The following is a 57,198-nucleotide window of genomic DNA, read 5'->3' on the forward strand; positions in this document are numbered from 1 at the left end:
ATCGATCTGATGAGGCGAATAGCCCGCTATTTAACGAATCAGATCGAATGAAGTTGGCCGAAAGACCGGTTCTCGCAGTAGATCAGCGTTAAGTCCGACAGGCTCCTAGACAGTCAGTTGTTACTTCATTCCTTCGAACAATCGAGGGTTGTAGATCTGAGTGACGGTTTCGACCAGCCGGATATTTCGAGCTTCAGGATGCAGCGGATTCACCACGGCCATTTCATCAAGGCCGCCAGCGGCGCAGCTGGGCACTTGGAAGATGAGATTCTTGTTCGCGGCGAGGAAATCGGAACCCAGGTGTTGTGTGCATGAAGGGTGGGGGAACTGATCCCAGCCCTCGGGCAGGTCCGACAGTTCTCCGGTTTCGATTGCCTTGGTGTCGACCTCGTAGATCCCGAGTACCATGTCTTTTGGCACCTGCCGGGGATTCAAGATGTAATTCCCCATTTCCAGCATGACGACCGATGCTGACAGACCGAAGTACAGCACGGGATGCCCGGCGCGATTCCAGCGTCCGCCGTCGCGGTAGCTGCCACCCTGACCGGACAGGTCATGTAGGTAACGTTCTTTCGTGATTCGGTATAGCTTCATTCAGCTGAACTCGCCGGACTCGATCTTTCCGAGCACATCTCGCACCATGTCTCGCCCGGCGAATGTATCGAACAGATCCACGGGCCGGGATCCGCCAAGCGCTCGCACCTCGCTGTGCAGCCACTCTTTAGCGATCTCCTGGTCGCCGAACACTCTAGCGGCCTCGACGTAGATCTTTAGCGTATCGAGGATTTCCTCAGTCTGAGCGCGCCCCAGGGCCTTCTTTTTGTACAGCCGATGCAGATTGCCCGAGTCGGTCTCCAGCAGCCTCACAAAGACATCCCTGTCACCCTTCAGGATATTCACCGCCTTTTGCAGCATACGGCCCGACAGACCTTCCCTGACGGCCCTGATAAAGGCCACTTGGTTGGTGTACACCTCTCGGGGCAGGCCGATATCAGCCAGCATGCGGGTACCGGCGTTGTCGCTATCCTGCTCGATGATATCCATTGCTACCTCCTCGTCCGATTCGGCATATCGCCAGCGGACTGTATGACAGTGCTCAGCATGCGTCAAATTGACGTCATATGCACATCATTATGACCCCGTCTCTCCATCTCCCCTGATCTACCCGATCTTTCCTAGCCCTCCCCATACCTCCAACAACCCCGCCATGCCATCAACCCGCCTCATTCATGAGGGTGACACCGAGCTTCTGACCATCTTCGATACCACGGCGGGCAATTCGGGCACGAATGTGCCGGATGCGACAGGTCCGGCGGCAACGTCGTGCATCCTAGACCTTGTCTGCATGCAGCGTGCGTGGACGTTGCCGTAGCGTCCACGCCGTCCCGCCAGGGGCAGACGGCATCCAGCTTCACGCGCTGAGTCGGTACCTGGCGGCAGCGACGCTCTTTTGCCTTGGTGTCGAGAGGCGCTAGCCTGCTCGGCACCCAGCTGACCCTGGCGGTGCGCGACGGCCGCCCGGTACTCGGCACCTGGCAGGGGCTCTGGCTGGGGGAGCATCGGGACCACGGCGGCTCTCGACGGCTGATCGCCACCCTCAACGGGGCCTGATCCACCAGGCGCCGTGCCGTCAGGTTTCCTGGACTCGCCTTCTGTTCACTAGTGCGGCGAGGGGAGGGGGCGACCCGGATCAGCAAGTGAAGCAGGCGGCCGGATGAGCCGACTGGCGTCAGGGGCAGGTGTCGCCAATCATCATTTCGGTGGTCATGACCCTGGACTCGGCAGGTTCCATCCCGAGGATCATGCGCGCGGCGATGCGGCCCTTCTCGGTGCTGTCCTGGCGGATGGTGGTCAGTCGGGGAGCACGATACTGCCCCTCGGCGATGCCGTCGAAGCCGGTCAGCCGCAGGTCCTCGGGGATACGCAGGCCGCGCTGCTCGGCGAGCGTCACCACGGTCAGGGCGATGCGGTCGGACATGCACAGCAGCAGGTCGGGCCGCTCGGCCTCCGGCAAGTCGAGGATCTCCTCGATCACCGGGGTGCAGACCTCGAAGGTGTTCTCCTCGATGTTCCACATCGGCACCTCGGCCGGGTCGATGCCGGCCTCGGCGAAGGCCCGCTGGAAGCCGGCGAGGCGCGCCCGGGTGATGGTGCGCTCGGCCGAGAGCAGCGCCTGGTCGTCGTCGATGCGGCCGTTGCACGGCTGCTCGGTCAGTCGCAGGTTGATCACCGCAGGGCGTCGCGTCGGCGTCCTCAGGGCATGGCGGGCGATGGCGTAGCACGCCGGCTCGTTGTCGACGTGCACCGTGGCGTGGTCCTCGATATCGAAGTCCACCGCCACCAGGGGGCGCTCGGGAGGGAGGTCGGAGAACAGCTTGAGGCTCGGCATCAGGCCATAGACGATGAAGCCGTCGGCGATGCTCGAGGCGCCGGGCACGCTGGCTGCGTTCTGGCGCCCCGAGAGCAGCAGCAGGGTGTGGCCGCGGGTGTCGAGCACCTCGGCGATGCCCGAGAGCAGCTCGCTGGAGACCGCATCGTTGAGGCTGTAGGTCAGGCTCTCGGCGAGGATCACGGCGATGATCCGCGAACGGCCCGTGCGCAGGCTGCGGGCCCGGGCGTCGGGGCCGCTGTAGCCCAGGTGCCGGGCCTCGGTGAGGATGTGCGCGCGCAGCTTCGGCGAGAGCTGGTCGGGCCGGTTGAAGGCGTTGGAGACGGTGGCGGTGGAGACGCCGAGCTCGCGGGCCAGGTCCTTGAGGGTCATGCGACGGGGGAGAGGCACTTGGCGGCTGACTCCATGGCGGTCAGGGTGGACTGGAACGATTTAGTTAGCAGCCTAGCATGGCCCGGCAGGGTCAGGGTAGCCACCCGCGGCGAGCCCCGGGCGGCCGGTCGATACCGCCGAGTCACCAGGCTGTCAGACAATGCTCAACCAGGCCGCCTGGCCGGGTTCCATGATCAGCTGTCGGCCTTCCAGCTGCGGCGTCGCCATGCCCGGCAGGGCCAGACTGGACCAACCCTCGGCGCCGGCGATCAAGGCATCGAGGCCGAGCTTCCCCCGTTCACTCGTCGCCTGGCCGAGATGCGCCAGGCACAGCAGGCGCCGTTCGCCGTCATGACGCAGCACGCCGAAGACGCCCTCGGGCAGCGCCTCGGGGGCGATCAATTGCTGTTCACCCTGGCGCAGCACCTCGCTGGCGCCGCGCAGCGCGAGCAGCTGGCGAACCCGGGCCAGCAGGCTGTCGGAGTCGGCCTCCTGGCGTGTCACCGCCAGCGGCAGGTGTCGTTCGAACACCGGCAGCCAGGGCGCGACGTCCTCGGGGCAGAAGCCGCCGTTCGGCGCATCCTCCCAGACCATCGGCGTGCGGCAGCCGTCGCGTCCCTTCACCTCCGGCCACAGGTTGATGCCGAAGGGATCCTGCAGGTCCGCATAGGCCAGCTCGGCCTCGGGCAGGCCAAACTCCTCGCCCTGGTAGAGGCACAGGCTGCCGCGCAGCGAGCAGAGCACCGTCAGTGCCAGTAACGCGCGCTCCTCGCCCCAGCTGGTGGCGCTGCGCTCGACGTCGTGATTAGAGAGCGCCCAGCAGGGCCAGGTGTCGTCGCCCAGCTCGCCGAAGCGCGCCAGCACGCCATGGAGCTCGGCGGCGTCGCCGGTCGAGTCCAGCAGGTCGAAGGTGTAGGCCATGTGCAGGCGCTTGTCGCCCTGGGTGTAGGCGGCCATGGTCGGCAGCTGGTCGTTGCCGGCGATCTCGCCCACGGTGGTGGCCCCCGGGTACTCGTCGAGCAGCGTGCGGATACGCTCGAGGAAGGCCAGGTTCTCGGGCTGCTCGATGTTGTGGCGCTGGAGCTGGTAGCTCTGGGGATTGCCCGGATGGACCCACTCGCGGGGCATCGGCGGGTTGTCGGTGAGGGCCGGGTCGTGGAAGTAGTAGTTGACCACGTCGAAGCGGAAGCCGTCGACGCCGAGCTCCAGCCAGAAGCGCAGGTTGTCGAGCTGCGCCTTGCGCACGTCGGGGTGGTGGAAGTTGAGGTCCGGCTGGCTGGGCAGGAAGTTGTGCAGGTAGTACTGGCGGCGCCGGGCATCGAAGGTCCAGGCGCGACCACTGAAGGCTGCCATCCAGTTGTTGGGCGGCGTGCCGTCGGGCTTGGGGTCGGCCCAGACGTACCAGTCGGCCTTGGGATTGGTGCGGTCCTGGCGGCTTTCCTGGAACCAGGCATGCCGGTCGGAGCTGTGCGACAGCACCTGGTCGATGATCACCCGCAGGCCCAGTGCGTGGGCGCGATCGACCAGCGCGCGAAAGTCGTCGAGGGTGCCGAACATGGGGTCGACGCCGCGGTAGTCGGCGACGTCGTAGCCGAAGTCCTTCATTGGCGAGGTAAAGAACGGCGACAGCCAGATGGCGTCGACGCCGAGGCTTGCCACGTGCTCGAGTTTTCCAGTAATACCGGCGAGATCGCCGATACCGTCACCATTGGCATCCATGAAGCTGCGCGGGTAGATCTGGTAGATCGTCGCTCCCCGCCACCAGTCGTGCTGGGTGTCCTGGCGCAATTGAGAAAGCGTCATCTTGGGGATCCTGTCGGTGGGTGCAAGAGTCGGCCCGGCCGGAGTGTCTCTGGCCGGGCGATACACATGGCCTTACCAGCCGCGACGGCCGAGGCGCTCGAGTTCGCGGCCCAGCTGCTGGACGGCGCTGGCGCCGTCGAGATCGCCGGAGAGCACCTGGTGGGTGCGGTTGAAGAAGGCGTTGGAGACCCGCGCATAGCTGTCGCCGGTCACCGTGGCGGGACGCGGCACGCCGTTGGTCAGGGTCTCGTAGAGCTCGCTCATGGAAGGGTTGCTGGCCAGCACCTCCTCGTCCTGGTAGAGCGCCTCGATGGTGGGGTTCATGCCCATCTGGATGGCATGGGCCTTCTGCTGCTCCCGGGAGGTGATGAAGGCGACCAGGTCGGCGGCCAGCTCGGGATGCTCGGAGTAGCGCGACACGGCGAGGTTCCAGCCGCCCAGGGTGGCCTTGGACTCGCCCTCGGGGCCATGGGGCAGCGGCGCCATGCCGATCTTGCCTGCCACCTCGCTGCCCTCGCCGTTGGCCAGTGCCCACACATAGGGCCAGTTGCGCAGGAACAGCGCGTTGCCGGACTGGAAGATCCCGCGGGTCTCCTCCTCGGTGTGGTTCAGCGCGCCTTCTGGCGAGATGGTGCCGACCCAGGAGGCGGCCAGGTCGAGGGCGGCGGCGGCGCGGGGATTGTCGATGGTGACCTCACCCTGATCGTCGACGATGGTGCCGCCACCGTGGCTCGCCACCCACTCCAGGGCGTTGCAGGTCAGCCCCTCGTAGGCGCGGCCCTGGAAGCTGAAGCCCCAGAAGTCGTCGTTGCCGGCCTCGCGCTCGGCGGCCTGGATCTCGGTGGCGGTCTCGGTCAGCTGCTGCCAGGTCTCCGGCACCTCATGGCCGTACTTCTCCAGCAGGTCCTTGCGGTAGTAGAGCAGGCCGGCGTCGGTGAACCAGGGCATGGCCACCAGGCGGCCCTCGACGGTGTTGTTGTCGACCAGCGCCGGGAAGAAGCCGTCGGTGGCATCCTCCGGCAGGTGCTCGGCGAGGTCCACCAGGTGGTCGTCGAGCATGCCCGGCCAGACGATATCGATCAGCATCACGTCGATGTCGCTGGACTGGCTACCCAACAGCTGCTGGTAGAGCGACAGTTTCTCGGTGGCGCTGTTGGGGGTGGAGACGACCTGCACGGTATTGCCGGTCTTTTCGGCCCACGCCTGGGCGGCGATCGGACAATAGTCGGAGGCGTCGCCGGGGCCGCAGGCGATGGCGATCTCCGCCGCCAGGGTGTTCTGGGCGGCCAGTGCCGAACCGCCCAGGAGTAGGGAACCGATCAGGGCGCGGTGGTATAGCTTGGGATTGTTGAGGTTCATGGGAGTGGACTCCTGAGGTTGTCGCTGCTGTTGTGGTTGTTAAGGGGACGGTGGGGTTTCCACCTGTCGTGCAGACCCGAGGCACGGGCTCAGGGGTGCCAGATCGCTTGTCCCGGGTCGCAATCCGGACAGCGGGCGATGGCGATGCCGTAGGCCGGCAGCCGCAGCGTGCCGCCCTGCCAGCTGCCGTTGACCATCGACGGTGCGTCGTCGAGGGCGTGGGCCTCGCGGGGAGCCGCGAACTCGCGAGGCTCGCCGGCGAAGTTCAGCGCCACCAGCAGGCACTCGCCCCGATGGCGACGCTCGAGACAGATGACGTCATCGCGCAGCGGGTGATAGCGGATCTCGCCCTTGACCAGCGCCGGCTGCCGACGGCGGAAGGCCAGGAAGGCGCGAATGGCGTTGAGCAGCGAGTCCGGCTCCCGCGCCTGCCGGTCCACGGCCAGGTCCAGGTGCGCATCCGGCACCGGCAGCCAGGGCGTTCCCGTGGAGAAGCCCCCGTGGGGGGCATCGGCCTGCCAGGGCATGGGCGTGCGACAGCCATCGCGTCCCTTGTAGGAGGGCCAGAAGGTGATGCCGGCGGGGTCGACCAGCTGATCGAAGGTGAGCTCTGCCTCGGTCAGGCCCAACTCCTCCCCCTGGTAGAGGCAGACGCTGCCGCGCTGGGTGAGCAGGAAGGCCAGGTAGAGGCGCAGCCTGGTGGCATCGCCCTCGGCGCCCCAGCGAGTGGCCAGCCGGGTGACATCGTGGTTGCCCAGCGCCCAGCAGGGCCAACCGTCGCCGATGCGCGCCTCCATCTCCTCCAGCGGTGCGAGCAGGTGCCGAGGGTCGGCATTGTCGGTCAGGAGGTTGAAGGAGTAGCACATGTGCAGGCGGTTACCGCCCTGGGTGTACTCGGCCATCACCCCCAGCGAGTCGTCGTCGCCGACCTCGCCGACGCTGGTGGTGCCGGGGTACTCGTCGAGCAGCGCCCGCAGCCGCTCGAGGAAAGCCAGGTTCTCCGGCTGGGTCTTGTCGTAAAGATGGAGCTGGTAGCCGTAGGGGTTGTCGGGGCGCACCCCGATGAAGCCCTCGGCGATCTCCAAGCGGGGCGGGTTGTCCCTGAGCTCACCGTGGGTGCAGAAGTTCACCGCATCCAGGCGGAAGCCGTCGACGCCGCGCTCCAGCCAGAAGCGCACCTCGCCGAGGATCGCCTCCACCACCGCGGGGTTGCGGAAGTTGAGGTCCGGCTGCTCGACCAGGAAGTTGTGCAGGTAGTACTGGCAGCGGCGGGTGTCCCACTGCCAGGCACTGCCGCCGAAGATCGCCTGCCAGTTGGTGGGCGGGGCGCCGTCGGGCCGGGGATCGGCCCACACGTACCAGTCGGCCTTGGGGTTGTCGCGGCTCGACCGGCTCTCCTGGAACCAGGGGTGCTGGTCGGAGGTGTGGGAGAGCACCTGGTCGATGGTGACCCTGAGGCCCCGGGCATGGGCGGCCTCCACCAGGCGGTCGAAGTCCGCCAGGGTGCCGAACATCGGGTCGACGTCCCGATAGTCGCTGACGTCGTAGCCGAAGTCCTTCATCGGCGAGGTGAAGAACGGCGACAGCCAAATGGCGTCGACATTCAGCGAGGCGATGTAGTCGAGCCGGTCGATCACGCCCTTCAGGTCGCCGATGCCGTCGCCGTCGGTGTCCAGGAAGCTGCGCGGGTAGACCTGGTAGATCACCGCGCCACGCCACCAGTCTTGCTGCTCGTCGTGCGAGGGTTGAGTAAACGCCATCGGGGTCTCCTGGCGACGGAAGCCGGGGCTCCCGTCGGTCATACAGCTGGCTGTGGATCGGGTAGGTGTGCTCAGGCCGCCTGGCGCCGCGTGGCGATGTCCAGGGCCCGGTCGCGAGCATCGAAGAGGTGCACGTGCTCCAGGTCGGGCACCAGCGCCACCCGCTGGCCGAGCTCCCAGCGGCTCGGCGCCTCGCTGCGGTGGATCAGCAGGGTGTCGCCGGCCTTGGGTTCGAGATAGACATAGACCTCGTTGCCCAGGTACTCGACGTTGACGATCTCGAAGGCGTTCTCGCCCTGGGCCTCGGCCAGGCGCAGGTGCTCGGGACGCACGCCCAGGGTCAGGTCGGCACCGGTGCTTTCGCCGCTGGCGTCCTGGGGCAGGGCCAGATCGTCCAGGCCCGGGGCCTGCACTCGGCATCCGTCCACCGCACCGGAGAGGAGTTTCGCCGGCATGAAGTTCATGGTCGGCGAGCCGATGAAGCCGGCGACGAATCGGGTGGCTGGCTGCTGATAGAGGGTCTGGGGGCTGCCGACCTGCTCGATGCGGCCGTCGCGCAGCACCACGATCTTGTCGGCCAGGGTCATCGCTTCCACCTGGTCGTGGGTGACGTAGATCATGGTGGAGCCCAGGCGGTGGTGCAGGCGGGCGATCTCGTTGCGCATCTGCACGCGCAGCGAGGCGTCGAGGTTGGAGAGCGGCTCGTCGAACAGCAGGATGCGCGGCTCCCGGGCCATGGCGCGGCCCATGGCCACCCGCTGGCGCTGGCCGCCAGAGAGCTCCTTGGGCTTGCGATGCAGGAGCTCCTCGAGCTGCAGGATACGAGCCGTGGCCATCACGCGCTCATCGACGGTCTCGTTGGCCATCTTGGCCAGCTTGAGGCCGAAGGCCATGTTCTCGTAGACCGTCATGTGCGGGTAGAGGGCGTAGGACTGGAACACCATGCCCACGCCGCGCTCGCGGGGCGGCAGGTCGTTGACCACGTCGTCGGCGATCCTGAGCTCGCCGTCGCTGATCGACTCCAGCCCGGCGATCAGGCGCAGTAGGGTCGATTTGCCGCAGCCCGAGGGGCCGACGAAGACCACGAACTCACCGTTGCCGACCTTGAGGTCGACATCCTTGATGATATGGGTGCTGCCGAACGTCTTGTTGAGCTTTTCCAGGGTCACGCTTGCCATCTTGCGACTCCTAGCCGGCCTCGGGGCCGGCCCTTGTTGTGTGTTGTCAGTGGTCGAGGGCCAGGAAGGCCGCCTGATAGGGCGGCAGGGTCAGGGTGTCGCCATCGAGTGCCGAGACGAAGCCGTGCCCCTGAAGCGGGATGCCGGGCTGGGGCAGCATCGTGCTCAGGGTCCTGCCGCCGAGGTTGAAGAGGCACAGCAGGCGCTCCTGGGCGCTTTCGCGCACGAAGCCGAGCAACTCCTCGCCGACGTCGACCAGGGTGAGGTCGCCGTCGACCAGCACCGGATGCGCGGCGCGGAAGGCCAGCAGCGTGCGGGTGGCGGCGAGGGGCGAGCCGGGGTCGGCCTGCTGGTTTTCGACGGCCAGCGGCAGGTGGCGCTCCTCCACCGGCAGCCAGGGCTCCACGGGCGAGAAGCCGCCCTGCGGGGCCTGGCGCCAGGGCATCGGCGTTCGGCAGCCATCGCGGCCCTTGAACTCCGGCCACAGCACCTTGCCGTAGGGGTCCTGGATGCGCTCGAAGGGCACCTCGGCCTCGGGCAGGCCGAGCTCCTCGCACTGGTAGAGGCAGACGCTGCCGCGCAGCGAGAAGAGCATGGCCAGCATCACCTTGGGGTAGGCCACGGGGTCTTCGTCGGCGCCCCAGCGGGAGGCGCTACGCTCCACGTCGTGGTTGGAGGTCGCCCAGCAGGGCCAGGCGTCGCCGGCCAGGTGCTGGAAGCGTTCGATCACCTCGCGGATATAGGCCGGCGAGTGGGGCGCATTGAGCAGGTCGAAGGTGTAGGCCATGTGCAGCTTGTCGCCGCCGGCGGTGTACTCCGCCATGCGCTCGAGCGGGTTGTCGTCGCCGATCTCGCCCACCGTGGTGGTGCCGGGGAACTCGTCCATCAGGGCGCGCAGCTCGCGCAGGAAGTCCAGGTTCTCCGGGCGGCTGATGTCGTGGACATGGCGCTGCCAGGTATAGGGATTGGCATCCGGCGCGCCCAGGGTCTTGGGACTGCCCGCCGGCACCGGGGGGTTGTCGGTGAGTGCGGCGTCGTGAAAGTAGAAGTTGACGGTGTCCAGGCGGAAGCCGTCGACGCCGAGCTCCAGCCAGAAGCGCATGTTGTCCAGCTGTGCCTGTCGGACGTCCGGGTTATGGAAGTTGAGATCCGGCTGGCTGGTCAGGAAGTTGTGCAGGTAGTACTGGCGGCGGCGCGAATCGAAGGTCCAGGCCGGCCCGCCGAAGATCGACAGCCAGTTGTTGGGTGGCGTGCCGTCGGGTTTTGGGTCCGCCCAGACATACCAGTCGGCCTTGGCGTTGGTGCGATCGGCGCGGCTCTCCTGGAACCAGGGGTGCTGGTCTGAGGAGTGGCTGATCACCTGGTCGATCATCACCTTCAGGCCCAGCGCGTGGGCCTTCGCCAGCAGGGCCCTGAAGTCCTCCAGGGTGCCGAACATCGGGTCGACGTCGCGGTAGTCGCTGACGTCGTAGCCGAAGTCGAGCATCGGCGAGGTGAAGAAGGGCGACAGCCAGATGCCGTCCACGTTCAGGCCGGCGACATAGTCCAGCTTCTCGGTGATGCCCGCCAGGTCGCCGATGCCGTCAGCGTTGCTGTCCATGAAGCTGCGCGGGTAGATCTGGTAGATGACGCCGCCGCGCCACCAGGTCAGGTTGTCTTGCATCTTGGGTTCCATTAGTCGATTCATCCCTTGACCGCACCGGCGGTGAGCCCCGAGACGATGCGCTTCTGGAAGATCATCACCAGGATCACCAGGGGCACGGTGACGGTCACCGAGGCGGCCATGATCGGTCCCCAGGGCAGCTCGTGCTGGCTGCCGCCGGAGATCAGGGCGATCGCCACCGGCACGGTGCGCTGGTCGTCGGTGAGGGTGAAGGTCAGGGCGAAGAGGAATTCGTTCCAGGCGGCGATGAAGGCCAGCAGGCCGGTGGTCGCCATGGCCGGCCACATCAGCGGCAGGAATACCTTGGTGATGGTCACCCAGGGGGTGGCGCCATCCATGATCGCCGCCTCTTCCAGCTCCATGGGCAGCTGCTTCATGAAGGTGGTCAGCACCCAGACGGTGAAGGGCAGGGTGAAGATGGTGTAGCTCAGTATCAGCCCGGCCGGGTTGTTGTAGAGGCCGAGCCCGCGGATCACCTCGAAGAGCCCCGAGAGCACTGCCACCTGGGGGAACATCGAGACCCCGAGGATCACCAGCATCACCGTGGTCCGGCCGCGGAAGCGGACCCGGCCCAGCGCATAGGAGGCGGTGATGCCGAGCAGCAGGGCGATGAAGACCACGGAGAGCGAGACGATGATCGAGTTGAAGATGGCGCGCACGAAGCTCTTCTGGGTGAAGATCTGCACGTAGTTGCCGAAGTCCACCGTCGACAGCCAGAAGTCGACCCGGAACAGGTCGCCGGAGGGCTTCAGCGAGGTGATCACCGCGTAGTAGAAGGGGAAGATCGCGTAGACCATCACCACGGCGATCAGGGTATAGAACCCGACCCGCTTGGCGAGCTTGATCAGCTGATACTGGTTCATTGGTCGACTCCCAGTTGGCGGCGGCCCAGGTAGAGGTAGATCACCACGGCCAGGGCGATGATCAGGAACAGCATCGTCGAGGCGGCGCTGCCGTAGCCGACGTCCTGGAACTCGACCAGCTGTTGGCGGGCGTAGATCGACATGGTCATGGTGCTGGTGGAGTTGGAGGTCAGCACGTAGATCACGTCGAACACCCGCAGGGCATCGAGCAGGCGGAAGATCACCGCCACCAGCAGGGCCGGGGTGATCAGCGGCAGGGTCACGCGGAAGAACACCTTGACCGGGTGGATGCCGTCGACCTCGGCGGCTTCGTAGCAGTCCTTGGGCAGCATCTGCAAGGCGGCCAGCACCAGCAGCGCGACGAAGGGGATGGTCTTCCAGACGTCGACCATGATCACCGCCCACATGGAGTAGCTGGCGCTGGCGGTCCAGGCGATGGGCGAGTCGATGATGCCGATCGCCATCAGCAGGTGGTTGATGATCCCGAACTGGTCATTGAGCATCCAGGCCCACATCTTGGCCGAGACGATGGTGGGGATGGCCCAGGGGATCAGCACCGCGGCGCGTACCAGCATGCGGCCCTTGAACTCGGCGTCGAGCAGCAGCGCGACGATGATGCCGAACACCACCTCCAGCGACACCGAGACGACGCTGAAGTAGAGGGTGTTCCACACCGATGTCCACCACACCGGGTCGGTCAGCAGGCCGTACCAGGCCCCATCCTCGAAGACCAGGTAGTTCTCGATACCGATGAAGGTGGCCCCGGCGGTATCCGACAGCGAGGCATCGGTGAAGCTGAAGTAGAAGGTGCGCAGCAGGGGCCAGCCGGCGACCAGCGCCAGTGCCACCAGCATGGGCAGGAGAAACAGCCAGGCGGCGCGGACCCGCTGGCGGCGTACCTTGGTGCCGCGATAGCCCGCCTGGGGGGAGCGCGAAGCAGAACGCACCGCCTGCGGGGTAGGCTCGGTTACGGGAGTCGACATGGGGACCTCCTGGGTTACCAGCGGCGGCGCTTGATGCGCGAGAGTTCGCTATCCACCTGGGAGACGGCCTCTGCGCCGCTCTGGTCACCGGAGAGCACCTGGTGCACGGCGTTGAAGAAGCTGTTGCTCACTCGGCCGTAGTTGTCGCCGGTGGGGGCGGAGGGGCGTGCCACGGCGTTGGTGAAGGTGTCGTAGAGGGTGCCGAAGAAGGGCACGGCCGCCAGCACCTCCTCGTCCTCGTAGAGGGAGGCCAGGGTGGGATTGTAGGCGCCCTCGATGGCACGGCGCTTCTGCTCGGCCTCGCCGGTCAGGAAGGCCACCAGGTCGGCGGCGAGCTCGGGGTTCTCGGTGTAGCGGGACACGGCGAGGTTCCAGCCGCCCAGGGTGGCGGCGCTCTCCTTGCCCTCGGCGCTGGGCAGCTTGACCACGCCGACCTTGTCGCGCACGTTGCTGTCCTCGCTCTGGGCCAGCGACCAGGCATAGGGCCAGTTGCGCATGAACACCGCATTGCCGCTCTGGAAGATGCCGCGGGCCTCCTCCTCGGTGTAGTTCAAGGCGCCTTTCGGCGAGATGTTGCCGATCCAGCTGGCGGCTAGGTCAAGCGCCTCGGCGGCACGTTCGTTGTCGATGGTGATCTCGCCCTCGGCATCGACGATGGTGCCGCCACCGTAGCTGGCGATCCACTCCAGGGCGTTGCAGGTCAGGCCCTCGTAGGCGCGGCCCTGGAAGACGTAGCCCCACATCCGGTCATTGCCGGCCTCGCGCTCGGCGGCCTGAATTTCGGTGGCGATCTCGGTCAGCTCTTCCCAGGTCTCGGGGGCCTCGACGCCATGCTTCTCGAGCAGGTCTTTGCGGTAGTAGAGCACCCCGGCATCGGTGAACCAGGGCATCGCCACCAGGCGGCCGTCGATGGTGTTGTTGGCGACGATGGTCTCGAAGTGGCCCTCGGCGGCGTCCTCGCCGAGGGTCTCGCCGAGGTCGAGCAGGTGGTTGGCCAGCAGACCCGGCCACACCACGTCGATCTGCATCACGTCGATGTCGCTGGACTGCGCGGAAAGAATCTGCTGATAGAGCGACAGGCGCTCGGTGGAGGAGTTGGGCGTGGAGACGATATCGACCTCATGGCCGGTCTTCTCCTCCCACGCCTCGACGCCCTGCTTGCACAGGGTGAGCTCGGCGCCGACGGCGCCACAGGAGATGGTCAGGTCCGCCGCCTGGGCCTGGCTGCTGCCGGCGGCAGCGCCGGCCAGGGCGATGGCGGAGATCAGGGTCTTCTTGAACATGCTGGTTTCCTCGTCGCTTGTTGTTGTCGCTGTCAAGTTGTTGTCGCTGTCATAGTGTGAGGGCCGATTGCGACATGTCACTCGTAGGTGCTGCCGCCGTTCGCTCTCTCACGACTTAAACGATTAAGATCGCGGCTGACACAGTTAGCCGGCGCTTAAGGCGGAGTTCAACCGCGACTTTGGTCGCACGTGTCGGGCGGTCAGGCGACCTCGTGGCCGCGGGCCGCCTCCAGCAGGGTGTACCAGTCACGGCGCGACAGGGAGAGCTGGGCCTCGTCGCGCAGGGTCGTGATCCGTGCCGGGTCGAGGGTGCCGATCACCGGCACTGGCGAACCCGGCAGGCGGCGCAGCCAGGCCAGGGCAACGCCGGCGGGACTGACACCATGGCGGTCGGCGAGACGTCCCAGGGCCTGGCCGGCGGCACCCTGGAACAGGCTGCCGCCATCCAGGGGCGACCAGGCCAAGGGCGAGAGGCCGTCCCGGCGCAGGGCATCGAAGTTGCCGTCGAACAGTGGCGCCGACCGGGTGAGGGAGAGCTGCAGCTGGTGGTGGGTCAGCGGATGGGACAGTGCCGCCTGCAGGCGGCGCCACTGTTCGGGCAGGAAGTTGGAGACGCCAAGAGCGGCGACCTTGCCGGCCCGGACGGCATCGTCCAGCACCCGGGCGGTGGCCTCGGCCTCCATCAGCGGGTCGGGACGATGGATCAGGAAGAGGTCCAGCCGCTCGACCCCGAGTCGCCTCAGGGCCCGGTCGATGGCGCCGGCAAGCCACACCGGCGAGCTGTCGTAGTGCTTGGTATCGCCGGGTGCCATCAGGATGCCGGCCTTGGTGACCACCCTCACCCGGGCGGCGAGGCCCGGCCGGCGGCGCAGGGCCTCACCGAACAGCCGCTCGTTGTGGCCGTCGCCGCCATAGATGTCGGCATGGTCGAACCAGTCGAGCCCCTGGTCGAGGCGCGCCTCGAGCCAGTCGGCCAGCCGCTCGGGCGCCTGCAGTTCGGGGCGCTCATGCAGGCGCATCATGCCCAGCATCAGGGAGAGGGGAGAGTGTCCGGGTGTCATCGCGTGTCCTCGTCTTGGTGTCGATGGGGCAGGGTATGTCATGGCAAGGATTGATTTGTAGTTTTATTACCTTAAAGGCACCGAGTTCCTGCCCGATTCTTAGACATTGGTCGTAATATTACAAAATACTTTTTGTGGCCGCGGCCTGAATCGATTAAGTTTCGGCAGGTATTTCGCGCCGGGGTGACGCTCCGGCCCCGGGGGACTCCCCACCCTTCGTGATGACCATCCGTCGCGACAACAACAAAGGACGAGAACGACAATGCACACTGTCACGCTCAAGAAGCCCCTCGCCATCGCCATCGCTTCCGCCAGCCTGGGCCTCGCCGGGATGGCCGGTGCCGACACCCACTCCCTCGAGGAGCGCCTCGCCGACCTGGAAGCGCGCATCGCCGCCGCCGAGCAGCGGGCCGATGCCGCCGAACAGCGCGCCAAGCTGGCCGAGCAGCAGGCCGAGGGTCGCCTGTCACAGGATGAGGTCGAGGAGCGCCTGGCCAGGGTCGAGCGCCAGGCCAGCGGCGAGGAGGGCTTCTCCTTCAACGTCTATGCCCGCTCGGGCCTGCTGATCGGCGAGGATGGCAAGAGCGAGGAGGGCGGCCCCTACGTTACCCCGGCCGGCTCCCTGGGCGGGGCTGTCGGACGCCTGGGCAACGAGCCGGACACCTACGCCGAGGCCGTCTTCAACTACAAGATGCGCTTCGATAATGGGGCCAAGGCCCATTATCGGACGATGATCGCCGACGGCACGACCACCAGCAACGACTGGACCGCCGCGGAGTCCAACCTCAACGTGCGCCAGGTCTATGCCGAGTTCAGCGACCTGCCGAGCTTTACCGGTGCCTTCGAGAACGCCTCCATCTGGGCCGGCAAGCGCTTCGACCGTGACAATTTCGATATCCACTGGCTCGACAGCGATATCGTCTTCCTCTCCGGCACCGGGGCGGGGATCTACGACATGCAGCTGGCCGATAACTGGAAGTCCAACTTCTCGCTCTACGGCCGCAGCTTCAGCGACTTCCCCGTGACACGCGAGTCGCCGGGGGATGACAGCGGCGACACCGACAACCTGATCCTGACCTCCAACAACTACTTCGGCAACTGGCAGTGGATGGTCAACGGCATGTCCGCCGCCGACAACGAGGAGCGCGATATCGGCGAAGGCCAGGAGGCCGCCGAGTCCGGTTTCCATACCATGGTGGCCTACCATGGCGACAGCTTCTTCGGCCTTGGCGAGGGCAACTTCAAGGCTGCCGTGCTGCACGGTCAGGGCCTGGGGGCCGAGGTCAAGGGCATCGGTGCGCGCGGTGACCTGACCGAGGATGCCACCGCGACCCGTCTGGCCCTCTATGGCACCACCTATGTGGCCCCCAAGTGGCGGGTGGCCCCGGCGATCCTCGCCGAGACCAGCGAGGACCGCTATGTCGACGGCGACCAGTACGACTGGGCGACCCTCAACGTGCGCCTGGCCAACGAGCTGACCCAGAACTTCGAGATGCAGTACGAGGCCAGCTACCAGTGGATGGACCTCGACCCACAGGGCCTCGACGGTCGCACTGCCGTCGAGGGGGACTACACCAAGCTGACTATCGCCCCGACCTTCAAGCCCCAGGTGGGCGGCTTCTGGCAGCGGCCGGAGATCCGCCTGTTCGCCTCCTGGAGCGACTGGGACGAGGAGCTGAATGGTTATATCTTGAACGATGCTACCGACGATAACGGTAACGATATCTCGGACTCATTTGGTCAGCCTGACTTTACCGGCAGCCAGTGGACCTTCGGCGTGCAGACCGAAGTCTGGTTCTGATGGCAAGGGCCCGGCGCCGGCCGGGCCCTGCCTGCTGTTTCGATGCTTGCCCGCGGCGTGATGGCCGCGGGCTTTTCTCGTCTGCCGCCCGGGCAGTCATACTGGGTAACGTGCCCATCATCTTCCCTGCGGGAGTCTCCCATGCCGCTGATCCAGGAAAAGCTCGCCGCTCCCCCGCTGCCGTCCACCCTGGTAGCCCGCCCGCGCCTCAACGACCACTTCATCCTCGACGAGCGCATTCGGCTGCTGGTGGTGCAGGCGCCACCGGGCTACGGCAAGAGCACCCTGCTGGCCGAGCGGCTGCCGGCCCTGGAACAGTCTGCTGCCTGGCTGCGCCTGGATGGGCGCGATGACGCGCCCGACCGCTTCGCCGGCTATTTCCGTGCCGCCCTGGCGCGGCTGTGCCGCGAGCTGGGACTCGAGGTGGGGCTGGCCGAGGGCGGCGCCCTGATCGACGGGGTGGAGGCCTGGCTCACCGCCCTGCCGGACAGCGCCCTCCCGGGACGCCTGGTGATCGACGAGTTCGAGCATGTCCGCCATCCGGAGATCCTCGAGGCGCTTGGCTACTGGCTGCGCCACCAGCCGGGCTGGCTGACCCTGACCCTGGTCTCGCGCACTCGCCCGGCCCTGGGCCTGCCGGCGCTGCGTCTGCGTGGTGAACTGGAGGAAGTCGGCCACGATGAACTGGCCTTCGACCTCGAGGAGGCCCAGACGCTGTGCACCGAGCAGCTCAGCTTTCCGCCCACCCGGGTCAGCCTGGAGCAGGCGCTGCGCCGCACCGAAGGCTGGGTGATGGCACTGGACTGGCTGATCCAGCGCACCACCACCCGGGCCGGCTTCGACAGCTTGCTGGAACGCCTGGGCGGCAGCCACCCCGACTTCGTCGCCTGGTTCGACGATCTGCTGGAGACCTGTCTCGACGAACCCGACCGCCGGCTGCTGTTGCAGCTCGGCGTGCTGGAGCGCTTCTCTCCGACGCTGGTGGCGCGCCTGCTGGAGGGAGAGCGAGTTTCCCAGCGGCTCGAGGCCCTGGAGGGGGCCGGCCTGTTCCTGGAGCGCTGCGACCCTCACGAGCAGTGGTTTCGTTTCCAGCCGCTGTTTGCCGGTTACCTGCGCTATCGCCGCCACGCGCTGAGCCTGGCGTCCCAGCGTCAGCTGCATCGCTGTGCCAGCCAGGCCTGGCTGGCGCTGGGCGATCCCGCCCTGGCCCTGGCCCAGGCCATCGAGGCCGATGATCCCGAGGGGCTCATCACGCTGGTGGAGGCCCAGGGCCCCCAACTGCTCGCCCATGGCCACTTTGCGCTGCTGGCGCGGGCCCTGGCGACGCTCGGTGAGACATGCCTGTGCGCTTCGCCGCAACTGACGCTGCTGCATGGCTGGGTGTCCCACGCCCAGTTCCAGTTCGACCGCACCGCCCAGGCCATTGGCTGGATCGAGGCCCAGCTCGAGGAGCCTGCCTGGCAGGAGCTGGCCGCCGAGTTCGCCACCCTGCGCGCCCAGCTGGCGATCAACCAGGGCGACGCCGAACGGGCCGCGCCGCTGGCCGAGCAGGCGCTGACCCAACCCGCCCGCTACCTGGCCGCCACGCCGGTGTCGGCCGGTGCGATCCTCTGCGAGGCACGCTTCGTCCAGGGCCGACTCGAGGAGTCGCTGGCGCGGATCCACGAGGTGGAACGTGAGGCGAAGCGCATCGGTGATGACCAGCTGATGCTGTGGGCGCTGTGCCACCATTCGGAGACGCTGGTCGCCCAGGGCCGCGGCGACCAGGCGCAGTGTGCCGACCACATCCGCCGCATCCGCAAGATACTCGCCGACGGCGACTATCACATCGACTGGCGGGCCAATGCCCACGCCACCCTGCTGGCCTGGTGGCAGGCCAACGACGACCGCGATGCCGTGGCCCGCTGGCTGCAGGAGGCGCCGCCCGCCGAGCCCGACACCGCCAGCAACCACTTCGCCCAGGCCAACGTACGCAATCACGCCCGGGCCCTGATGCTGCTCGGCCGGCCCGACGAAGCCCGAGGGCTGCTGGAGGCCCTGGAGACCCAGGCCGCGCGTTTCGGCCTGGTCACCGACGCCAATCGCAACCGGCTGTGCCTGGCACTCCTGGAGTGGCAGTACGGCCATGAGCCGGCGGCACTGGATCACCTGGCCGCGGCCATGGGGCTGGCCTCGCGAACGGCGCTCACCGGCAGCTTCCTGCGCCTGGGCCGACCGCTTTCCGATATGCTCACCCGCCTGCTCGAGACCCGGGAAATGGACGAGCTGGCCCGGCGTCGCGCCGAGCGGTTGCTCGAGCTGGCCGGCCGTCAGCGCGACTTCGGCCGTGCCGTGCGCCTGATGCTCGACGAGTCGGTGATCGCCGACATCGTCGCCCGCCCCGACGTGCCGGAGCTGATCCGCACCTCACCCCTGACCCGTCGCGAGTGGCAGATCCTGGGGCTGATCCATGCCGGACTCTCCAACGAGCAGATCGCCGAACAGCTGTCGGTGGCGCCGACCACCATCAAGACGCATATCCGCAGCCTCTATCAGAAGCAGGGTATCCGCCGCCGGGAGGAGGCCATCGCCCTGGCCGGCGATCTCCTCGCCCGTATCCAGGGGGAGTAGGAAGGCGCCTCCTCCCCCCGCCTACGCCTGTCGCCCAGCCCGCGGGAGGATTTCTCCCGCCGGCCCTGCCGCCACCATGAGCGTGACGCTTTTCCCGCGGTATCGGCCTGCCGATACCGCGATTCACGACAAGGACCCGGCACATGACCACAGACACTTCCCAGTACCTCGGCCGACAGGGCGCCGACTGGTGGCGCGGCGCGGTGATCTACCAGGTCTATCCGCGCAGCTTCATGGACGCGAGCGGCGACGGCATCGGCGACCTGCAGGGCGTGATCGACCGGCTCGACTACATCGCCTCGCTGAATGTCGACGCCATCTGGCTGTCGCCGTTCTTCACCTCGCCGATGCTCGATTTCGGCTATGACGTCAGTGACTATCGCGACGTCGACCCGATGTTCGGCACGCTCGAGGACTTCGACCGCCTGGTGGAGGCCGCCCATGCCCGCGGCCTCAAGGTCACCATCGACCAGGTGCTCTCCCACACCTCCGATGCGCATGCCTGGTTCCAGGAGAGCCGTAAAAGCCGCGACAACCCCAAGGCCGACTGGTACGTGTGGGCCGATCCCCGGCCCGATGGCGCCCCGCCCACCAACTGGCAGGCGATCTTCGGCGGCTCCGCCTGGCAGTGGGACACCCGGCGCTGCCAGTACTACCTGCACAACTTCCTGGTCGAGCAGCCGGACCTCAACTTCCGCAACCCCGAGGTGGTCGAGGCCATCCTCGGCGAGGTGCGCTTCTGGCTGGAGCGCGGCGTCGACGGCTTCCGCCTGGATGCGGTGAACTTCTGCACCCATGGCGCACTCAAGGACAACCCGCCCCGGGAGGAGATCGCCGCGGGGTTCATCGGTGTACGCCCCGATAACCCCTATGGCTACCAGCAACATATCCACGACAAGACCCAGCCGGAGAATCTGGCCTTCCTCGAGCGGCTGCGTGCGCTGCTCGACGAGTACCCCGGCACCACCAGCGTCGGTGAGGTCGGCGACGACGACTCCCTGGGGGTGATGGCCGAGTACACGCAGGGGGGCAAGCGCCTGCACATGTGCTACTCCTTCAACCTGCTCACCGAGCAGGCCGACCCGCACTACCTGCACGCCACCCTGGCCGAGATGGAGGCCCGCATCGGCGATGGCTGGCCGTGCTGGGCGCTGGGCAACCACGACGTCACCCGCCTGGCCAGCCGCTGGAACGCCGAAGGCAACGCAGCGGCGTTACGCCTTTACCTGGCCTTCCTGCTCACCCAGCGCGGCAGCGTCTGCCTCTACCAGGGCGAGGAACTGGGCCTGACCGAGGCCGAACTGAGCTTCGAGCAACTGGTCGACCCCGCCGGCATCACCTTCTGGCCGGCCTACAAGGGCCGCGACGGCTGCCGCACCCCCATGCCGTGGCAGGCCGACGCCCGCCATGGGGGCTTCTCCAGGTCCGAGCCCTGGCTGCCGGTGCCCGACGAGCACCTGGGGCTGGCCGTGGACCAGCAGGAGCGGGACCCGGATTCGCTGCTCAACGCCACTCGCGCCTTCCTGGCCTTCCGTCGCCGCCAGCCGGCGCTGGTCAAGGGCGACATCGCCTACCATACGGTGCGTGACGAGGTGCTGTGTCTCGAGCGACGCCATCCGGCGAGCGCCCCCGGCCAGCGCCTGCTGGTGGCGCTGAACTTCGCCGGTGAACCCCGCGAACTGCCGGCCCCTCGCGCCGCGCGCGCCCTCGAGGAGGCCCCGGCGATGGTCAACGGCCAGTGGCAGGACGGCACGCTGCGGCTACCGGCCTATGGCATCGCCATCGCCCGCTGCACCACCGATTCGGAGGAAGCCTCATGGGACATCTGACACTGAGCGGCATCGGCAAGGACTACGACGGCGTCGAGATCTCGCGGGACATCGACCTGACCATCAACGACGGCGAGTTCGTGGTGTTCGTCGGCCCCTCGGGCTGCGGCAAGTCGACCCTGCTGCGCATGGTCGCCGGGCTCGAGGACATCACCCGCGGCGAGATGTGCCTGGATGGCGAACGGATCAACGAGATTCCGCCCCAGGAGCGTGACATCGGCATGGTCTTCCAGTCCTATGCCCTCTACCCGCATATGACGGTGGCCGAGAACATGGGATTCGGCCTCAAGCTCGCGCGCACCGACAAGGCCGAAACCCAGCGTCGTGTCGACCACGCCGCCGAGATCCTGCAGCTGACCAGGTTGCTCGAGCGCAAGCCCAAGGACCTCTCCGGCGGCCAGCGCCAGCGGGTGGCGATCGGCCGCACCCTGGTCAAGGAGCCGGCGGTGTTCCTGTTCGACGAGCCGCTGTCCAACCTCGATGCCTCGTTGCGGGTCGAGATGCGGGTGCAGATCGCCGAGCTGCACAAGCGGCTCAATGCCACCATGATCTACGTCACCCACGACCAGGTCGAGGCGATGACGCTCGCCGACCGCATCGTGCTGCTGTCGAGCGGGCGCATCGCCCAGGTCGGCGCGCCGCTGTCGCTCTACCATTTCCCGAACTCCCTCGAGGTTGCCGAGTTCATCGGCTCGCCGCGCATCAATACCCTGCCGGTGACGGTGGTCGACCCGGGGCCGCGACGCACCGGCGTGCGTCTGCCCTCCGGCGAGACGCTTTCCGTGGCGGTGGACGGGAGCGGCCTCAGGGCCGGTGACACCGCGACTCTGGGGATTCGCGCCGAGGACTTCGTCGCCCCCGAGCAGGGCGAGGCCCGGCTGACGGCCCGGTTGATGGTGGCCGAGAAGCTCGGCTACGAGACGCTTGCCCACCTGCAGGTCGAGGGTGCCGAGGGCACCGTGACGCAGCGCCTCGACGGCCTGGCCCACCTCGAGGAGCACCAGATCGTCGACCTGGACCTGGCCGGCGACCACTGCCACTTGTTCGGCCCCGACGGCCAGGCCTGCCCGCGTCGGGTAGAGATCCCCGGCATCGCCCACTGAGCGACAGTCAGCCCTGCCCACTCCCGCCCCGGTGCGCCTTGCGTCCGGGGCGTCTTGATTGCCATGGCCTCAGCCGCGGCATGAAAAAACCCCGGCGGATGCCGGGGAAGCGGGAGTCCCAGAAGGGACGAGGAAGTCCGGGCGGGGGCTCAGCCCTTCACGCCGCCGGCAGTGAGCCCGCCGGCGATCCAGCGCTGGCACAGCAGGAAGGCCAGGGTAATGGGCAGCCCTGAGAGCACCGCCGCGGCGGCGAAGTCACCCCAGCGCTGGTTGTGCTCGGCCAGGTACTGCTGGGCGCCCACCGCCAGGGTCAGCTTGTCCTCGTCGAGCAGCAGCACCGAGGCCATGGGGTACTCCATGATCGACATGATGAAGGCGAGGATGAACACCACCATCAGGATGGGCACCGAGAGCGGCAGCAGGATGTGCCGAAAGGCCTGCCAGGTGCTGGCGCCGTCGACCATCGCCGCCTCCTCCAGGGAGCCGTCGATGGACTCGAAGTAGCCCTTGATGGTCCAGATGTGCAGTGCCACCGCGCCCAGCGAGGCGAGGATCAGCGCGCCGTGGGTGTTGAGGCCCAGCCAGGGCACCAGCTGGCCGAGGCGATCGAACAGCGCGTAGAGCGCCACCAGCGAGAGCACCGCGGGGAACATCTGGAAGATCAGCATGCCCTTGAGGATGGGTGCCTTGCCCGAGAAGCGCATGCGCGCGAAGGCATAGGCGCTGGTGGTGGAGAGCGCGAGGATCATCAGCGACGACGCCACCGCCACCTTGATCGAGTTCCACAGCCACAGCATCACCGGGAAGGGCGGCTGGACGACGCTGCCGTCGGCACGCTCCCAGGGGATGCCGAAGGCCAGTGCCCAGTGCTCCAGCGAGAAGCGTTCGGGGATCAGGCTGCCGGTGGCGAAGTTGCCCTCGCGGAAGGAGATCGAGATCACCAGCAGCAGCGGGAACACCACCAGGCTGACGAAGCCCAGCAGGGCGAGATGGGCACCCAGCTTGCGGGCACGGATCGAACGGGGTTGAACCATGGCCATGAGACGACTTCTCCTTAGACTTTGACCTTGGACAGGCGCAGATTGAGCCACGACAGCCCGACCACCAGCAGGAAGATCAGCGTGGCGATGGCGGCCGCCAGACCGAATTGCTGGCCGGCATCCTGGAAGGCGATGCGGTAGGTGTAGCTGACCAGCAGGTCGGTGGTCCCCGCCGGGGTGCTGGCGCCGAGGATGTCCGGCTTGCCGCCGGTGAGCAGGGCGATCAGCACGAAGTTGTTGAAGTTGAAGGCGAAGGCCGCAATCAGCAGCGGCGTCAGCGGCTTCAGGATCAGCGGCAGGGTGATGCGCAGCATGTTGGTCAGCGACCCGCCGCCGTCCACCGCCGAGGCCTCGTAGAGATCGCGGGGAATCGACTGGATCAGCCCCATGCACAACAGCAGCATGTAGGGGTAGCCGAGCCAGGTGTTGACGATCAGCAGCATGCTGCGGGCCATTGCCGGGTCCGTGAACCAGGTGGGACTGATGCCGAACAGGTTCTCGAGGATCAGGTTTATCTCGCCGTGGTTCTGGTTGAACATGCCCTTGAAGATCAGGATCGAGATGAAGGCCGGCACCGCATAGGGGAGGATCAGCAGGGTGCGATAGAGGGCCTTGCCCTTGAGCTGATCCCACTGCAGCAGCGTGGCGAGCACGAAGCCCACCGCCAGGGTGAAGACCACCGTCAGGCCGGCGAAGACGAAGGTCCAGACGAAGATCTGCAGGAAGGGCCCGCGGATGTCCGGGTCGGTGAAGATCTTGGTGTAGTTGTCCAGCCCCACCGCGACCGGCCAGCCGGGGGTGAGGCGCTCACCGTCCTCGGTGACGAAGAAGCCGGTCTCCTGGTCGGGGGTCAGGGTGGTGCCGTCGCGCAGGTCGGTCAGGCTGCCGTCGGGGTTCGCTTCGAAGCGCGGCAGCATCGGCGCAAAGCTGCGCAGCCCTGCCATCTTGAGCTCGGTGCCCTCTGGCGTCACCAGGGTCAGGCGCTGCAGGCGATCACGCTGGGCGATGACCTCGCGGATGCCCAGCGCCTCGCCGGATGGGGCCGCCTGGGTCGGCTCGACCGCCAGGGGTTGTCCTTCCACGGCTTGGGCCAGGGGCTGGGACACCAGTTGCCTTACGCCTTCCCGGTCGCCGGCCCCCTTGGCGTCCAGATACAGGCGAGTCCGGTCACCGTCACGGACCAGCTGGAAATCGAAGGCCTGGCCCTCGGCCTGGTAGGTCTGGCCGAGGAGCTGGGCACGCACCCGCTCTTCGCTGAGCAGGTTGCTCGAGCTGTAGTTGCTGAAGCTGATGCCGATGGTATAGACCAGCGGGAAGATCACGAACACACCCATCCCGGCCAGCGCCGGGAAGATATAGCGGTGGCTCATCAGCTGGCGCTTGCCGAAGACGATCGCCAGGGAGGCGCCCAGCACCAGGAACAGCAGCGAGAACATCCACTGGCCGCGCAGGTGGAAGGCCACCACCAGCCACAGGGTGGCGAGCACCAGCAGTGCTGTCAGGGCGCGCAGCGCCCAACGGGTATAGCGTTCGGCGGGGTAGCGGGATCGATGGCGCGGCAAGCCGCGCGAGGCGTTGGTCACAAACATGGGGTCACCTGCGGTCTGCCCCGGCCCGGCCGTGGTTCATGGCCGGCCAGGACGGGAAGGCTAGCGTTACTCGATGGCGGTGCGGATGCGCTCGGCGGCGGCGTCCAGCGCCGCCTGCGGTGACTGGCGGCCGCTGCCGATGTTCTGTAGCGCTGGTTCCATGGCCGACCAGAAAGCACCCATCTCGGGAATATTGGGCATCGGCGAGCCGAGCTCGGCGTTCTCCAGGGTGGCGGCGATCCGCGGGTCGGACTCCAGCTCCTGCTGATAGGCCTTGTGGGCCACGGCGCCCAGCGAACCGTCGTTGTTGAACGTGCGCAGGCCCTCCTCTTCGAGCAGGTAGCTCTCGAGGAACTCGGTGGCCAGGAAGTCGTTGGGTGAAGCGGAGTTGATCATCGCCGCCATCACCCCGAACATCGGCTTGGCCCGCTCGTCACCGACCCGCGGCAAGAGGGCCACGCCAAAGTCGATACCGCTCTTCTCGAGGTTGCTCCAGGCCCAGGGGCCGCTGATCATGGCCGCCACCTCGCCCTGGTTGAAACGGGTATCCGTCACGCTGTAGTCGGTGCCCTCGGGCAGCACGCCACTGTCGATCAGTTCGCGCAGACGCTCGGCTCCCGCCACCGCGCCGGCATTGTTGACGCCGATGTCGCGGGTGTCGTAGCCGCTGTCGCTATGCTGGAACGAATAGCCGCCATTGGCGGCCAATAGGGGCCAGCTGAAGTAGGGCTCACCATAATTGAAGAGGATCGCTTTCTTGCCTTCCTTGGCCAGCTCCGCATCGAGCCTGGCGAGCTCGTCGAAGCTCTCGGGGGGCGTCTCCACCAGGGCCTTGTTGTAGATCAGGCCCAGCGACTCCACCGAGATGGGATAGCCGTAGGTCTCGCCGTTCCACTCGACGGCGTTCCAGGTGAAGTCGAAGTAGCGATCGCGGTAGGTGTCGGAGGGCGCAATGGACTTGAGCAGCCCGCTCTGGGCCCATTCCCCCATGCGGTCGTGGGCGAAGATCACGATGTCCGGCCCCTGGCCACTGCCGGCGGCCTGCTGGAAGCGGTTGGTCATGTCGTCGGGGTGGACGATGTCGATGGCGATGCCGGTGTCGGCCGTGAACCGCTCGGCCACCTCGCGGATGCCCTGGGGCCCCTTGTTGTCACCGATCCAGATGGTCAGGGTGTCGTCCTCGAAGGCCATGGCAGGCAAGGCGGCCCCGGCGCTCAGGGTGGCGGCCAGTAGCGGGGTGAGGAAGGCGTGGCGTCGTGTCATGGGTCGCGACCTCGTATTGTTGTGACGTCTCGGGTGGCCCCCGCCCCGGACGAGCGGCACGGGGAGCGATAACCCCTAGCCTCGTCAATCCGGCTGGTGGCGTCCTCCTCCCCGGGGGGCACAGGGGTGGCGTATGGCTGGGGCGTACCTCGCCACGGAACGTCGAGGCTCGAACGTCGAGGCTCGAACGAAAACGCCCGGCACGAGGCCGGGCGAATCGGGGTGGGAAGCGGGGGGAGTCGTCAGTCAGCGGCACCGTCGCCCTTGTCCTTGCGAACGTTGCCGCCCTTGTCCTGGCGGCCATGCCGGGAGAGCACCGCACGCATCTCCTCGATCTGCTCGTCGCTGAGGATCTCGGTGAGCACTTCCTGGTGCTCCTCGCGCAATTCACGCATGGCCTCGCGACGCGCCTGGCGGGAGTCGACGTCGCGCTCGCGCAGCGCCTGCATGTCGGCGTAGATCGCCTCGCGGGCCTCGCGCAACGCCTCGCGATCGGCGTCGGAGAGTTCCCAGCTGTCGACCAGCTCGGTCAGGCGCTGCTGCATGGCCTCGCGGCGCTCGGCGCGCTGCTCCTCGCGCATTGCCTGACGGGCGGCCTCCAGCGCTTCGCGCTGCTCCTCGCCGAGGATCTCGTCCATGCGCTGGCGGTGCTCCTCGCGCAGTTCGCGGACCGCCTCGCGGTGCTCGCGACGGGCCTCCTCCAGGGCCTGGCGGGTCTCCTCATCGAGGCCGGCACGGTCGAAGAGGGCCTGTCGGCGTTGCTCGTGCTGTTGGCGATGTTCCTCGTTCACGCCCTGGTGCCTGCCCTCGCCACCGGGAGCGGCGCTGGCGGAAAGCGCCAGGGGGGCGATGGCGATGGCGAGCAGGGCGGGAGCCAGCAGGGTACGGGTGAGTGAGCGGGTCATGGCGGTTCTCCTTGGGGGCCTCGTCGGGCCTCGGGTTGACGCTGCCAGTCTCGTCGCCGGGGGTGCAAGCGGCTTGCAGCGAGGGTGCAAAGGTCGTGCATCCGCCGGGGGCTCACTCCTCCGGCTGGTACTTGTAGCCAACGCCATAGACCGAGCGGATTACCTCGCGCTCGGGCCAGGTCTCGGCGATCTTGCGGCGTAGCTTCTTGACGTGGCTGTCGACGGTGCGCTCGGAGACGATGCGGTGGTCGCGGTACATGTGGTCCATCAGCTGCTCGCGGGTAAAGATGCGCCCGGGGGAGTGCATCATCACCTTCAGCAACTGGAACTCCACCGCGGTGAGGCCCAAATCGTGACCGTCGGCCAGGGCCCGCCAGCCCGCCTCGTCGAGGACCAGGTCGCTGCCCCCGGGGGCGGGCGAGGCAGCGGCCCGGCTGCGGCGCAGCACGGCCTTGGCACGGGCCACCACCTCGCGGGGGCTGAAGGGTTTGCAGATGTAGTCGTCGGCGCCCAGCTCCAGGCCCAGCAGGCGGTCGACCTCCTCGACCCGGGCGGTCAGCATGATGATCGCCATCGCCGGCCAGCGCTGGCGGATCTCCCGGCACAGGGTCAGGCCGTCGGTGCCCGGCAGCATCAGGTCGAGCAGCACCAGCTCCGGGCGCGTCGGGCAGGCTTCTAGCCAGGGCAACACGGCATCGCCATGCGCCAGGTGGTGGCTGGTGAAGCCGCTGCCCTGCAGGTAGTCGGCGACCAGGCGGGCGATCTTGGGTTCGTCCTCGACGATCAGAATCTGGTCCTGAACGGTGTCCGGGGTGCTCATGCGGCGTTCTCCCTGAGCGGGTGGTCCTCGATGGCGGGAAAGGTCAGGGTCCAGCATAACCCGCCGAGTGGCGAGGGGGAGGCCTCCATGCGCGCGCCGTGGGCGCGGGCCAGGGCAATGGCGATCGAGAGTCCCAAGCCACTGCCGCCACTGGCGCGGTTACGCGATCCCTCGACCCGGTAGAGCCGCTCGGTGAGCCGCGGCAGTTCGGGCTCGGGCACGCCGGGGGCGCTGTCCTCCCAGGTCACCCGCACCTGCCCCTGGTGGGCTGCCAGGCGCACGCGCAGCCGCCCCGGGGCCGTGGTGTAGGCGCAGGTGTTGTCGATCAGGTTGTTCCACAGCTGGCGCAGGCGCAGGGTGTCGCCGCGGATCCAGGCCGGCCCCGCGATCTCGCACTCCAGGCGGATGCCGCTGTCGCCGAGCCAGCCGCTGGCCTCGTCGAGGCGCGCGGCGAGGCTCTCCGCCAGGTCCAGGGGCGCCAGCTGGACCTCCAGGGCGCCGGCATCGCTCTGGGAGAGCAGGCGGAGGTCGGCCACCAGGCGCTCCAGCTGACCGACCTCCTGGGCCAGCGAGTGCAGGTTGTCCTGGTCCAGGGCGCGGATGCCGTCCTGCATGGCCTCTATCTCGCCACGCAGCACCGCCAGCGGCGTGCGAAGCTCGTGGGCGATATCGGAGACCCAGCGGCTGCGCGCCTCGCGACTGGCCTCCAGGGTGGCGGCCAGCACGTTGAAGTCGTGGGCGAGGCTCGACAGCTCATCGCGGCCGCGCTCCGCCAGGCGGGTGCTGTAGTCGCCCTCGGTGAGGCGCCGCGTGGCCCTGGCCATGCCGCGGGTGCGCCGCCCCAGCCACCAGGAGAGGCCACCGGCCAGCAGCAGCGAGGCCAGCCCGAGGGCGGCGACGATGATGCCCAGGTTGCGCTGCTGGCGGGAGAGGAAGATGCGGTCCATGCGCGCCATCAGCTGCTGGGGCGGGCGGTAGCCGAGCATCCCGACCCGCTCGCCGGCGCTCTCGATCGGTAGCCAACGCAGCTCGGCCGCCTCCTGGTCGCTGTCCGGGGGCAGGCCGATCACCGGCAGGCCGGTTGCGTCGTGGAGCACGAAGTCCTTGGGGTCACCCAGGCGCCGCTCGATGCCCTCCGGTGGCGGCGTGTCGCCGGGCCACAGCTGGTGGCGTACCAGGCGGTGCCAGGCGCCGGGCGACTGGCGCAGCCACTGCCAGTCGCCACGGCCGGCCCACTCCTTGCCGAGCCCCTCGGCCAGAGTCTCGGCGCGGCGGGTCTGGGTCTGGTCCAGGTATTCGATGAAGCCCTGGTCGAGGCTGCGTGAGACCGCCAGGAACACCAGTCCGGAGATGGCCACGTTGACCACCAGGATGATCGCGAACAGCTTGATGCCGAGCCGCGAGACGGCCGGGCGGGGGAGGCGTGGTGAGTGCATGGACGGGCTCCGGGAGCGGGGGCCGGCGAGGGCATGACGTATTTTCACCGCTCGGCGTGCAGCCATCGGTCAGGTTCTGTGCAGGTAATGTGCAGCTTGAGGTCAGCCTCGCCGACGCTGCCCTCGCCGGCAAGGTCGGCGGCGGTCACGGCGCGAGTCGGTCAAAGCGAGAGCAGGAAGAGAATTAGCGGCGGTGACAGCAGCGAGAGGAGAAAGCCGCTGACCACGGCCACCGGCACACAGGACACGCCCCCGTGCTGCTGGATCACCGGCAGGGTGAAGTCCATGGCGGTGGCGCCGCCATAACCGATCGCCAGGGCGGCATGGCGGCGGATCAGCAGCGGGATCAGTACGAAGGCGAGCAGTTCCCGTGCCAGGTCGTTGAAGAAGGCCACCCCGCCCATCAGGGGACCCAGCTGGTCGCCGACCAGGATGCCGGAGAGCGAGTACCAGCCGAAGCCGGCGGCCAGCGCCAGCCCCTCGTTCCATCGGAGGTCCAGCAGCGGCGCCGCCAGCAGGCCGCCGACCAGCGAGCTGGCGGCGAGGGTCAGGGCGATGGCCAGGCCGAAGCGGTTAAGCACGATCTGGCGCAGCGGCATGCCGGAGTTGCGCAGTTGGCAGCCGATCAGCGCCAGCAGGAGGTAGAGCACCCCTTCGGCCAGGGTCTCGGCCGTGGCGAACAGGCCACTGCCGGTGAACCACTCCAGCAGCAGGCCGAGTACCACGCCGGCGACCACCACCGCCACCAGCGCCAGCGAGCTGGCCATGGCGGCCCACTTGCTGGTGGGCGCCCCCGCCAGCACCCTCGAGGGATCGGCGATGAGGCCCAGCCGGCGCGATAGCCACCAGAGGGCCGCCAGGTTGCAGGCCGAGATCACCGCGAACAGCACCATGGCCTGACCGCCCAGGCGCGAGAGCTGGCCCGCCAGGTCGTCCAGGCCCGCCAGGCTCACCCCCATCAGCAGCAGGATCACGTAGATCGAGGCGTTCACGCCGCGGTTGATCAGCGCCATCAGCCGGGCATCCCCCACCGGCACCAGGTAGCCCAGCACCAGCGGCAATAACACGATCACCAGACCGCTCAGCATGGCGACTCCCTTCCCGCCCAGGGGCCGCCAGGGGCGGCCGAAAGCCGCCTACTCTAGTCAATTTGCCTTCGGGGAGGAAGCGAGCTCGGCGCTGGAGAAGGTCAGGTCAGTCAAGGTCAGCCGGCTTTTTCGCTTGCCGTCGCGGTGGTACTCCATGGCCAGCAGCAGGCCCGGCACGCCGGGGTGGAAGCTGAAGACCATGCGGCGATCGGGGGCGTCCGGCTCCGTGACCTCCACCCTGACGGCCTCGAAGCGCCCGGCGGGCAGCTCGAGCATGCGGCGGTCCAGCCGGCGGTAGTTGATCCGCTCCTCGCGACCGCGGTGGTCGAGGTAGCGCAGCCGGCAGGGCGAGGCGCAGTCGTCGGCCACGGCTCGCCGGGAGAGGCTGAACAGGGCGGTCTGGCGGTCGGGCAGCCGGGCCAGCGTCTCTGCGTCCAGTTCGTAGTCCTTGCCGATGCCCAACAGCCTGTAGCCGCTGGTGTAGTGCAGCGCGCGAAGGTCAGCGCTGGCGATGAAGCGGCTGCGCTCGTGGCCCCGGGCCACCGCGATGGCGGCCCGCATGTCGCTCTGCCAGTGCGTGCCGTCACGACTCAGGCGGTGTTCCACGGTGGTGCTCGGCCAGCCGGCGACCTCGAGGCGGTAACGGGCATCGAAGGGACGCGGCTGTGCGGCGAGGGCGCTGCCGGCGGCCAGCAGCAGGAGCAGGAAGAGAGCGGCGCAACGGTGCTGCAGTTCGGGCATGCGAGGACTCCAGGGCCGTCGAGGGGGCAGAGGTGAGAGTCTCCGCGGGCCCGGGGGTTCCCGCCTGCACGCGCCTTGCGCTTTTCCCCGGCGGGCCCTCCGCGGGGCTGCTAGGCTGCCCTTGCAGGGCGACGCCTCCGTCGCCGCCACACCATTGAGGAGACTCCCATGGCCAGACTCTTGCTGATCGCCGGTGATTATGTCGAGGACTACGAGATCATGGTGCCCTTCCAGGCCCTGCAGGCCATGGGCCACTCGGTCGATGCGGTGTGTCCCGACAAGCGCGAAGGCGACAAGGTGCGCACCGCCATCCACGACTTCGAGGGCGACCAGACCTACTCCGAGAAGCCCGGTCACGACTTCACCCTGAATGCCACCTTCGCCGAGGTGGAGGTCGCCGACTACGACGGGTTGGTCGTCCCCGGCGGGCGTGCGCCGGAGTACCTGCGTCTCGACGAGCGGGTGCTGGAGATGGTCCGCCACTTCTTCGACCATGACAAGCCGGTGGCCGCCATCTGCCATGGTGCCCAGCTGCTGGCGGCGGCGGTCTCCCTCGAGGGACATCGGGTCTCGGCCTACCCTGCCTGTGCCCCGGAAGTGCGCCTGGCCGGCGGCGACTATGCCGAGATCGGGGTCGACCAGGCGGTGGCCAGCGGCAAGCTGGTCACGGCTCCTGCCTGGCCGGCCCACCCGGCCTGGCTCAAGCGCTTCGCCGCCATGCTCGACTGAGGCCTGCCGGCGGGATTTGACGCGTCTAGACGACTGGTCTAATCTTGCCGGCATGACGACGCACGCCACCCGCGACAAGCTGATCGAGATCGGCGCCGACCTGATCGCCGAGCAGGGCTTCAACGCCACCGGCATCAATGCGGTGCTCAGCCGGGCCGGGGTCCCCAAGGGGTCCTTCTATCACTACTTCTCGAGCAAGGAGGATTTTGGCCTGGCCGTGATCGACGCCTTCGCCGAGCAGTACGATGCCCGGCTGGCGGCGATCTTCGAGGCCAGAGACGTCTCCCCGCTGGAGCGCCTGCGCCGCTACTTCGCCACCGGCAAGGCGGACATGCTCTCCTGCGATCATGCCCGCGGCTGCCTGATCGGCAACCTGGGTCAGGAGCTCTCGGCGCGCAGCGAGGTCTTCCGGGCCCGCCTCGACCAGGTGTTCCGCGCCTGGGAGCGCCGGCTGGTAGCCTGCCTCGAGGAGGCCCGCAGCGCCGGCGAGGTCTCGGACGATCTCGATACACAGGCCCTGGCGGGATTTATCATGGCCGGCTGGGAGGGCGCCATCCTGCGTGCCAAGACCGTGAAGTCTCTGGCCCCCATGGAGTGCTTCGAGGCGGTCCTCTTCCGGCAGGTGCTGGCCCGGGAGCTTCCTGTGGTGAGCTGATCACTGGCCGGAGCGCCAACCTCAGTGGCGTGTGCCACGAACCTAGTAGACTGGTCTAGAATAACGAGCTACACAGCTATCGACCCAGGAGGTCACCCATGAATCCGCAACACGACAGCCTCTTCGCGCCCTTCACCCTTGGTGACCTGGAGCTGCCCAACCGGGTGATCATGTCGCCGTTGACCCGCTCGCGGGCCTCGCAGCCCGGCGACGTGCCCAACGACATGAACGTCGAGTACTACCGTCAGCGAGCCGGGGCGGGGATGATCATTTCCGAGGCCACCCAGGTCTCCCCCCAGGGCAAGGGCTACGCCTTCACCCCGGGGATTCACTCCGAGGCGCAGGTCGAGGGCTGGAAGCGGGTGACCGATGCCGTGCATCAGTCCGGCGGACGCATCATCCTGCAACTCTGGCACGTGGGGCGGATCTCTCACCCCGCGCTGCAGCCAGACGGCGCCTCACCCGTGGCGCCCTCGGCGATCAAGCCGGAAGGCGCCATGACCTTCATCAGCGCCGATTCCGGGATGGTCGAGGTACCCACGCCGCGCGCACTCGAGACCGACGAGTTGCCCGGGATCGTCGAGCAGTACCGCCAGGGGGCCGAGAACGCCAGGCGCGCCGGCTTCGACGGCGTGGAGGTCCATGCCGCCAATGGCTACCTGCTCGACCAGTTTCTCAAGAGCGGCAGCAACCACCGCACCGATGCCTATGGTGGCTCGCTGGAGAACCGCCTGCGGCTGCCGCTGGAGGTGGTCCAGGCCGTGGTGGACGTCTGGGGCCCCGATCGGGTCGGCGTGCGCGTCAGCCCCACCGGCAGCTTCAATGCCATGGTCGACGACGACCCGGTCGCCACCTTCGGTGCCTTTGCCCAGGCCCTCGACGCCATCGGGGTCGCCTTCATCGAGGTGGTGGAAGACTCCTTCCAGGGCAACCACGAGAAGGGGCGTCCCGAGCCGGTGATCGAGGCCATCCACGAGGGGTTCTCGCGCGCCTACATCGGCAACGGCGCCTACAGCGCCGAAGAGGCCCGTCAGCGCATCGCCGCCGGCAAGGTGGACCTGGTCTCCTTCGGGCGACCCTTCATCTCCAACCCGGACCTTCCCGAGCGCTTGCGTCTTGGTGCGCCGCTCAATGACTGGGACGACAGCACCTTCTATGGTGGCGACGAGCGCGGCTATACCGACTACCCGAGCCTGGCCGAACAGCCGGCCTGACACTTTCGAGATTCCCGGCCCAGCCGGCCGGGGACCGACACTTTGATGCATTCCCGAGGAGAAGAAACCATGTCCGAGATCAATGGCAAGGTCGTCATCATTACCGGGGCCAGCAGCGGCCTCGGCGAAGCCACCGCCCACCGCCTGGCCAAGGCCGGCGCCAAGCTGGTGCTCGGCGCCCGTCGCGAGGAGCGCCTCGCTGCGCTGCGCGACGCCATCGTCGAACAGGGGGGCGAGGCCATCTATCGCGTCACCGACGTGACCGACCGCGACCAGGTCGAGGCCCTGGCCTCCGCCGCCAGGGAGGCTTACGGCCGCATCGACGTGCTGGTCAACAACGCCGGCCTGATGCCGCTGTCACCGCTGGACCAACTCAAGGTCGACGAGTGGGAGCAGATGGTCGACGTCAACATCAAGGGCGTGCTCTACGGCATTGCTGCGGTGCTGCCGACCATGCGCGAGCAGCATGCCGGCCATATCATCAACCTCTCCTCGGTGGCCGGGCACGTGGTCTTCCCGTCCGCGGCCGTCTACTGCGCCACCAAGTATGCGGTCAAGGCACTCTCCGAGGGCATTCGCCAGGAGGGCGGCGAGGAGATCCGCTCCACCAACATCTCCCCGGGGGCGGTGGCCACCGAGCTGACCACCACCATCAGCGACCCCGACACCGCCAAGGGCGTGAACGAGCTCTACGAAATGGCCATCGATGCCGATGCCATCGCCCGGGCGATCGTCTACGCCATCGAGCAGCCGGCAGATGTCGACGTCAACGAGCTGATCATCCGCCCGACCAAACAGCCGCTGTAAGGCGCCGCCCTTCGCGGCAATGCCCGTCGGTGGGCCGGGCCGCGATGCTCGGTCCGCCGCTGGAAAGCCCGGCGAAGTCCTGCTATTGCCTCCCGGGGCCAGTGCAATGGACACCCGACCGACATTCGGCACAGGAGCATGCTCATGAGTAACGATACGTCCTACCAGCCGCCACGCGTCTGGCGGTGGGAACGCGCGAGCGGCGGCCAGTTCGCCAGCATCAACCGCCCCGTGGCCGGCCCGACCCACGACCGGGAACTGCCCGTCGGCCAGCATCCGCTGCAGCTCTACTCCCTGGCCACGCCCAACGGCGTGAAGGCGACCATCATGCTCGAGGAGCTGCTGGCGCTGGGACATGAGGGAGCCGAGTACGACGCCTGGCCGATACGCATCGGTGAGGGCGAGCAGTTCTCCAGCGGCTTCGTCGCCGCCAACCCCAACGCCAAGATCCCGGCGCTGATGGATCACACCACCGAGCCGCCGACCCGGGTGTTCGAATCCGGCGCGATCCTGCTCTACCTGGCCGAGACGTTCGGTGCCTACCTGCCTGACGATCATGCCGGGCGGACCGAGACCCTCAACTGGCTGTTCTGGCAGATGGGCGCGGCCCCCTTCGTCGGTGGCGGGTTCGGCCACTTCTATGCCTATGCGCCGGAGCCGCTCCAGTACCCCATCGACCGCTACGCCATGGAGACCAAGCGACAGCTCGACGTGCTCGACCGGCAGCTGGCCGAGCGTGCCTATATCGCCGGCGACGACTACACCATCGCCGACATGGCCATCTATCCCTGGTATGGCGTGCTGGTCCAGGGGCTGCTCTATGATGCGGGGGAGTTCCTGGCCGTCGACGAGTACCCCAACGTGCAGCGCTGGGCGAGGCGTATCGCCGAGCGGCCGGCGGTCAAGCGCGGACGCATGGTCAACCGCACCTGGGGGGAGCTCTCCGAGCAACTGCACGAGCGCCACTCGGCCAGCGACTTCGAGACCCGCACCCAGGACAAGGTGTGACGGCGCCACCGGCGAGGCCTGGCGACACGGCGCAAGCAGGGGCACATCGCCGGCGATGTGCCCCTGCTTCATTTACCGGTCAGGCCAGTTTCTGGTCTGCCGGACCCGGCGAAGGTGGGGCGCTTCAGGAGCTGGATTGCAAGCGCTCAAGTTCGGGGCTGAGCGTGACCGGGTAGTCGCTCTCGCCCTCCGCGAGCCGCCTGACGTCATCGGGGAAGCGCTCGAGGGTGTCGGCGACCCGCTCGCGAGCCGCATCGGCCCGGGCCATCTCGTCATCGTCGAGCCGGCCCGCCCGGACCAGCGGGCGCAGCAGCGGCTCGCCGGCGTCGATGGTCTCGTCGCGCAGGGCGATGACGTCGCCGACGTAGCGTCCCCGGTCGTCCCGGCGGCGATAGAGCTGCTTGCGGCAGGGCAGGTTGATCTTGCCCGGCGAGTGCTTGACCCGCGGGGTGCCGGCGTACTCCACCAGCTTGTAGGAGAGGTCGATCACCGGGGCATCCGCCGAGACGCCCATCTGGGTGCCGACGCCGAAGGCATCGATGGGGGCGCCGTCCTCGAGCATCGCCGCGATCTGGACCTCGTCGAGGCCGCTACTGGCGACGATGGTGATCTCCTCGAGCCCCGCCTCGTCGAGCAGCTCGCGTGCTCCCTTCGCCAGCTCGCCCAGGTCGCCGGAGTCGAGCCGGATGGCCTTGACGCCGACCTCGGGTGCCTCGCGCATGATCTCGATCACCTTGCGCACCCCTTCCAGGGTGTCATGGGTATCCACCAGCAGGGTGGTGCCGGGGTAGTGGCGGGCGAAGGCACGGAAGGCCTCCTGCTCGTCGTCATGGGCCAGGATATAGCTGTGGGCCATGGTGCCATTGATCGCCAGGTCGTGGCGCAGGCCGCCCAGCACGTTGCTGGTGCCGGCCAGCCCCGCGCTGCGGTAGGCCCGGACCCCCCGCACCGCGGCGTCCACGCCATGCATGCGGCGCATTCCGAAATCCACCACCGGGCGGCCGCGGGCGGCCATCACGATGCGCACCGCCTTGGAGGCGAGCACCGTTTCCAGTTGCACCAGGTTCATCACCAGGCTCTCGAGCAGCTGCGCCTGGGCGATGGGCGCGTCCACTTCCAGCAGCGGCTCGTTGGCAAACACCGGCGTGCCCTCGGGAAGGGTCCAGATGTCGCCCTCGAAGCGCCAGTCGCCCAGCCAGTCGAGGAAGCCCGGGTCGAACAGGCCGGTGCCGGCGAGGCGCTCGAGGGCCGTGTCGCCGAAGCGCAGCCGGCTGAGCAGGGCCGCGGCATGCTGCTGCCCGCAGGCCAGCATGAAGCGGCGGGCCGGGGGCATCTTGCGGAAGAAGAGGCTGAAGGTGGCCCGCCCGTGCATTGCCTCCTTCCAGTAGGCCTGGGTCATGGTCAACTGGTAGAGGTCGGTGAGCAGGGCCAGCTCGTCGTCGTCCACCCGCGGGGAGATCGGTCCGTTCATGAGCTTACCTCGGCACCGGCGTCGGTGAATTCGCGCCGGCACTCAGTCACGGTGTCGGGGTCCACCGCTGCGGAGAGACGCTCCAGAAACAGGGTATCAAAGCCCCCTTGGCGGGCTGCCAGTACCGTGGCATGGACGCAGACATCCAGCGCAAGGCCACAGACGATCACCCGTTCGATGCCCTTCTCCTTCAGGTAGCCGCCGAGTCCGGTGCCGTCGAAGGCCGAGTAGGCGTCGGCATCGAAGGCGGTGGCCTTGCTGACGCGGATGGCGTCATCGGGAAGGGCCAGGTCGGGATGGAAGGCGGCGCCGTGGGTGTCCTGCACGCAGTGCACCGGCCAGGGACCACCACGATGCGTGAAGCTCACGTGGTCGACCGGGTGCCAGTCTCGTGAGGCGATCACCAGGGCGCCGGCCTTGCCGGCGGCCTCGATCTCGGCATTGATCCCCGGCACCAGGGCACTACCGCCCTGGACCGCCAGCGCGCCGCCTTCGCAGAAGTCGTTCTGCATGTCCACGACGAGCAGCGCGTCGTGGGTGCCGTAGTCCACCTTCATGGTCATCACGCACCTCCCGGGAGGTCGTTGGGTGTCATCTCTCAGGGTAAGGCCTCTGCCGCAGTTAGAGTAGGAGGCTCAATAACCGGCTTCGGGGTCGACGGTGTCGAGGGGCTCGCCGGCCGCGAAGGCGCGCAGGGCCTCGGCCACCTGCTCCAGCGCCGCGCCCAGCGGGGTGGGACCGGCCATGTGGGGGGTGATCCAGACCCTGGGGTGCGACCACAGCGGGCTTGCGCCAGGCAATGGCTCCTCGGGGAAGGCATCGAGCAGCGCCCCGCGCAGCCGGCCCTCCGTCTGCCCCTCGCCCTCGCTACCTGGACCAAGCGCGTTGAGCAGGGCAGCCTCGTCGATCAGCGACCCGCGACCCGGGTTGATCAGGCTGGCCCCCTCGGGAAGCCTCGCCAGGGCGTAGGCGTCGATGACATGGCGCGTCGCGGGGGTGTCCGGCAGCAGCAGCACCAGGCTTCTGACCCGGCCGAGCAGCGCATCGAGTCCCGCGTCGCCATGGTGGCAGGTGATGCCGTCGAGCGACTTGGGCGAGCGGCTCCAGCCATGCACCGGGAAGCCGTCGGCGGCCACCATGGCGGCGACCTTCGCTCCGATGGCGCCGAGGCCCAGCACGCCCACCGGCCAGTCAGCCTTGTCGACCACCGCATGCTCGCGCCACTCGCGGCGCGCCTGCTGGCGGTGGTAGCGGTCGAAGTCGCGCTGGAAGTGCAGGATGCCGTAGCGCACATAGTCCCCGATCAGCTCGGCCATGCCGGCATCGCGCAGCTTGACGATGGGCACGCCCGCGGGAAGCCCCGGGTTGCCCAGCAGGGCGTCGACCCCGGCGCCGAGGTTGATGATGCCCTTGAGCCGTTGGGGCTCGCCGAGCAGCTCGGCGGAGGGCTTCCACGCCGCCAGGTAGTCCGCCTCACGGCGCTTCTCGGCCGGGGCACTGCTGGTGAATACCTCGGCATCCGGCAGGCGCTTGGCCAGGGCGTCCCGCCACTGCTCGGCGTCATCGATATGGACCAGGACCTTCATGCTTCCTCCATTGGCGATCTTTCCCTCCATCATGGGAGCCTGGCGGGCCGTGAACAAGCGTGACAGGGCATTCGTGACAGAGCATCAGGAAATGCTTGACCGCCCACCATGGGTTGGCAGTAACCTCCACCCGAGGGAACCGACTGGCTGTCCGGAATGCCCGCGGCGCCCATGAGGCGGCCCGACGCCGCGATGATGATGCGGCCCCCCGGCCCGGCCTTCTCGCAGAAGAGAGGGCCGATTTTCTTGATGATGCGATGACGAGTGGCTTCATGATCCAGGTTTCCCTGCCCTTCACTCGTGAGGAATATGCGACCCGCCTGTGGAAGGTGCGTGCCGAGATGGCCAGCCGGGGTATCGACGTGCTGATCGTCAGCGACCCCTCGAACATGGCCTGGTTGACCGGCTACGACGGCTGGTCCTTCTACGTGCACCAGTGCGTGCTCGTGGGCTTGGCGGGTGAGCCGGTGTGGTACGGCCGACGGATGGACGCCAATGGGGCCCTGCGCACCTGCTGGATCGATCCGGAGAACATCACCTACTACCCGGATTACTACGTGCAGAATCCGGACATGCATCCCATGGACTACCTCGCCCAGACCATCCTGCCCGACCGCGGCTGGCACGAGGGCGTGGTGGGCATGGAGATGGACAACTACTACTTCACGGCCAAGGCCTACCAGTGCCTGCTGCGCGAGCTGCCCCATGCGCGCTTCATGGATGCCAACGCCCTGGTCAACTGGTGTCGCGCGGTTAAGTCGCCCCAGGAGATCGAGTACATGCGCGTGGCGGCGAAGATCGTCGAGGGGATGCACACGCGGATCCTCGAGGTGATCGAACCGGGCCTGCCCAAGAGTAAGCTGGTCTCGGAGATCTACCGCGTCGGCATCGAGGGCTGGCGGGACGCCCAGGGCAAGATCTACGGTGGCGACTATCCCGCCATCGTGCCCATGCTGCCCACCGGCAGTGACGCCGCCGCCCCGCACCTGACCTGGGACGACACGCCGTTCCGCGAAGGCGAGGGCACCTTCTTCGAGATTGCCGGGGTCTTCAAGCGCTACCACGCGCCGATGTCGCGCACGGTCTTCCTCGGCAGGCCGCCCCAGGAGTTCGTGCGCGCCGAGTCGGCGCTGCTCGAGGGCATCGAGAATGGCCTGGCGGTGGCCAAGCCTGGCAACCGCACCGCGGACATCGCCATGGCGCTGGGCGCGGCCATGGACAAGTACGGCTTCGACCGCGGCGGCGCGCGCTGCGGCTATCCCATCGGCATCAGCTATCCACCCGACTGGGGCGAGCGCACCATGAGCCTGCGCCCCTCGGACGAGACCATCCTGCAGCCCGGCATGACCTTCCACTTCATGCCCGGCCTGTGGGAGGACGACTGGGGCCTGGAGATCACCGAGAGCATCCTGATCACCGAGACCGGCTGCGAGACCCTGGCCGACTTCCCGCGCCAGCTCTTCGTGCGCTGAATAAACAGAATCCAAGATTGCTGCAATGAACAACGAGGGGAGCTGGGGGCAGATCGAAGAGGGAATTAAGAATCTGCCCGCAGATCAGCCCCGAGTGGCATGGACGCCATGATGCCCATGCCACACGAGAACAAGGAGTTGTACACCATGACCAAGCGTCCCAGCCCCATCAGCGCCACCGTCGACTTCGACGCCGATGGCGTCCAGCACGGCTTCCTCAAGCTGCCGATCTCCGTGGACGAGTCGGCCTGGGGGGCGGTGATGATCCCCGTCACCGTGGTGAAGAACGGTGAGGGCCCCACGGCGCTGCTGACCGGCGGCAACCACGGCGACGAGTACGAGGGCATCACCTCGCTGCTCAAGCTGTCGAGCTCACTCAAGGCCGAGGAGGTCACCGGCCGGGTGATCATCGTGCCCTGCATGAACCAGCCGGCGGTGATGGCCGGCAAGCGCACCTCGGGCCTCGACGGCGGCAACCTCAACCGCAGCTTCCCCGGCGACCCCGACGGCAGCGTGACCGAGAAGATCGCCGACTACTTCACCCGGGTGATGGTGCCGATGTGCGACGTGGTCCTCGACCTGCACTCCGGTGGGCGTACCCTGGACATCATCCCCTTCGGCGCCTCCCACGTACTGGAAGATGCCGAACAGCAGCGCCAGGCGCTAGAGGGCGCCAAGGCCTTCGGTGCCCCCTACGCCATGATGATGTTCGAGCTCGACGCCGCGGCGCTGTTCGACACCGCGGTGGAGAGCCAGGGCAAGGTCTTCGTGGCCACCGAGCTCGGCGGCGGCGGCAGCTCCACGCCGGAGAGCATGGCGATCACCGAACGCGGCGTGCGCAACGTCCTGATCCACTACGGCCTGATGGCCGGCGAGGTGGAGATGCCCGACGCCCCCCAGGTCTACCTCGACATGCCCGATGCCAGCTGCTATGTGCAGAGCGAGCACAGCGGCGTGCTGGAGCTCTGCTTCGCCCTGGGCGAGCGAGTCGAGGAGAGCGAGGTGGTGGCCCGGGTCTATGACATGACCCGCAGCGGTACCGCCCCGGTAGAGTACCGCGCCCGTCGCAGCGGCGTGCTGGCGGCACGGCGCCATCCGGCGCTGGTTAACATGGGCGACACCATCGCGGTGATCGCCGATGTCGTCGACTCGCTGGGCTGAGAGTGCCGGGATACCGATGAAACTCGACCGCTATGACCTGAAGATCCTCGAGATCCTCTCCCGGGACGGACGCATCACCAAGTCGAAGCTGTCCGAGGCGATCAACCTCTCGGTCAGCCCCTGCTGGGAGCGGGTTCGCCGGCTCGAGAAGGCCGGCATCATCGAAGGCTACAGTGCCCGCATCAATGCCGCGGCGCTGGTCAAGCGCACGCCGGTATGGGTGCAGGTCGAGCTCAAGGCCCACAATGCCGAGAGTTTCGCCCGCTTCGAGGCGCTGGTCCACGCCACCCCCGAGGTCACCGAGTGCGTGGCCGTGGGCGGTGGCGTCGATTACCTGATCAAGTTCGAGACCGACTCCATCGACGCCTACCAGCGGCTGATGGATGCCTGGCTGACCGGGGAGGCCGGCATCGAGCGCTACTTCACCTATATCGTCACCAAGACGGTGAAACGCCCCGCCCCGGGCTTCTCGCCCGATGACCTGGCCTGATCCCTTTCCGATTTGCTTCGCTTTTCGATTCAGCGAAATTTCAGCGTTGATGTCACCTCGGCCCTTGTGGCATAAGCTGGTAATAGGTGGGTGGGCCGAGGCTCACCCGGCCGGGCGATCCCACCGGCATGCTCCCGATGGTGCCGGTCATGTGTGATTGATAGTTGACAGCGCCCTGGAAGTTTCCGAGATCGCCTGACGCAGAGAGACCAAGATGTCCTATTTCACGATTGCCGGGGTGCAGATGCATGCCCTGCACCATGGTGACAACACCGAGGCCATGCGCCACCGGATCGACGTGCTGATGAGCCGTTTCCCCCAGGTGCAGATGGTCCTGTTCAGCGAGCTGATGCCCATGGGGGCCTCGCCGCACCACGCCCAGCCGATGCCCTGCAGCACCGAGGCCCTGTTCTGCCAGATCGCCGAGCAACATCGCATCTGGCTGATCCCCGGCTCGATGTTCGAGCAGACCGACGACGGCATCTTCAACACCCTCTCGGTGATCAACCCCCACGGCCAGGTGGTGGCCCGCTACCGCAAGATGTTCCCCTTCCGGCCCTATGAGGCCGGGGTGGAGAGCGGCAGCGAGTTCGTCACCTTCGACGTGCCCAACGTGGCCCGCTTCGGGGTCTCGATCTGCTACGACATGTGGTTCCCCGAGACCACCCGCACCCTGGCCGCCATGGGCGCCGAGGTGATCCTGCACCCGACCATGACCGACACCATCGACCGCGATATCGAGCTGTCCATTGCCCGCACCAATGCCGCGGTTAACCAGTGCTACTTCTTCGATATCAACGGCGCCGGCGCCATCGGCAACGGCCGTTCCATCGTGGTCGGCCCCTCCGGGGATGTCATCCACCAGGCCGGCACCGGCGAGGAGGTCATGCCCATCGAGGTCGACCTGAACCGCGTGCGTCGCGAGCGCGAGACCGGCCTGCGCGGCCTCGGCCAGCCGCTGAAGAGCTTTCGCGAGCGCTCCGTCGACTTCTCGTTGTACCGCAACGAGGGGCGCTCGAGCCCCTTCCTCGACACTCTCGGCCCGCTGGCCAAGCCGGTTCGGGCCGATATCGAGGAGTACTGACCCCTCGCCTGCGGGCGGTGCAGTGTAGAGGTAGAAGAAGTAAGGAAAGAAAAAAAGAGGAGCCCCCATGCTGGAGCCACTGATTCGCTTGCTGCGCCGCCTGTTCCGCAATTCCCCGGCGGCCCCTGCCGCGCACCCGGCGCCCGGCGCCTCTCCCGTGACCGATGGAGCGACCAAGATGAGCAAAATAACAACCATTGCCGATGTCCGCCGCCACTTCCTCAACAACAAGGAGCCGGTCTATTTCATCTCGGCCACCAACTTCAACCTGCTGGGGATCGGCGACTGGGTGGGTAACTTCCGCCATATCAACTACATCGACTGCTTCGAGGGGCAGCAGCGCAACGTCTTCGTACCCAAGGAGAAGTTTCCCCGCGACTTCGAGAGCATCGAGGACATCAACAACTACCTCCTCGAGCACAAGGAGGTCATCGACTTCATCCAGTCGCGGGCAGACGGCGAGAACGCCGGCGTGGCCGCCTTCTTGATGTTCGATGAGCACACCGAAGAGATATGCAAGCAGCTCGGGCTGCGGGTGGCATTCCCCCCCGCGGCGCTGAGAAATCGCATGGACAACAAGATCGAGACCGTGCGCATCGGCAACAAGGCCGGCGTGCCCAGCGTGCCCAACGTGCTGGCCAAGGTCGGCAGCTATCAGGAGCTGTGCGAGGTGAGCAAGGACCTCGGCGGCGACCTCGTCGTGCAGACCGCCTTCGGCGACTCCGGCCACACCACCTTCTTCATCGCCAGCGAGGACGACTACTACAAGCACGCCGAGGAGATCGAGGCCGAGCCCGAGGTCAAGATCATGAAGCGGATCAACTGCCGCGGCTCGGCCATCGAGGCCTGTGCCACCCGCTGCGGCACCGTGGTGGGGCCGCTGATGACCGAGCTGGTGGGTTTCAAGACGCTGACTCCCTACAAGGGCGGCTGGTGCGGCAACGAGATGTTTGCCGGCGCCTTCACCCAGGAGATCCGCGACAAGGCCCGGGAGTACACCTTCAAGTTCGGTGAGGCGCTGCGCGAGGAGGGCTACCGCGGCTACTTCGAGCTCGACTTCCTGATCGACATGGACAACGGCGAGGTCTACCTGGGCGAGCTCAACCCGCGGGTCACCGGGGCCAGCTCGCTGACCAACGTGGCCGCCTTTGCCCACTCCGACATCCCGCTGTTCCTCTTCCACCTGCTGGAGTTCTCGGACGTCGACTTCGACCTCGACATCAACGACATCAACGAGCGCTGGGCGCACCCCGAGAGCGTCGACAGCTGGAGCCAGCTGGTGATCAAGCACACCGACGAGAGCGTCGACCTGCTCACCGCCTCACCGCGCACCGGAGTGTGGAAGATGGCCGGCGACGGCAGCGTCAGCTACGACCACTACAGCTACCATCCCCATGCCGCCGAGAACGACAGCGAGGGCTTCTTCCTGCGCATCAGCGGCGCGGGCGACTTCCGCTACGAGGGGGCGGACCTCGGCATCCTGATCACCCGCGGGCGGCTGATGGACGACGACTTCCAGCTCAACGAGCGCGCCAAGGCGTGGATCGACGGCATCCGTGGCCAGTATGCCGGCCAGTCGCTGCAGGACCCGGTGGTGGAGGAAGTGGCCGTCAGCCATGCCGTCGGCGGCGGCAACTTCAAGATCCTGTGAGTGCCGGGACCGTTTTCCCTTCGCCCCGGGAGGTGCCTGCGGCCGACATGGACAAGATGCTCGATTTCCGCACCGTGCGCGAGGAGGCGGCCGGCGCTCGGTGGCAGGCGCTGTTCGAGTACCACTGGCCGGCCTACGAGCAGTGGTATCTCAGCGAGGGGGAGCGCGAACGGCCGGGGTATCTCGCCTGCTACAACGCCCTGCGCCGGCACATGCCGGAGCTGCTGCCGACCTATCGGGCGCTCTGCGACCTGGCCGGCGGCGGTGACCTGGCCGCGCGCTTCCTGAGCCTCTACCAGCCGCCGCCCTATATCACCGGCTGTTCCCAGGCGGTGCTCGCCAGCCCCGCCTCCACGGTGCTGGCGCGTAACTACGACTACCCGCCGGAGCTGTGCGAGGGCACGATCCTCTACACGCACTGGAACGAGCGGCGGGTGATCGCCATGTCCGACTGCCTGTGGGGCGTGCTCGATGGCATGAATGACCGTGGGCTCGCCGTATCGCTGGCCTTCGGTGGACGCAAGGCGGTGGGCCAGGGCTTCGGCGCGCCGATCATCCTGCGCTACCTGCTGGAGTTTTGCGACAGCGTGCCCGAGGCGGCCGAGGTGCTGGCCCGGGTGCCCACCCACATGGCCTACAACATCACCGTGGCCGACGCCGCCGGCCGCTACGTGACGGCGATGATCGGCCCTGACCGTCGTGCGAGCATCCGCCGTGTGCCGGTGGCCACCAACCACCAGAAGAAGATCGAGTGGTATGCCCATGCCCTGGCCTCGGAGACCCTGATCCGCGAGCGCCAGCTGTCGATCCTGGTGGACGACGAGGCCACCACCGAGGAGCGGCTGATCGCGGCCTTCTCGGCCCCGCCACTGTTCCGCCACGACTACCGGCGTGGCCTGGGGACCGTCTATACCGCGGTCTACCGCCCCCGCTCGGGGCGTGCCCAGTTCCACTGGCCAGGCATGAACCTGGACCTGAGTTTCGACGACTTTCCCGAGGAACGGATTACCGTGCGCTACGGCACCCGCGCGCTGCACAGCGGCTGACCCGGCTTACCGCGCGATCGATCCCCCTCGACAACAAGAGCAAGGATGGGTGTTGCCATGCCAGAGACGAGTCCTACTGAGACGCCCTATACTGCCCTGGGCTTCTACCACAAGATCTCCCAGCTGCGTGCCGACACCTGGAATGCGCTGAAGCGCGATCTTGGGCGGCTGGTGCGCCTGGACGACGAGGGCCGGGCCAAGAACCTGGTCAAGGCGATCGACGTCAAGCTGACGCGGCTCGAGATCATCGAGGACTACCACGCCTTCCCCTCCAAGGAGGACTTCCGTCACCTCTGGTCGCTGTTCGACCGCGAGGAGTACGGGCTGCTGGAGAAGGTGGTCAAGCGCCTGGTGCGGGCGCTGATCAGCGAGTCCTACCGGCGGCGCCACGTCGACCTCAGCGAGACCGATGCCGATGCCGAGGACCTCGAGACCCTCGATGCCCTGGCGCAGCTGCGCCGCGGGCACCCGGCATCGAACAGCTCGGCCCAGCCCTACTTCGAGCTGCTGATTGTCGACAACCTCTCGGCCCCGGAGGAGGAGGTGGTCCGCGAGGCCTTCCACAACATGCGTCGTCCCGAGGACCGCTTCGTCTACGACGTGGTCACGGTGCGCAGCTTCGAGGATGCGCTGATCGCGGTGCTGGTCAATCCCAACATCCAGGCCTGCCTGATCCGCTACGAGTTCCCCTACAAGTCGAAGTACAACCTCAGCGCCCTGCGCAGCTACCTCGAGGGGATCTCCGAGCAGTCCCTGGAGCACCAGTCCGAGGCCGAGCGCAGCATCCTGTTGAGCACCATGATCCACGAGCTGCGCCCCGAGATCGACCAGTTCCTGGTCACCAGCGGCGACGTGGAGGCCACGGCCAGCCGCGACATCCGTCACTTCAATCGCATCTTCTACCGCGAGACGGACTACATCGAGCAGCACCACACCATCCTGCGCGCCATCGACAACCGCTATCGCACGCCCTTCTTCGACGCCCTGCGCGAGTACAGCAAGAAGCCCACCGGGGTCTTCCACGCCATGCCCATCTCGCGGGGCAAGTCGATCACCCGCTCCCACTGGGCCGGGCAGATGATCGACTTCTACGGCATCAACATCTTCCTCGCCGAGACCTCGGCCACCTCCGGCGGACTGGATTCGCTGCTCCAGCCCTACGGGCCGATCAAGAAGGCCCAGGAGTATGCCGCCCGGGCCTTCGGTGCGCGGCAGAGCTTCTTCGTCACCAACGGCACCTCCACCGCCAACAAGATCGTCGTCCAGGCGCTGATCAAGCCGCGCGACATCGTGCTGATCGACCGCGACTGCCACAAGTCGCACCACTACGGCATGGTGCTGGCCGGCGCCCACGTCAGCTACCTGGACTCCTACCCGCTCGATGACTACTCCATGTACGGGGCGGTGCCGCTCAAGGAGATCAAGAAGACGCTGCTCGAGTACAAGCGCGCGGGCCAGCTGCACAAGGTCAAGATGCTGCTGCTGACCAACTGCACCTTCGACGGCGTGGTCTACAACGTGCGCCGGGTGATGGAGGAGTGCCTGGCGATCAAGCCCGACCTGGTCTTCCTGTGGGACGAGGCGTGGTTCGCCTTCGCCAGCTTCAACCCGACCTACCGGCCGCGCACCGCCATGCATGCCGCCCGCACCCTGCGTGACCGCTACCGCAGCGAGGCCTATCGTGCGGAGTACGACGCCTGGAAGGCGGAGTTCGATACCCTCGATCCCGACGACGACGCCACCTGGCTTGACCGGCCCCTGCTGCCCGACCCCGACGCGGTGCGCATCCGGGCCTATGCCACCCATTCCACCCACAAGACCCTGACCTCCTTGCGCCAGGGGTCGATGATCCACGTCTGGGACCAGGACTACCGCCAGAAGGTCGAGGCGCCGTTCCACGAGGCGTACATGACTCATACCTCGACCTCGCCCAACTACCAGATCATCGCCTCACTGGACGTGGGGCGCATGCAGGCCGAGATGGAAGGCTTCGAGCTGGTGCACGCCCAGGTGGAGGCGGCGCTGTCACTGCGCGAGCAGCTCTACACCCACCCGCTGCTGCAGAAGTACTTCCGGGTGCTGGTCAACAAGGACATGGTGCCACTGGAGTACCGGCAGTCGGGGGTCGAGACCTTCTACGACCCGGTCACCGGGTGGAACAAGATGGAGGAGGCCTGGGCCAATGACGAGTTCGTCGTCGACCCCAGCCGCATCACCATCGCCATCGGCGCCACGGGCATCGACGGCGATACCTTCAAGAACGAATACCTGATGAACAAGTACGGCATCCAGATCAACAAGACCTCGCGCAACACCGTGCTGTTCATGACCAACATCGGCACCACCCGGGGCTCCATCGCTTACCTGCTCGACGTGCTGATCAAGCTGGCCAAGGAGTTCGAGTATCGCTGGGAGGAGAGCAGCCGGCCGGAGCGCAAGATCATCGAGAACCGCGTCCACTCGCTGACCAAGGAGCTGCCGCCGCTGCCGGACTTCAGTCGCTTCCACGCGGCCTTCCGCCCCGACTCCGACGGCAACACCCCGGAGGGGGATATCCGCCAGGCCTACTTCCTCAGCTACGACGAAGAGAACACCGAGTACCTGCGCTTCGACAATGGCGAACTCCAGGCCCAGATGCGCACCGGCCGCGACGTGGTCTCGGCGAGCTTCGTGATCCCCTACCCACCGGGTTTCCCGGTGCTGGTTCCGGGGCAGGTGGTCAGCGAGGAGATCCTCTACTTCCTGCAGGCCCTGGACGTCACCGAGATCCACGGCTACCGCCCGGAGCTCGGCCTGCTGGTCTTCACCGAGGAGGCCCTGCGCAACCCGCCGGCGGGCTGACGGCGCCTCGCGCCCGGCCGTCGCCGCTCCACAGAAAAAACCGCAGGTTTCCGGCACAGGACAAAAAATCCTGTGCCGCCCGTCGCCGGTAACGAAAAGTCTCGTCCCGCCAAAGCCCCTATCCTGACCCCATCGAGCCGCCCTGCCGAACAGGCGGCTCGCCCGTTTTTTTCTTGTTCTCGGCGCCCAGAGCCGCGCCGGAACATCGCCGGCGTTGACACACGCCGGTGCGTCAGGGGAGGTACAGCATGACTCTGTCCAGCAAACTCAGCGATCCGCGCCTGTTTCGCCAGTACGCCTACGTCGATGGCAAGTGGACCCATGGCGAGGGCGGCCGCGAGGAGGCCGTGTTCGACCCGGCCACCGGCGAGGCACTGGGGCACATTCCCTGGCTGGAGGCCCACCAGATCACCGCGGCGGTGGATGCCGCCGAGGCCGCCTTCGTGCACTGGCGTGCGCTGCGCGCCGACGAGCGCTGCGAGCGGCTGCTGGCCTGGTACGATCTGCTGCAAGCCCATCGCGAGGATCTCGCCACCCTCATGACCCTGGAGCAGGGCAAGCCGCTGCCCGACGCCCGCGGCGAGGTGGAGTACGGCGCCAGCTTCGTGCGCTGGTTCGCCGAGGAGGGCAAGCGCACCTTCGGCGAGACCATTCCCAGCCATATTCCCAACGCGGCACTGGGCACCATCAAGGAGCCGGTGGGCATCGCCGCGCTGATCACCCCCTGGAACTTCCCGCTGGCGATGATCACTCGCAAGGCCGCCGCCGCCATGGCCGCCGGCTGCACGGTGATCGTCAAGCCGGCCGGCGAGACGCCGTTCTCGGCGCTGGCGCTGGCGGAGCTCGCCGAGCGCGCCGGCATCCCCGCCGGGGTGTTCAACGTGGTGCTGGGCGAGCCTGCCGAGGTGTCGAAGATTCTGTGCGCCGAGGACCGGGTCAAGGCGCTCTCCTTCACCGGCTCCACCCGGGTCGGCCGGCTGCTGCTGGAGCAGTGCGCCAACACCGTCAAGCGGGTCTCGCTGGAACTCGGTGGCAACGCGCCGTTCATCGTCGGGCCGGACATGGATCCCAAGGAGGCGGCCTTCGCCGCGGTGGCGGCCAAGTTCCAGACCGCCGGTCAGGACTGCCTCGCCGCAGACCGCATCCTGGTCCACGAGTCGATCCACGACGCGTTCGTCGAGCACTTCGCCGAGCGCATGGCGGCGCTGACCGTGGGCAACGGCCTGGAGAGCGAGGTCGACCTGGGTCCGCTGATCCATCGCCAGGCGGTGGAGAAGGCCGCGGCCATCGTCGACGACGCCATCTCCAAGGGCGCCACTCTGGTGGCCGGCGATCAGAGCCAGGCCCCGGGCGAGAACTTTTTCATGCCGGTGCTGCTGACGGGCGTGACCCACGACATGAAGATCTGGCACGAGGAGAGCTTCGCCCCGGTGGCCGGCATCACCGCCTACGCCGACGATGACCAGGTCATCGAGATGGCCAACGACACCGAGTACGGCCTGGCGGCCTACCTCTATACCCACGACATCCGCCGCATCTGGAAGGTCCTTCGCGCCCTGGAGTTCGGGATGGTCTCGGTGAACTCGGTGAAGATGACCGGCCCGCCCGTGCCCTTCGGCGGCGTCAAGCACTCCGGCCTCGGCCGCGAGGGGGGCGTGACCGGTATCGACGAGTACCTGGAGACGAAGTATTACTGCCTGGGTGCCCTCGGCTCCGTATCCGGGAGCTAGCTTCGCTCGCAGAGCTCCCAAGACTAGTGGTCTTGCTTAATTGATTTGAACCTTCTCCCCGGCGGGATGCCGGGGAGCACCAGAGAAGAGAGAACACGAGATGAACCAGCAGCACCAGGATCTGATCGACCGCGACCGCAAGGTGACCTTCCACGCCTCCACCCACCTGCGCGACTTCGCCCACGGCGACGCGCCGGGCCGCGTGATCACCGGCGGCCAGGGTATCCACATCGTCGACAAGGATGGCCGCGAGTTCATCGACGGCTTCGCCGGCCTCTACTGCGTCAACATCGGCTATGGCCGCACCGAGGTGGCCGAGGCCATCTACGAGCAGGCCCTGAAGATGTCCTACTACCATACCTATGTGGGACACGCCAACGAGCCGCAGATCGCCCTCTCCGAGAAGATCCTCGAGCTCGCCGGCCCCGGCATGTCCAAGGTCTACTACGGCATGTCCGGCAGTGATGCCAACGAGACCCAGCTGAAGATCGTGCGCTACTACAACAACGTGCGCGGCCTGCCGCAGAAGAAGAAGGTGATCTCGCGGATGCGTGGCTACCACGGCTCCGGCATCGCCTCGGGCTCGCTGACCGGCCTCAAGGCGTTCCACGACCACTTCGACCTGCCCATCGACACCATCCGCCACACCGAGGCGCCGTTCTACTACCAGCGCGCCGCCGAGCTCGAGGGCATGAGCGAGCGGGAGTTCTCGAAGCACTGCGCGACCAAGCTCGAGGAGATGATCCTCGCCGAGGGCCCGGACACCGTGGCCGCCTTCATCGGCGAGCCGGTGCTCGGCACCGGCGGCATCGTGCCGCCGCCGGAGGGCTACTGGGCCGAGATCCAGGCGGTGCTGGCCAGGTACGACGTGCTGCTGATCGCCGACGAAGTGGTGTGTGGCTTCGGGCGCATCGGCAGTGACTTCGGCAGCCACTTCTATGGCATCAAGCCCGACCTGATCACCGTGGCCAAGGGGCTGACCAGCGCCTACCAGCCGCTTTCCGGCGTGATCGTCGGCGATCGCGTGTGGCAGGTACTGGAGCAGGGCACCGGCGAGTACGGCCCGATCGGCCACGGCTGGACCTACTCCGGTCATGCCCTGGGCTGTGCCGCGGGGCTGGCCAACCTGGCGATCATCGAGCGCGAGGGGCTGACCCGCAATGCCGCCGAGACCGGCGCCTACCTGCAGCAGCAGATGCAGGCCGCCTTCGGTGATCACCCCATCGTTGGCAACGTGCGCGGCGTGGGCATGCTGGCGGCCCTGGAGTTCGCCGCCGACCCGAGCCGTCGTGGGGCCTTCGACCCGGCACTCAAGGTCGGTCCGCGCATCGCCGCGGCGGCGATGCAGGAGAACCTGATCGCCCGCGCCATGCCCCAGGGCGACATCCTGGGCTTCGCGCCACCGCTGACCACCAGCCGCGAGGAGGTCGACGAGATCGTCGACCGGGCTCGACGTGCCGTGGACGCGGTGCTCGACGAGCTGGTCCGCGAGGGGGCCGTCAAGGCAGTGGCGGACACGGTGGCCTGACGGTTTGCCCGACTCGGCCCTTCGGGAGGCCGTAACCCCTGAGCGTCGCCGCGGGCCTTCCCGCGGCGACGCCGTTGGCGTGGAGGAGAGGATGCACGATCACGGTGTCTCCCTGGAGGCGCTCTATCAGGCGCGCCGGCGCATCGCCGGCGAGGTGGTGCGCACGCCACTGGTGCGTTCGGCGGCGCTCTCGGCGCGCTTCGATGCCGAGATCCGGCTCAAGCTCGAGACCTGCCAGCCCACCGGCGCCTTCAAGCTGCGTGGCGCGGTCAACATGCTCGCCGCCTTGATCGAGGGCCGCGGCCGCGAGGCACTGGCGGCTGGGGTGGTGACGGCCTCCACCGGCAACCACGGCCGGGCGGTGGCGCACGCCGCCGCGCGCCTGGGCGTGCCGGCGGTGATCTGCCTGTCGCGGCTGGTGCCGGCCAACAAGGTGGCCGCCATCGAGGCGCTGGGTGCCGAGGCAAGGCGTGTCGGCGCCAGTCAGGACGCGGCCTTCGAGGAGGTCGAGCGGCTGGTGAACGAGCGGGGCATGACCCTGATCCCGCCCTTCGACGATCCCCTCGTCGCGGCGGGGCAGGGCACCATCGGCCTGGAGCTGATGGAGGAGTGCCCGGACCTGGACAGGGTCATCATCGGGCTCTCCGGCGGCGGCCTGCTGGGCGGTATCGGCGCGGCCGTCAAGGCGATTCGCCCCGCCTGCCGGGTCACCGGGGTGAGCCTGTCCCGTGGCGCGGCCATGTGGGAGAGCCTGAAGGCCGGCCATCCCGTGGCGGTGGAGGAGGTCGAGAGTCTGGGCGACTCCCTGGGCGGCGGCATCGGGCGCGACAACCGCTGCACCCTCAGCCTGGTGCGCGAGGTGATGGACGACCATCTCCAGGTCTCCGAGCGCGCCATCGCCGCGGCCATGGTCGATATCCTCGAGGACGAGAAACGGCTGGTGGAAGGCGCCGCCGCCGTGGGGCTGGCGGCCATCGCCGAGCATGGCCTGGACGTGCGCGGCCAGCGCGTGGCCCTGATCCTCTCTGGCAACGCGGTCTCGCTTTCGACCCTTGATCGGGCACGTGTCCTGGCCGGACGCTAAGCGTCGAGCCTCAACGGCCTGATGCTGGTCCTCTCCGCCAGGACCGGGCGGGTGGAGGCCGTGCTCTTCGACGAGGGCTATCTCACCCAGGTGCGCACGGAACTGGCCGGCGCCATTGTCGGCTTTGCCTTATCGCGGCTGGCGGGCGACTGATAGACCGGCTGGTTGTCCTGTTGCTTATGCCGCGCAGCAGGACAGTTGCTTGACATCCGTGGTGAAGGTGACTTCTCCACAGCGCTCTGTGTCTCGCCTGGGGCAGTGGAAAAGCGTGATCATGGAAAGGAATTCCCGACCGATATCGACAGAAGCATTAGGCACAGTGCGTCCTTTATCGGGGCACCGTCTAACTCGGACCAGAAATAGGAGGGGAAGATGAATTGTACCAGGACATTGCTGCGAAGCCTGATGCACTTTGCCGCCATGGTCGAGGCGAGGGATCCGTATACGGGTGGTCATCTCTGGCGAGTTTCGCAGTTTGCTCACCTGCTGGCCGCCGAGGCCGATTTCGACGATCAACAGCAGGCCAGGATAGCATTGGGTGGGTTCTTGCATGACTTGGGCAAGATCGGCGTGCCCGACGGTATCCTGAACAAGGCCGGGCCATTGAATGAAGAGGAGTTCGCCATCATCAAGACCCACCCGGAGATCGGCCATCGTCTGCTGAGCCAGCACCCTTTGGCGCCGTTGGTCGATCTAGCGGTCCATGCCCACCATGAGCGTCCCGATGGATCCGGCTATCCGCAAGGACTCAAGGGCGAGGCGATTCCCCTGGTGGCACGTGTCGTGGGGATCGCGGATGCTTTCGATGCTATGACCAGCATGCGCTCCTATCGTGCCGGCATGCCTATCGCACAGGCCCTGGAGGTGATCCGCGATAATCTCGGGACTCAGTTCGACGCGAGGCTGGGCGAGCATTTCCTGGCGCTGGGCGAGGCGAGCTATCTCGAGCACGTAGTCGGCCACAGCGAACCGGGTATTCCCTTGCAGACATGCCCCGAGTGCGGGCCGATCATTGTCGTGATGTCTCGCCATGGGCATGGCGACCTGTTGTATTGCCCGCTGTGTGCCGCCGAGTTGGCGCTGCAACGCGACGACGGGAAACTGAGCATGACGCCAACCGGGCACCGGGGAACTCCTTCGCAGTTGGCGCCGGAGGTCGATGGTGATTTGATCGCGCGGCTGGTCCAGACGGCGGAGCGGCTCTTGTCGACGCCTCTACGTGCGGGACTGCTGTCACGTCTCCGCACAAGGTTTGCGTTCTAGCCCGTCGCCCGGCAGAGTCGAGGCTGCGTTCGCCTAACCTGGTGCCTCTTTGCATCGGCATGTGTGCCAGGGTGAGATACATCCTGTCATCGTCATGTCCCTAGCCAATCTGCAGTTCTGCCTTCATCGAGTCCCGGGAGGAAGCAAAGGCGGAGCCGACCAGGTAGGCCACCGTCAACGGACACACGCGACCTACGAACATCATGGCCTTGAGGTCATAGCGCCGATTGAAGCGATACTCGAATCGGCCAGGTAGCGCGGGGCATGCTGTCCGCGGATGGCATGGTACGTGCCATGACGTCACTCCTATGCTGGATATAACCTCAGTATGGGGCAGGCTGGCGGGATGGTGGCTGGTCATGCCTCTCTTGAGTCCTCACCCACCAGGCGTCATGCTGCTGGCATCTGACTAATTTGATCCAAGGAGTTGAGAGGATGGCAACGGTACTGGCCTTCGATGTCTACGGAACCCTGATCGACACCCATGGCGTGGTCGCGGAACTCGAGCAGCGCCTCGCCGGGCAGGACCGTTCGGACCTGGCCCCGGAATTCTCGCGGCGCTGGCGCGACAAGCAGCTGGAGTACAGCTTCCGCCGCGGCCTGATGGGAGCCTACGTGGATTTTTCCCACTGCACGCGCGAGGCGCTGGAGTTCACCGACCGCGCCCTGCAGACGCGCTTCTCGGAGACCGACAAGGAGCACCTGATGGGCGTCTACGCCCGGCTGCCGGCCTTTCCCGAGGCCTCGGCGGCGCTGGATCGCCTCGCCGAGGCGGGGATCCGCTGCGTAGCCTTCTCCAACGGCAGCCGTGAGGCGGTCGAGGGGCTGCTGGTGCAGGCCGGGATCCGCGCGCGCTTCGAGACGGTGGTCAGCGTCGATGAGGTCAAGCGCTTCAAGCCCGACCCGGCGGTCTACGCCCACCTGCGCTACCGGCTGGAGAGCGAGCCGGGCGATACCTGGCTGATCTCCAGCAACGCCTTCGACGTGATCGGCGCCCGCCACGCCGGCCTGCATGCCGCCTGGGTGCGGCGCAGCCCGGATGCCCCCTTCGATCCCTGGGGCATCGATCCGGACCTCACCGTGCCCGACCTCGACGCCCTGGCCGAACGGCTGAGCTAGCAACGACAAGACGACGCCCCGCGGTCGGCCGCGGGGCGTTGTGGTAGGGGCTTCAGGCGGCAAGACTACTCGGCCAGCTCGCCGACGCTGACGGTGCCCCGGTCGGCCAGCTGCACCAGGTGATCGTCGTCACGGGTCCAGGCGGCCATGGAGCCGTCGTACATGGTGACGTTCTCCAGCCCACCGATTTCGCTGAGCTGGAACCAGCCGCTGGCGGCCCAGTGGCCGGTGTTGCAGAAGGCCACGGTGGGTGCCTCGTGGTCTAGGCCGAGTTCGTCGATGCGGGCCTTCAGCGATTCTGGCTGCAGGTAGTAGGCCCCGTCGTGCTCCTCGATGCTGCCATCATGGGGCAGGTTCACCGAGCCGGGGATGGTGCCCGGCACGCGGGCGGCGGGTGACTGGGTCTCGCCCCTGTAGAAGGCCGGCGGCCGGGCATCCACCAGCGTCGTCTCGTCGGCGTCACGTGCCGCTTCCACCTCCTCGGTGGTGGCCAGCAGCCGCTCCTGCAGCGTGGCCGAGAAATCGACCGCCTCGGGGTCGCTCGCCGTGCCGCTGGTGACCTCGAAGCCCTGCTGGTCCCAGCCGGCGAAGCCACCGTTGAGGATCGTCACTTCATCGTGCCCCAGCGCCTTGAAGGTCCAGTAGATGCGGGCGGCACTGCCGAAGTCGGTGGGGCCGGTGCCGGCCGGGACGACGACCACGGTGTCATTGTTGTCGATGCCCAGGCCACCGATGAGTTCCTCGAGGTCATCCACCGCGGGCATCAGGCCGGCGACGCCGTCGCGGTCCTCGCGCCAGCCGGCATTGGTATAGCTGCTGTAACGGCTGCCGGGGATGCGAGCCGCCTCGAAGCTCGCCCGGTCGCCGCCGTCATCGATGGCGGAGCGGACGTCAAGTACTACCAGGTCGTCGCTGCCCAACTGCTGGTCGAGCCACTCGGCCTCGACCAGCGGAGCGGGGTGCAGGGCATGGGCCGGACCAGCCAGGACCAGGGTGCCGGCGGCCATTAACAGGGTACGTTTCATGGGGCGTCCTCCATCATCAGGGATGACACGATGCTAGGCGTGCCCTTCCGGCAGGGCAATCTGGTGGCAAGAACCCTTTCTGACGAAATTATTCCATTGGTGCATAAAAAAACGGCGCCGTTATCTCCGGCGCCGATGTGAGGGGGAATACGCTCAGCCCTTCCAGGCATGGCCGGCGAAGGCCTCGTCGAGTTCCGGGTGGTTGACGTGGTTGGCATAGTTGGAGAGCGTCTTGACCGCCAGGGCCAGCACGATCTGCAGCACCTGCTGCTCCTCGAAGCCGGCATCCAGGAACGCCTTGACGTCTGCCTCGCCGGGCATGCCCCGGGTCTCGAACATGACCCGGGTGAACTCGGCGAGGGCCGCCAGGCGTTCGTCCGGAATCGGCTGGCCGTTGCGGATCGCTTCCAGCACGTCGGCAGGGACCTGGGACATCTTGTCGGCCAGCATGCTGTGGGCGGACATGCAGTAGCCGCAGCCGTTGAGGCGGCTGATGGTCAGGAAGACCACCTCCTGCTCGGGCGGTGCGAAGCCTGAGTCATTGCGGAACAGATCATAGCCGTGCAGGTAGGTGTCCAGCACGCCCGGTGCCTTGGCCATGCCCTCATACATGTTGGGCACGAAGCCCAGCTTGGCGTTGGCCTGCTCGAGCAGCGGCTTCGCCTTGGCATCGGCGTTGTCGAGGGTCTGGGGGGGAAGTTGCATCTGATAGTCGGCGGACATGGTATGTGCCTCCTTCGTGGTCGTGGGTGCTGCCATTGCGCCATTTATGGATCGATCGTTCCACAAATGGCGAGAAAAAGTAGTCATCAGCGTCGCAGGGCGTCCAGGAGCAGTTCTACCGCCTGTCCGGCCTGCTCGGTGTCCGCCCCGCTCTTCAAGAGGGTCCTGAGCCCGGCCATGCTCATCGTCAGGTAGCTGGCCAGAGCTGCTGCATCCCGTTCCGGGGCGATGTCACCCTCCACCTGGCCCCGCATCACTGCCTGCTGGAAGAGTGCCGTGATGGCGGCGATGCTCTGGCGGGCATGCTGCGAGGGCAGACCATCGTGCTGGCCCAGCTCGCTGGCGGAGTTGAAGATCAGGCAGCCTAGGGCAGCGCGATCACTGCCGGCTTCCTGTGCCGTCTCGCGGAACAGGGCCGCCAGGAAGGCCATGGCCGAAGATGCCGCCTCAAGGCGGCGACCCAGACTGCCCACCAGGGACTCACGGTAGCGCCTCAGGGATTCGAGGAACAGCTGTTCCTTGTTGCCGAAGGCCTGATAGAGGCTGCTGCGAGATAGGCGCATGGCCTCCAG

48 protein-coding genes and 3 pseudogenes (1 of these 51 only partly in view) are annotated in these 57,198 nt (G+C 67.2%); 23 read left to right on the plus strand and 28 right to left on the minus strand.

Annotated elements, in window-relative coordinates; all coding sequences use genetic code 11:
- Window positions 1-120: 120 nt before the first annotated feature.
- From OP498_RS13310 to OP498_RS13320, 3 genes and pseudogenes are all read right to left on the minus strand, one after another.
- Window positions 121-594 (minus strand): RES family NAD+ phosphorylase, encoded by a 474-nt coding sequence (locus OP498_RS13310; RefSeq protein ID WP_280547968.1) that lies wholly within the window; start codon window positions 592-594, stop codon window positions 121-123.
- The gene (locus OP498_RS13315; protein WP_280547967.1) at window positions 595-1,044 is read right to left on the minus strand and encodes an antitoxin Xre/MbcA/ParS toxin-binding domain-containing protein; all 450 of its coding nucleotides are present in this window, start codon (window positions 1,042-1,044) and stop codon (window positions 595-597) included. It lies immediately after the preceding gene.
- A 196-nt stretch (window positions 1,045-1,240) separates the two neighbouring features.
- Window positions 1,241-1,369: pseudogene (locus OP498_RS13320) on the minus strand (IS5/IS1182 family transposase); the annotation flags it as partial.
- A gap of 101 nt (window positions 1,370-1,470) precedes the next feature.
- Here OP498_RS13320 and OP498_RS13325 point away from each other — a divergent pair.
- Window positions 1,471-1,611 (plus strand): annotated as a pseudogene (locus OP498_RS13325) (YjbQ family protein); the annotation flags it as partial.
- Window positions 1,612-1,729: 118 nt separating this feature from the next.
- Here the strand turns inward: OP498_RS13325 and OP498_RS13330 are convergent.
- The 10 genes from OP498_RS13330 to OP498_RS13375 form a co-directional block, all read right to left on the minus strand.
- The gene (locus tag OP498_RS13330; RefSeq protein WP_280553844.1) at window positions 1,730-2,779 is read right to left on the minus strand and encodes a LacI family DNA-binding transcriptional regulator; all 1,050 of its coding nucleotides are present in this window, start codon (window positions 2,777-2,779) and stop codon (window positions 1,730-1,732) included.
- A 135-nt stretch (window positions 2,780-2,914) separates the two neighbouring features.
- On the minus strand, window positions 2,915-4,564 hold the full coding sequence (locus tag OP498_RS13335) for an alpha-amylase family glycosyl hydrolase (RefSeq protein WP_280553846.1): 1,650 nt from the start codon (window positions 4,562-4,564) through the stop codon (window positions 2,915-2,917).
- A 72-nt stretch (window positions 4,565-4,636) separates the two neighbouring features.
- Window positions 4,637-5,923, minus strand: a complete 1,287-nt coding sequence (locus tag OP498_RS13340; protein ID WP_280553847.1) for an ABC transporter substrate-binding protein — start codon at window positions 5,921-5,923, stop codon at window positions 4,637-4,639.
- Between the two features lie 89 nt (window positions 5,924-6,012).
- Window positions 6,013-7,683, minus strand: coding sequence for an alpha-amylase family glycosyl hydrolase (locus OP498_RS13345; protein ID WP_133636536.1), 1,671 nt, complete (start codon window positions 7,681-7,683; stop codon window positions 6,013-6,015).
- A gap of 71 nt (window positions 7,684-7,754) precedes the next feature.
- On the minus strand, window positions 7,755-8,861 hold the full coding sequence (gene ugpC / locus OP498_RS13350) for a sn-glycerol-3-phosphate ABC transporter ATP-binding protein UgpC (protein ID WP_280553849.1): 1,107 nt from the start codon (window positions 8,859-8,861) through the stop codon (window positions 7,755-7,757).
- Between the two features lie 46 nt (window positions 8,862-8,907).
- Window positions 8,908-10,524: an alpha glucosidase gene (locus OP498_RS13355; protein ID WP_280553850.1), complete on the minus strand. Its 1,617-nt coding sequence runs from the start codon at window positions 10,522-10,524 to the stop codon at window positions 8,908-8,910.
- A 20-nt stretch (window positions 10,525-10,544) separates the two neighbouring features.
- Window positions 10,545-11,387 (minus strand): carbohydrate ABC transporter permease, encoded by an 843-nt coding sequence (locus tag OP498_RS13360; RefSeq protein WP_280547963.1) that lies wholly within the window; start codon window positions 11,385-11,387, stop codon window positions 10,545-10,547.
- Entirely contained in the window at window positions 11,384-12,370 is a 987-nt protein-coding gene (locus OP498_RS13365) for a sugar ABC transporter permease (protein WP_280547962.1), read from the minus strand. The genes OP498_RS13360 and OP498_RS13365 overlap by 4 nt, the downstream gene beginning before the upstream one ends.
- A gap of 14 nt (window positions 12,371-12,384) precedes the next feature.
- A complete protein-coding gene (locus OP498_RS13370; protein WP_280547961.1) occupies window positions 12,385-13,653 on the minus strand; it encodes an ABC transporter substrate-binding protein in 1,269 nt (422 codons plus the stop codon).
- A gap of 200 nt (window positions 13,654-13,853) precedes the next feature.
- Complete coding sequence (locus tag OP498_RS13375) at window positions 13,854-14,714, minus strand: aldo/keto reductase (RefSeq protein WP_280553851.1); 861 nt, start codon at window positions 14,712-14,714, stop codon at window positions 13,854-13,856.
- A 262-nt stretch (window positions 14,715-14,976) separates the two neighbouring features.
- Between OP498_RS13375 and OP498_RS13380 the strand changes: the two genes are divergently transcribed.
- The 4 genes from OP498_RS13380 to ugpC (OP498_RS13395) all read left to right on the plus strand — a co-directional run bounded on the left by OP498_RS13380 (window position 14,977) and on the right by ugpC (OP498_RS13395) (window position 22,057).
- A complete protein-coding gene (locus tag OP498_RS13380) occupies window positions 14,977-16,515 on the plus strand; it encodes a carbohydrate porin (RefSeq protein ID WP_280553852.1) in 1,539 nt (512 codons plus the stop codon).
- A gap of 141 nt (window positions 16,516-16,656) precedes the next feature.
- Window positions 16,657-19,125 (plus strand): LuxR C-terminal-related transcriptional regulator, encoded by a 2,469-nt coding sequence (locus OP498_RS13385; RefSeq protein WP_280553854.1) that lies wholly within the window; start codon window positions 16,657-16,659, stop codon window positions 19,123-19,125.
- Between the two features lie 143 nt (window positions 19,126-19,268).
- Window positions 19,269-20,954: an alpha-amylase family glycosyl hydrolase gene (locus OP498_RS13390; RefSeq protein WP_280547957.1), complete on the plus strand. Its 1,686-nt coding sequence runs from the start codon at window positions 19,269-19,271 to the stop codon at window positions 20,952-20,954.
- Window positions 20,942-22,057 carry a sn-glycerol-3-phosphate ABC transporter ATP-binding protein UgpC gene (gene ugpC, locus OP498_RS13395; RefSeq protein WP_280547956.1) on the plus strand — a complete coding sequence of 372 codons (1,116 nt, stop codon included), beginning with the start codon at window positions 20,942-20,944 and terminating at the stop codon, window positions 22,055-22,057. The genes OP498_RS13390 and ugpC (OP498_RS13395) overlap by 13 nt, the downstream gene beginning before the upstream one ends.
- Before the next feature lie 149 nt (window positions 22,058-22,206).
- Here ugpC (OP498_RS13395) and malG read toward each other — a convergent pair whose 3' ends face one another.
- The 8 genes from malG to OP498_RS13435 all read right to left on the minus strand — a co-directional run bounded on the left by malG (window position 22,207) and on the right by OP498_RS13435 (window position 30,939).
- Entirely contained in the window at window positions 22,207-23,097 is an 891-nt protein-coding gene (gene malG / locus OP498_RS13400; RefSeq protein WP_280547955.1) for a maltose ABC transporter permease MalG, read from the minus strand.
- Between the two features lie 14 nt (window positions 23,098-23,111).
- Window positions 23,112-24,686: a maltose ABC transporter permease MalF gene (gene malF / locus OP498_RS13405; protein ID WP_280553855.1), complete on the minus strand. Its 1,575-nt coding sequence runs from the start codon at window positions 24,684-24,686 to the stop codon at window positions 23,112-23,114.
- A 66-nt stretch (window positions 24,687-24,752) separates the two neighbouring features.
- Window positions 24,753-25,949: a maltose/maltodextrin ABC transporter substrate-binding protein MalE gene (malE, locus tag OP498_RS13410; RefSeq protein WP_280547953.1), complete on the minus strand. Its 1,197-nt coding sequence runs from the start codon at window positions 25,947-25,949 to the stop codon at window positions 24,753-24,755.
- Between the two features lie 242 nt (window positions 25,950-26,191).
- A complete protein-coding gene (locus OP498_RS13415; RefSeq protein ID WP_280553856.1) occupies window positions 26,192-26,854 on the minus strand; it encodes a hypothetical protein in 663 nt (220 codons plus the stop codon).
- Window positions 26,855-26,966: 112 nt separating this feature from the next.
- Window positions 26,967-27,674 (minus strand): response regulator, encoded by a 708-nt coding sequence (locus OP498_RS13420; RefSeq protein WP_280553857.1) that lies wholly within the window; start codon window positions 27,672-27,674, stop codon window positions 26,967-26,969.
- Window positions 27,671-29,110, minus strand: a complete 1,440-nt coding sequence (locus tag OP498_RS13425) for an ATP-binding protein (protein WP_280553858.1) — start codon at window positions 29,108-29,110, stop codon at window positions 27,671-27,673. Before OP498_RS13425 ends, OP498_RS13420 begins: the two co-directional genes overlap by 4 nt.
- Before the next feature lie 161 nt (window positions 29,111-29,271).
- Complete coding sequence (locus tag OP498_RS13430; protein ID WP_280553860.1) at window positions 29,272-30,198, minus strand: lysine exporter LysO family protein; 927 nt, start codon at window positions 30,196-30,198, stop codon at window positions 29,272-29,274.
- 57 nt (window positions 30,199-30,255) lie between these two features.
- Window positions 30,256-30,939 (minus strand): hypothetical protein, encoded by a 684-nt coding sequence (locus OP498_RS13435; RefSeq protein WP_280547948.1) that lies wholly within the window; start codon window positions 30,937-30,939, stop codon window positions 30,256-30,258.
- A gap of 168 nt (window positions 30,940-31,107) precedes the next feature.
- On the opposite strand from OP498_RS13435, the gene OP498_RS13440 reads away from it, so the two are divergent.
- From OP498_RS13440 to yghU, 5 genes are all read left to right on the plus strand, one after another.
- Window positions 31,108-31,668 carry a DJ-1/PfpI family protein gene (locus OP498_RS13440; protein WP_280547947.1) on the plus strand — a complete coding sequence of 187 codons (561 nt, stop codon included), beginning with the start codon at window positions 31,108-31,110 and terminating at the stop codon, window positions 31,666-31,668.
- Window positions 31,669-31,720: 52 nt separating this feature from the next.
- Window positions 31,721-32,323, plus strand: coding sequence for a TetR/AcrR family transcriptional regulator (locus OP498_RS13445; protein ID WP_280547946.1), 603 nt, complete (start codon window positions 31,721-31,723; stop codon window positions 32,321-32,323).
- A gap of 98 nt (window positions 32,324-32,421) precedes the next feature.
- The gene (locus OP498_RS13450; RefSeq protein WP_280547945.1) at window positions 32,422-33,537 is read left to right on the plus strand and encodes an alkene reductase; all 1,116 of its coding nucleotides are present in this window, start codon (window positions 32,422-32,424) and stop codon (window positions 33,535-33,537) included.
- 69 nt (window positions 33,538-33,606) lie between these two features.
- Window positions 33,607-34,344, plus strand: coding sequence for an SDR family oxidoreductase (locus tag OP498_RS13455; RefSeq protein WP_280547944.1), 738 nt, complete (start codon window positions 33,607-33,609; stop codon window positions 34,342-34,344).
- Window positions 34,345-34,488: 144 nt separating this feature from the next.
- Window positions 34,489-35,352: a glutathione-dependent disulfide-bond oxidoreductase gene (yghU, locus tag OP498_RS13460; protein ID WP_280547943.1), complete on the plus strand. Its 864-nt coding sequence runs from the start codon at window positions 34,489-34,491 to the stop codon at window positions 35,350-35,352.
- 124 nt (window positions 35,353-35,476) lie between these two features.
- Here the strand turns inward: yghU and OP498_RS13465 are convergent, their stop codons facing one another.
- From OP498_RS13465 to OP498_RS13475, 3 genes are all read right to left on the minus strand, one after another.
- Entirely contained in the window at window positions 35,477-36,823 is a 1,347-nt protein-coding gene (locus OP498_RS13465) for a nicotinate phosphoribosyltransferase (protein WP_280547942.1), read from the minus strand.
- Complete coding sequence (locus OP498_RS13470; protein WP_280553861.1) at window positions 36,820-37,386, minus strand: nicotinamidase; 567 nt, start codon at window positions 37,384-37,386, stop codon at window positions 36,820-36,822. Before OP498_RS13470 ends, OP498_RS13465 begins: the two co-directional genes overlap by 4 nt.
- 72 nt (window positions 37,387-37,458) lie before the next feature.
- Window positions 37,459-38,409, minus strand: a complete 951-nt coding sequence (locus OP498_RS13475) for a glyoxylate/hydroxypyruvate reductase A (RefSeq protein ID WP_280553863.1) — start codon at window positions 38,407-38,409, stop codon at window positions 37,459-37,461.
- Window positions 38,410-38,681: 272 nt separating this feature from the next.
- Between OP498_RS13475 and doeA the strand changes: the two genes are divergently transcribed.
- The 12 genes from doeA to OP498_RS13535 all read left to right on the plus strand — a co-directional run bounded on the left by doeA (window position 38,682) and on the right by OP498_RS13535 (window position 53,759).
- Entirely contained in the window at window positions 38,682-39,881 is a 1,200-nt protein-coding gene (gene doeA, locus OP498_RS13480) for an ectoine hydrolase DoeA (RefSeq protein ID WP_280553864.1), read from the plus strand.
- A gap of 147 nt (window positions 39,882-40,028) precedes the next feature.
- Complete coding sequence (doeB, locus tag OP498_RS13485; protein ID WP_280553866.1) at window positions 40,029-41,042, plus strand: N(2)-acetyl-L-2,4-diaminobutanoate deacetylase DoeB; 1,014 nt, start codon at window positions 40,029-40,031, stop codon at window positions 41,040-41,042.
- Between the two features lie 16 nt (window positions 41,043-41,058).
- Entirely contained in the window at window positions 41,059-41,532 is a 474-nt protein-coding gene (locus OP498_RS13490; RefSeq protein ID WP_280547937.1) for an Lrp/AsnC family transcriptional regulator, read from the plus strand.
- A gap of 214 nt (window positions 41,533-41,746) precedes the next feature.
- The gene (locus tag OP498_RS13495; protein ID WP_280553868.1) at window positions 41,747-42,616 is read left to right on the plus strand and encodes a carbon-nitrogen hydrolase family protein; all 870 of its coding nucleotides are present in this window, start codon (window positions 41,747-41,749) and stop codon (window positions 42,614-42,616) included.
- A 67-nt stretch (window positions 42,617-42,683) separates the two neighbouring features.
- On the plus strand, window positions 42,684-44,267 hold the full coding sequence (locus OP498_RS13500; protein WP_280547935.1) for a biotin carboxylase: 1,584 nt from the start codon (window positions 42,684-42,686) through the stop codon (window positions 44,265-44,267).
- 47 nt (window positions 44,268-44,314) lie between these two features.
- Window positions 44,315-45,313 (plus strand): C45 family peptidase, encoded by a 999-nt coding sequence (locus OP498_RS13505; protein WP_280547934.1) that lies wholly within the window; start codon window positions 44,315-44,317, stop codon window positions 45,311-45,313.
- A 57-nt stretch (window positions 45,314-45,370) separates the two neighbouring features.
- Window positions 45,371-48,154 carry a beta-eliminating lyase-related protein gene (locus OP498_RS13510; protein WP_280553869.1) on the plus strand — a complete coding sequence of 928 codons (2,784 nt, stop codon included), beginning with the start codon at window positions 45,371-45,373 and terminating at the stop codon, window positions 48,152-48,154.
- A gap of 248 nt (window positions 48,155-48,402) precedes the next feature.
- A complete protein-coding gene (locus tag OP498_RS13515; protein ID WP_280553871.1) occupies window positions 48,403-49,884 on the plus strand; it encodes an NAD-dependent succinate-semialdehyde dehydrogenase in 1,482 nt (493 codons plus the stop codon).
- A gap of 100 nt (window positions 49,885-49,984) precedes the next feature.
- On the plus strand, window positions 49,985-51,412 hold the full coding sequence (locus OP498_RS13520) for an aspartate aminotransferase family protein (protein ID WP_280553873.1): 1,428 nt from the start codon (window positions 49,985-49,987) through the stop codon (window positions 51,410-51,412).
- A 91-nt stretch (window positions 51,413-51,503) separates the two neighbouring features.
- Complete coding sequence (gene eutB, locus OP498_RS13525) at window positions 51,504-52,496, plus strand: hydroxyectoine utilization dehydratase EutB (RefSeq protein WP_280553874.1); 993 nt, start codon at window positions 51,504-51,506, stop codon at window positions 52,494-52,496.
- A gap of 21 nt (window positions 52,497-52,517) precedes the next feature.
- Window positions 52,518-52,649 (plus strand): hypothetical protein, encoded by a 132-nt coding sequence (locus tag OP498_RS13530; RefSeq protein WP_280547929.1) that lies wholly within the window; start codon window positions 52,518-52,520, stop codon window positions 52,647-52,649.
- A 219-nt stretch (window positions 52,650-52,868) separates the two neighbouring features.
- A complete protein-coding gene (locus OP498_RS13535) occupies window positions 52,869-53,759 on the plus strand; it encodes an HD-GYP domain-containing protein (RefSeq protein ID WP_280547928.1) in 891 nt (296 codons plus the stop codon).
- Window positions 53,760-53,958: 199 nt separating this feature from the next.
- Here OP498_RS13535 and OP498_RS13540 read toward each other — a convergent pair.
- Window positions 53,959-54,053 (minus strand): annotated as a pseudogene (locus OP498_RS13540) (IS1595 family transposase); the annotation flags it as partial.
- A 141-nt stretch (window positions 54,054-54,194) separates the two neighbouring features.
- Between OP498_RS13540 and OP498_RS13545 the strand changes: the two are divergent.
- Complete coding sequence (locus tag OP498_RS13545; RefSeq protein ID WP_280547927.1) at window positions 54,195-54,878, plus strand: haloacid dehalogenase type II; 684 nt, start codon at window positions 54,195-54,197, stop codon at window positions 54,876-54,878.
- A gap of 65 nt (window positions 54,879-54,943) precedes the next feature.
- On the opposite strand, the gene OP498_RS13550 is transcribed toward OP498_RS13545, so the two are convergent.
- From OP498_RS13550 to OP498_RS13560, 3 genes are all read right to left on the minus strand, one after another.
- On the minus strand, window positions 54,944-55,903 hold the full coding sequence (locus tag OP498_RS13550; protein ID WP_280553875.1) for a sulfurtransferase: 960 nt from the start codon (window positions 55,901-55,903) through the stop codon (window positions 54,944-54,946).
- Between the two features lie 153 nt (window positions 55,904-56,056).
- On the minus strand, window positions 56,057-56,626 hold the full coding sequence (locus OP498_RS13555) for a carboxymuconolactone decarboxylase family protein (RefSeq protein ID WP_280553876.1): 570 nt from the start codon (window positions 56,624-56,626) through the stop codon (window positions 56,057-56,059).
- Window positions 56,627-56,712: 86 nt separating this feature from the next.
- A protein-coding gene (locus OP498_RS13560; RefSeq protein ID WP_280547924.1) for a TetR/AcrR family transcriptional regulator crosses the window boundary here: on the minus strand, window positions 56,713-57,198 show its 3' portion. 105 nt of this gene lie beyond the right edge of the window; 486 of the gene's 591 nt are visible here — the last part of the coding sequence; the start codon falls outside the window, past its right edge — the gene reads right to left on this strand; its stop codon occupies window positions 56,713-56,715.

Source organism: Halomonas sp. 25-S5, from assembly GCF_029889845.1.
Lineage (GTDB): Bacteria > Pseudomonadota > Gammaproteobacteria > Pseudomonadales > Halomonadaceae > Halomonas.

Coding starts and splice junctions, on each gene's coding strand:
- OP498_RS13310 (WP_280547968.1), bottom strand. CDS start 594: ATGAAGCTATACCGAATCACGAAAGAACGTTACCTACATGACCTGTCC.
- OP498_RS13315 (WP_280547967.1), bottom strand. CDS start 1,044: ATGGATATCATCGAGCAGGATAGCGACAACGCCGGTACCCGCATGCTG.
- OP498_RS13335 (WP_280553846.1), bottom strand. CDS start 4,564: ATGACGCTTTCTCAATTGCGCCAGGACACCCAGCACGACTGGTGGCGG.
- OP498_RS13340 (WP_280553847.1), bottom strand. CDS start 5,923: ATGAACCTCAACAATCCCAAGCTATACCACCGCGCCCTGATCGGTTCC.
- OP498_RS13345 (WP_133636536.1), bottom strand. CDS start 7,683: ATGGCGTTTACTCAACCCTCGCACGACGAGCAGCAAGACTGGTGGCGT.
- ugpC (WP_280553849.1), bottom strand. CDS start 8,861: ATGGCAAGCGTGACCCTGGAAAAGCTCAACAAGACGTTCGGCAGCACC.
- OP498_RS13355 (WP_280553850.1), bottom strand. CDS start 10,524: ATGCAAGACAACCTGACCTGGTGGCGCGGCGGCGTCATCTACCAGATC.
- OP498_RS13360 (WP_280547963.1), bottom strand. CDS start 11,387: ATGAACCAGTATCAGCTGATCAAGCTCGCCAAGCGGGTCGGGTTCTAT.
- OP498_RS13365 (WP_280547962.1), bottom strand. CDS start 12,370: ATGTCGACTCCCGTAACCGAGCCTACCCCGCAGGCGGTGCGTTCTGCT.
- OP498_RS13370 (WP_280547961.1), bottom strand. CDS start 13,653: ATGTTCAAGAAGACCCTGATCTCCGCCATCGCCCTGGCCGGCGCTGCC.
- OP498_RS13375 (WP_280553851.1), bottom strand. CDS start 14,714: ATGACACCCGGACACTCTCCCCTCTCCCTGATGCTGGGCATGATGCGC.
- OP498_RS13380 (WP_280553852.1), top strand. CDS start 14,977: ATGCACACTGTCACGCTCAAGAAGCCCCTCGCCATCGCCATCGCTTCC.
- OP498_RS13385 (WP_280553854.1), top strand. CDS start 16,657: ATGCCGCTGATCCAGGAAAAGCTCGCCGCTCCCCCGCTGCCGTCCACC.
- OP498_RS13390 (WP_280547957.1), top strand. CDS start 19,269: ATGACCACAGACACTTCCCAGTACCTCGGCCGACAGGGCGCCGACTGG.
- ugpC (WP_280547956.1), top strand. CDS start 20,942: ATGGGACATCTGACACTGAGCGGCATCGGCAAGGACTACGACGGCGTC.
- malG (WP_280547955.1), bottom strand. CDS start 23,097: ATGGCCATGGTTCAACCCCGTTCGATCCGTGCCCGCAAGCTGGGTGCC.
- malF (WP_280553855.1), bottom strand. CDS start 24,686: ATGTTTGTGACCAACGCCTCGCGCGGCTTGCCGCGCCATCGATCCCGC.
- malE (WP_280547953.1), bottom strand. CDS start 25,949: ATGACACGACGCCACGCCTTCCTCACCCCGCTACTGGCCGCCACCCTG.
- OP498_RS13415 (WP_280553856.1), bottom strand. CDS start 26,854: ATGACCCGCTCACTCACCCGTACCCTGCTGGCTCCCGCCCTGCTCGCC.
- OP498_RS13420 (WP_280553857.1), bottom strand. CDS start 27,674: ATGAGCACCCCGGACACCGTTCAGGACCAGATTCTGATCGTCGAGGAC.
- OP498_RS13425 (WP_280553858.1), bottom strand. CDS start 29,110: ATGCACTCACCACGCCTCCCCCGCCCGGCCGTCTCGCGGCTCGGCATC.
- OP498_RS13430 (WP_280553860.1), bottom strand. CDS start 30,198: ATGCTGAGCGGTCTGGTGATCGTGTTATTGCCGCTGGTGCTGGGCTAC.
- OP498_RS13435 (WP_280547948.1), bottom strand. CDS start 30,939: ATGCCCGAACTGCAGCACCGTTGCGCCGCTCTCTTCCTGCTCCTGCTG.
- OP498_RS13440 (WP_280547947.1), top strand. CDS start 31,108: ATGGCCAGACTCTTGCTGATCGCCGGTGATTATGTCGAGGACTACGAG.
- OP498_RS13445 (WP_280547946.1), top strand. CDS start 31,721: ATGACGACGCACGCCACCCGCGACAAGCTGATCGAGATCGGCGCCGAC.
- OP498_RS13450 (WP_280547945.1), top strand. CDS start 32,422: ATGAATCCGCAACACGACAGCCTCTTCGCGCCCTTCACCCTTGGTGAC.
- OP498_RS13455 (WP_280547944.1), top strand. CDS start 33,607: ATGTCCGAGATCAATGGCAAGGTCGTCATCATTACCGGGGCCAGCAGC.
- yghU (WP_280547943.1), top strand. CDS start 34,489: ATGAGTAACGATACGTCCTACCAGCCGCCACGCGTCTGGCGGTGGGAA.
- OP498_RS13465 (WP_280547942.1), bottom strand. CDS start 36,823: ATGAACGGACCGATCTCCCCGCGGGTGGACGACGACGAGCTGGCCCTG.
- OP498_RS13470 (WP_280553861.1), bottom strand. CDS start 37,386: ATGACCATGAAGGTGGACTACGGCACCCACGACGCGCTGCTCGTCGTG.
- OP498_RS13475 (WP_280553863.1), bottom strand. CDS start 38,409: ATGAAGGTCCTGGTCCATATCGATGACGCCGAGCAGTGGCGGGACGCC.
- doeA (WP_280553864.1), top strand. CDS start 38,682: ATGATCCAGGTTTCCCTGCCCTTCACTCGTGAGGAATATGCGACCCGC.
- doeB (WP_280553866.1), top strand. CDS start 40,029: ATGACCAAGCGTCCCAGCCCCATCAGCGCCACCGTCGACTTCGACGCC.
- OP498_RS13490 (WP_280547937.1), top strand. CDS start 41,059: ATGAAACTCGACCGCTATGACCTGAAGATCCTCGAGATCCTCTCCCGG.
- OP498_RS13495 (WP_280553868.1), top strand. CDS start 41,747: ATGTCCTATTTCACGATTGCCGGGGTGCAGATGCATGCCCTGCACCAT.
- OP498_RS13500 (WP_280547935.1), top strand. CDS start 42,684: ATGCTGGAGCCACTGATTCGCTTGCTGCGCCGCCTGTTCCGCAATTCC.
- OP498_RS13505 (WP_280547934.1), top strand. CDS start 44,315: ATGGACAAGATGCTCGATTTCCGCACCGTGCGCGAGGAGGCGGCCGGC.
- OP498_RS13510 (WP_280553869.1), top strand. CDS start 45,371: ATGCCAGAGACGAGTCCTACTGAGACGCCCTATACTGCCCTGGGCTTC.
- OP498_RS13515 (WP_280553871.1), top strand. CDS start 48,403: ATGACTCTGTCCAGCAAACTCAGCGATCCGCGCCTGTTTCGCCAGTAC.
- OP498_RS13520 (WP_280553873.1), top strand. CDS start 49,985: ATGAACCAGCAGCACCAGGATCTGATCGACCGCGACCGCAAGGTGACC.
- eutB (WP_280553874.1), top strand. CDS start 51,504: ATGCACGATCACGGTGTCTCCCTGGAGGCGCTCTATCAGGCGCGCCGG.
- OP498_RS13530 (WP_280547929.1), top strand. CDS start 52,518: ATGCTGGTCCTCTCCGCCAGGACCGGGCGGGTGGAGGCCGTGCTCTTC.
- OP498_RS13535 (WP_280547928.1), top strand. CDS start 52,869: ATGAATTGTACCAGGACATTGCTGCGAAGCCTGATGCACTTTGCCGCC.
- OP498_RS13545 (WP_280547927.1), top strand. CDS start 54,195: ATGGCAACGGTACTGGCCTTCGATGTCTACGGAACCCTGATCGACACC.
- OP498_RS13550 (WP_280553875.1), bottom strand. CDS start 55,903: ATGAAACGTACCCTGTTAATGGCCGCCGGCACCCTGGTCCTGGCTGGT.
- OP498_RS13555 (WP_280553876.1), bottom strand. CDS start 56,626: ATGTCCGCCGACTATCAGATGCAACTTCCCCCCCAGACCCTCGACAAC.